The following is a 57,671-nucleotide window of genomic DNA, read 5'->3' as shown; positions in this document are numbered from 1 at the left end:
TCACGTTCGGCCCGTCTCAATTCTTCTTCCCGGTTCGACGGTACTGCGCAGGATTCTCGAATGAGCCAGCCCATAGGCCAACGCCCCCAGCTAGTGCCGCGTCTTCAAGCTGTACGTACTCAAGAGAGTATTTTCTGTATGCTATAGCCCACCCCCTACGAACCATTTCAGCGCTGACGTCAGTCTGCGCGACAGTACACTTCGCTATGGTTCGCCCGTATCTGTCCGTATCTATTTTGACACATACCACAGTCTTGTCAGCAAGAATTTCGTCAAGTGCAAACGCGGCCTTCTGCCCGCAACGGTAGGACGATCCATTTGCATCGCACTTTTGCGAAGCCTCAGGCGCGTCGATACCATTCAAGCGTATTCGAATGCCGTGAATTTCCAGTGTATCGCCATCAACTACAGAAGCTTGCCCCGTGATCGAATCTTCCGTTGCGACGGTGTGCGGAACACCAGAAGGCACGGCCACGCTGCTAGGTGAGACTATGCTGGCAGGCGCAGCCACGCTAGCACTCTCTTCTGCACTCGGGTGCCTATGCAAGGCTATCAGGGCCACCGCAAGCGCCAAGGGCGCGCAGAACGCCACTACCGCAACACGATTCATCGAAAACGGCCTATAGGCACCCACCCCTGCCTTTGCATACTGCTGTGCGCAATCGCCCCAATGGCGCTCAAACTCTAGTCCAATCTATCGACTCTATCGACCGAGGTAACCAGCCTAGGCGGCCCCTTTGCCCGTTTTCATCGTAGTCACTGCGTGGAGGGGAGGAAAATACACCGAAATAGGCTTGTGCCTGACAGTCACCTTCCTGCCTGTCCGTTCGCTCGCCTGCTCGCTCTCGAACCAAAGTTCATTGGAATCATATCGAGGCACTAATACCCCTGCGTATCTTTCAGTAAGATATTTGCACCACTCTTCAAGTACATTATCAATACGAGGGCAATTGCAGAATAAAATCAGACCTCCTCTATCCTGGCTAGGAAGCCCTGTCGCATACCTGACCATCAACTGATCGAAGCCTTCTCCGATCCAGTTATTGTCAACGCCAGAGACCTTTTTTACCTCACCAAGCCAAAGAAAGCCTCCACCGTCCTTGATTACAATATCACAGTGCCCGCCAGAAGTCGTATCATGCGATACATCAAGTCCAAATTTATCGAGCTGCATAATCAGCATGACGGTTAATTGATCTTCTTTTAGGTCATCTAACTCCTTTGGGTACTGGGCCATACTAACGGCACATTGATCAATTGCCTTATCTATCAATCTGCAAAGAAGTTCATGATCCGGCTCGGAATGCCAGTACTCAAACAATTCGTAAACAACTGAAAGCCCCGTTTTAGTAGCAATAAGCTTGAGCGTACCCACTGACATTTCACCCATGGGCACGTCTCACAAGCTCCTGAAATTCTCCACTGGTACGAAAATAGGGATATGTTAATTCCTGAAAGTCATCAATCTTTTCTCCAGAATGAGGATCAACAAGAAAGCCAGCACGCTTTGCGTCGCGCCATTGAGCAGAAGAAAGAACAACCTCTTCTCCATCGCTGGCCTTGTATACAAACATTGACTTTAGAACATTTATCTTTGGGGAACTTAGAATCGCTATCGAGTGTAAAAGCCCTGGATCTTCAACTTTGCAATGAACCAAATTACCAATTGACCGATACGACATAAATGAAGTTTGATCACCTGTTAACTTTGAGAGCGCATCAACGATCATGACAGCAAGCTTTCCGGCGGGGTCATCCGCCAAGGCGCGCTGCACCTCCCGAGCTATCTCATCTAGCCCGTCTTATGCACGACGTTGCGTCTGAGAGGTTGGCGGATGTAGCCTAAGCGATTGATTTAGCGTAGGATTCGGTTGTCTAAGCCAACCCTGCCACCGCCTCTCGCGAGCCACACCCGCCATGACCGATGATACGTTGCTGCCGCTCTCATTTCCAGCCGTTGGACGCAAGAAGATCACAGCTGCGTTTGACGGCGGACGCATCACCTCGGATGGTGGCGTCATGCTTTTGGCAGCGGCCGAGCGACGCCTGCAACTGGCCGACAGGCTGGCCGCCGCGATCCACGATCCGCGCGATCCAGCGCGGGTGACGCACGCCATGGCCGACATTGTGCGCGCCCGCATCTTTGCGATCGCATGCGGCTACGAGGATGCCAACGATCTCGACCGGCTGCGCACCGACCCGGCCTTCAAGCTCGCCTGCGGGCGGCTGCCCGACAGCGGGATTGATCTGTGCTCGCAGCCGACATGCTCGCGCCTCGAGAACCTGCCCGACCTGCGCACCGTCATCCGGCTCGGCTGGGTGCTGGTCGATCTGTGGCTGTCGAGCTATGCCGCGCCGCCCAAAAGCGTCACGCTCGACATCGACGACACGGTGGATGTCGTTCACGGCCATCAGCAGCTCTCGCTGTTCAACGCCCATTACGACGAGCGTTGCTTCCTGCCGATCCACATCTACGACGCCGCGACAGGACGCCCGGTCGCCATGATCCTGCGTCCTGGCAGGACCCCGGCGGGCAAGGAGATCCGCGGCCATCTGCGCCGGCTTGTCCGGCGCATCCGCGCCCGCTGGCCGACCACCCGCATTCTGATCCGCGGCGATGGCCACTATGGCCGGGCGCAAGTCATGGCATGGTGCGAGGACAATGCGGTCGACTACCTCTTCGGATTGCCCGGCAACAAGGTTCTCCAGCGTCTCGTTGATGAAGCCGCCGACGATATCCGCACCCGCCGCGCGCTCGAGCAGAAGCCGGTGCTGCGCGGCTATGCCGAGACCCGATACAAGGCGAAATCCTGGAGGACGGAACGCCGCGCCTGCGCCCGCATCGAGGCAACCACCCTCGGCCTCGACATCCGCTTCGTCGTCACCAATCTCGACAAAGGCTCCGCCGAGCATGTCTACGATGTGATCTACTGCGCCCGCGGCCAGGCCGAAAACCTGATCAAGATGCACAAGAGCCAGCTCGCCTCCGACCGCACCAGCTGCCGCTCACCGATTGCCAACCAGGTCCGTCTCGTCCTGCACACCGCCGCATACTGGTTGATGCTCACCCTGCGCGAGGCAGTGCCCACGACCCATCATCTGTGCAACGCCGAGTTCTCTACACTGCGGCTCAGGCTTCTCAAGCTCGGCGCCCGCGTCACCGAAACCGTCTCGCGCATCCGTCTGGCCTTCGCCGCCGCCTGTCCCGAAGCAAGTCTGTTCCGAACGATCGCCATCACGCTGCAGCCCGCAGGGCCATGAGCGCCGGGGCATCAAAGCCCCACCGAACCCGATACCTTGACCCTCCAGCGCGTTCCAAAGTCCAGTCTCAGCTGCGGTGAAAAAGACGCCTCACACCTTCATGACCGAACGCCAAGCGGCAAGGAACCAGGCCGCTCGTGAATAGGACGGGCTAGAGTCTTTGCCATCGGTCACAAATGCTCAAAGAGCTTGTCTCTCACCCAGTCATAATCCTCGATCCCTGCGGCTTTGCGGACTAGGAATTTGGTCAGGCCGGGCGACTGCGAACTCGCCATAGGAAGAGTGCCTTCCAAGTGCAGTTCGGGCGCATTGTACTGCCTCGACCCGAGGTATTCGCGAGACCAACGCACACCTAACCGGAATGGTTCAATCTCTGTCGCCAACGCCTCCTTACCGCCCACATGGTACCGTTCTTTGCGCAGGCTATCGTGTGACCTCATTCTTTCGTGCTTGACCGAGCCTGTAGTCGTCACGAACGCAAGCTCCATAACGATCCCCTCATTCTCAGCGTCGTAGAGATTCTTTATCGCCGGAAATAGCTCGCGGGGTGCGATAGCAGCCTTGGAACCCGACATGGCATGGAGCTTAACATACATCTGTTGATGGAAATCGACCAAGGACTGCTGACTATGGTTGACGAAGTGATCAACGCGAACCTCTACGATCTGGCTCCCGGACGGCATCCAGATCGCGGCGTAGGATTGAAACATCTCGGAGCGTATCGCGATTATCTCGTCCACCCCGGGGAACGCAGCACGTGCGGCTTCCGGAAGGCTCTCGGTTTTCAAAGGTGTTTGGTGGTCATGCTCACGGATGGCTCCGAAGATACCAAAGAGCCCTTCCGGTTTTTGAAGCACGCAAATCAGCGCTGGTTCAGTTGGGTCGCTCTTTTGAATTTTATCCTTAAGTGACGGTCGAGGCATGCGAGACAGTTGCGCTTCGGCGCTTAGCTTCTCACGCAAAGTGTCAGCATTCGCGCCAAGGTCGTATACCCTAACTGACTTTTCGCCACAGCACGCATGTTGGACAAAAGCCTCATACAGACCATCGACGTCGAGACCTTTGAAAGATTCACGAAGTTTGACTTCTTCGATGGTATTTGACCACCCAGACCGCGGTGAAACCCCATGAACTTCAAGCATTCTCCTCGCAACTTGCCATGGCACTCTTTCGCTTATGGCAACTACGATATCTAAGATGTCGGTCTTTGCTGTTGCGGTAGCAGGCGCGTCACGCCACACGCTCAAATATCCAGCCATCGGACTGGGTTCCTCCCCCTTGTCAACCCGCTCGCAAACTACATGCTGGCTTCGAAATGTCCAATGACTATCGGTTCTACTACTGCTTGCGCACAGTATTATAGCTATGTGTGGCGCTGGTGCGGATACCCGAAACCTGAGGGCGTGACTGTTAGCTAACGGATTGCACCATCGCCAGCGGTGGATTCTTGCCCCGATTCAACAGAACTGATAACAAGGGAGGTATTGAAGGGAGGCATTTCGTCTCCCTGCCTTGCCAGGATGCCCAGCACCATTGGGCTTCGGGGCGATGGTGGGTAGCCCTGTCACGCCCACCATCCAATCCAGACGATCAGACCTAAGGCTTGTTGAGATTCGGGATTCCCCCTGAGCTTGGATTGTGATTCAAGCTTTGGATGGAACGACTTGTGTTGACGGACGCCCAATGGGCGAAGATGGAACCGCATTGTCTGGGTAAACCAGCCGATCCCGGACGAAGTGGTGGTGACAATCGCCGCTTCATCGAAGCGTTGCTTTGGATCGTGCGGACAGGAAGTCCGTGGCGCGACCTCCCAGCCTTCTTCGGGAGCTGGAACACGGTTTTCAAGCGATACCGCGATTGGGTCAAAGCCGATGTTTTCATTCGGCTTTTCGAGGCCTGCTCGGATGAGCCGGACATGGAATACGCCATGGTTGATGCTACCATCGTCAAGGTCCACCGCCATGGACAGGGCGCAAAAGGGGGACTCAAAGCCAGGCCATAGGCCGCTCCAAAGGCGGCATGACAACTAAAATCCTGGCACTCACCGATGCACTTGGCAATCTTGTGCGCTTTGTTCTTCTGCCCGGCCAGCGGTTCGACACGGTGGGTGTTGCACCGCTCATCAATGGTGTCTGTTTCGGCGGCTTGATCGCCGACAAAGCCTTCGACAGCAACACCATCATTGCCGACCTGAATGAGCGCGGCGCCAAGATCGTTATTTCACAGCACTCACGTCGTACTTTTCCCCTGCCGCTCGACAAGGAACTCTACAAATGGCGCCATCTGATCGAGAACTTCTTCTGCAAGCTCAAGGAATTCAAGCGTATCGCCATGCGCGCCGACAAAACCGATCAGAGCTTTGCAGCCTTCATCAATCTCGCAGCCGCCGTCATAAACTCACGCTGAATCTCAACAAGCCTTAGATCGACATCCTGGCCGGCTTGCCGGAGCTGGACGATTTCGGTCGCTCCCACGGGGAGCTGGACGTTGGCGAGCTTTTCGGAGCGCAACGTGCCCGTCCCGGCGCTGACCGGAACGGGCCGCAGTGGCTCAGATCATTGCGGCTCTGGATCGGGTGTGTTTCCCGGCCTGTCCGGCGTGCCGCCCTTGCCTTCGCGACAGGGCTCGCCGATACCGCAGCATTTGCCGTTATAGGTGACGCCAGGCTTCAGCCTATCGCATTCCCTGGGAGCGGTTGTCTTGCAGCCGGCCAGCACCGAAACGGCGATGGCGGCCAAAAGGAGGTTTCTTGAAACAATAAACATGAGACGTTCTCCTTGATGGACCGTATTTGGACACACCGCTTGGTCGCGCCTGAGGAGAAATTGGTTCAAAAGAAATTGCCTATGCGAAAATTATTCCGTGCCCGCACGACGACGGAGGCGCTGATGAGACCTCCATGCGCACGCAAGCCATCATTTGAGGCAGGCTCGGCGATCACGTGACAGCAAGTCCCGCACGGACCAGTTGCTCCGAGGCCAGCCTCGTCGCAGACCTAGACGCCTGCCACGGCGCAAAAACTCTTCATCCTGGCAACCGCCAGTTCCGGATCGGCCAGCAATCCGGCCCGGTCGGCAAGGCGGAACACATCGGCATAATGACGGATGCCGCGCGCCGACTGCATGCCGCCGACCATGGCAAAATGGTCCTGATGGCCGTTCAGCCAGGCCATGAAGACGATGCCGGCCTTGTAGTACTCGGTCGGTGCCTCGAAGATTTTTCGCGATAGCGGCACGGTCGGCGCCATCAAGGCGTCATAGCCGGCGCGGTCGCCATCCGCCAGTTTCGCCAGTGCTGCATTGGCGACCGGAGCGATGGCGTCGAAAATGCCGAGCAACGCATGCGAATGCCTCTGCTCGTCGCCGGCGATCAGTTCGGGATAGTTGAAGTCGTCGCCGGTGAACATGACGACGCCGTCCGGCAGGCGGTTCCTCAGCGCAACCTCCTTGCCGGCGTCGAGCAGTGAGATTTTTATCCCTTCGACCTTGGTTGCGTGGCGTTCGATGATGGCAACCACTGTATCGAGCGCCGCCTCGAAGTTGCTGCTGCCCCAATAACCCCTGAGCGCCGGATCGAACATGTCGCCCAGCCAATGCAGGATGACCTTGCCGGAGGCCTGGGACAGGATGCGGTCGTAGACGCTGATGTAGTCGTCCGGACCTTTAGCCACCGCTGCCAACGCCCGGCTGGCCATCATGATCGCCTTACCGCCGAGCCCTTCGATGAAAGCAAACTGCTCTTCATAGGCCTTGATGACATCGTCGATTGTTTTGGCGGCGCTCGGCGCCAGATGGTCGGTCCCCGCGCCCGAAGCGAGGTCGGCGCCGTCGACCGTGCGCGCTTCGGCGATCGAGCGGCGGATCAATTCCTGTGCATTTGCCCAGTCGAATCCCATACCGCGCTGCGACGTGTCCATCGCCTCGGCAATGCGGAAGCCGAGCCGCCACAGATGGTGACGGAACGCCATCGTCCTGTCCCAGTCGACCACCGGCCTTGACCACGGGTCGGTCATCGCAAGCGGATCGGCAACGACGTGTGCGGCGGCATAGGCGATGCGCGAAAACCGCGCGCCGATGTCAGGCTGCACCGGCTGGCCAACAAGCGCATAGCGGTTGCTGCGGCCATCCTCACCAGGCAAGGAAATGTCCATCGATGTCTCCCTTTGCCGCGCCTATAAATGGAACGTTCCAATAAATCAAGAACCTTTAAGATTCGGAGCCTATTCACGGGAAAATGCTGCATCGCAACAAGGAAAGCCTTGCGGGATATGCCATTTGAGTACGGACAATCGATCTTTCAGGCCGACGAAAAAATCCTGATTGACTCGGGATTGAACCGATGATTAGAACGTTCCAATAGATTTTGATCGTGAAGCCGGGAGGAAGCATCTGGATGGCCAGCCGAGCCAAGGCGACGATATTCGACATCGCCCGTGAAGCAGGCGTGTCCAAATCGACGGTATCGCTCGTGCTCCAGGGCAGCGGGCTGATCCGGCCCGAGACGACAAGCAAGGTTCGCAAGGCGATCGAGGATGTGGGCTACGTCTACAACCGCGGCGCCGCCAATCTGCGCAAGGCTCACTCCAACGTCATCGGCATGGTCATCAACGATCTCACCAATCCTTTTTTCGCGGAACTGGCGGTCGGCATGGAACGCGTCTTCCAGTCGGCCGGCATCGTGCCGTTCATCGCCAACACGGCGGAAAATCCGGTGCGCCAGGAAGAGGTGCTGAAATCGCTGATGGAGCAGGGCGTCGCCGGTCTCATCGTCTCGCCGGCACGCGGCACGACACCGGGCGCTTTCCGGCGGATCGAAACGGCGGGCGTGCCGGTCGTCTTCGCCATGCGCCGGCTGCCGGAAAGCCGCATCCCGGTGATCGCGCCCGACAATCATCGCGGCGCCTATCTTGCAGCCGCCCATCTCATCGGCAAGGGACATCGCCGGCTGGCCTTCTTCGGCGGCTCGTCCGACCTCGTGGTCTACCACGAGCGGCTGGGCGGCTTTCGTGAGGCCTGCGAGACGCTTGGCATCGCCGCCCGCGACATACTGATCTTCGAGGGCGAGACCAGCCGCAAAGGCGGCATTGCGTGCCTGGAAACGGCTCTCGCGATGGCTGAACCGCCGACCGCGGCCCTGTGCTTCAACGACGCGGTCGCCTTTGGCGCCATGCTGGCGCTGCGCAAGCGCGGGCTTGAGCCTGGAGCTGATTTCGCCGTCGTCGGTTTCGACGACGTGGCCGAGGCCGAGCACTACATGCCGGCTTTGACCAGCGTCGCGGTGGACTCGGCGGGGCTTGGCGAACGCGCCGCCCATGTCATGCTGAAGATGATTCAGTCGCGCACCACGCGGGCCGAGGATCATATCGGCGCGGTCAATCTCGTAGTCAGGGAAAGCTGTGGCCCGGATCGCCGCACCCGAAACAGGCCCGCAGGTTCAGGGGACGCGGCATGAGCGTCAAATGGGGCTTGATCGGCGCCAGCACGATCGCCAGACAGTTCATGATCAGCGCCATCCGCGCGCAAGGCGATGGCGAGATCGCCGCAGTGATGAGCTCCAGCCCCGAGCGCGCCACCGTCTATGCCGGGGAAAACGACATTCCGCTCGCCGTCTCGACGCTTGATGCCCTGCTCGGCGCCGACATCGACGCCGTCTACATCTCGACCACCAACGAATTGCACCTCGTGCAGGCGCTCGCTGCCATCAAGGCCGGAAAGCACGTGCTGTGCGAAAAGCCGCTGGCGCTGACCAGTGCCGATGCCCGGAAGATGGTAGCCGCCGCCAAGGCAGCCGGCATCGTGCTCGGCACCAATCACCATTTGCGCAACGCCGGCGCGCATCGTGCCATGCGCGAGACGATTGCCGCCGGCCGCATCGGCAAGCCGATCGCCGCGCGCGTCTTCCACTCCGTCTATCTGCCCGAAAACCTGCAGGGCTGGCGCATCGCTAGGCCCGAGGCCGGCGGCGGCGTGGTGCTCGACATCACCGTGCATGACGCCGACACACTGCGCTTCGTGCTCGGCGACGACCCGGTCGAGGTGTCCTGTTTCACCCAGTCGGCCGGCATGGCCGGCAGCGGCCTGGAGGATGGCGCCATGTGCATCTGGCGCTTCAAGTCGGGCATCATCGCCCAGTCGCATGAGGGCTTCACCACCAAATTCGCCGGCACTGGCTTCGAGGTCCACGGTTCGGAAGGCTCGCTGATCGCCAGCAATGTGATGACCCAGAAGCCCGACGGTTCGGTGCTGTTGCGCACTGCCAAGGGCGAGGAGCAGCTGAGCTTCGATCGCGATGATCTCTACACAAGATCCGTGCGCCAGTTCCATGCCGCGATCGGCGGCGAGGGCCACCCTGCCGCCACCGGAGAGGACGGCATCTGGTCGCTGGCTTCGGCCGAGGCAGCACTTCAATCGGCCAGCTCCGGCAAGGCCGTCAAAATCGACCCGAAACTCGGGAGCATGAATTGAGCAAGGTCGTTTCGGCAGCGCAGGCAGCGGGCCTGATCAAGGACGGCATGGTCGTATCGGTGTCGTCGTCGAGCGGCCTTGGCTGCCCCGATGCCGTGCTGGCCGCGATCGGCGAGCGCTTCGACGCGGAAGGCCATCCGAAGAACATCACCACGCTGCACCCGATCGCCGCCGGCGACATGTATGGCATCAAGGGTATCGACCATCTGGCCAAGCCCGGCCTGCTGAAGCGCACTTTGTGCGGCTCCTATCCGTCCGGCCCCTCCTCGTCCGAACCGCCGCAGATCTGGAAGATGATCGGCGACAATTCGGTCGCCGCCTACAACGTGCCGTCCGGTATCCTGTTCGACATGCACCGCGAAGCCGCCGCCAAGCGGCCGGGCGTGCTGACCAAGGTCGGCCTCGACACTTTCGCCGACCCGCGCCACCAGGGCTGCGCCATGAACGCCGCCGCCAGCGAGCCGATCGTTTCGGTACAGCAGTTCGACGGCGAGGAATGGCTCTATTTCCGCTCTATCGTCCCGCAGGTCTCGATCATCCGCGCCACGTCGGCGGATGAGCGCGGCAACCTGACCTATGAGCATGAGGGCGCCTATCTCGGCGGCCTCGAACAGGCGCTCGCCGCCCGCAACAATGGCGGTGTCGTCATCGCGCAGGTCAAGCGCGTCGTCGAAAACGGCACGCTGAAACCCCATGACGTGCGCGTGCCGGGCGTCCTGGTCGACCACATCGTCGTCGCGCCCGACCAGTTGCAGACGACGCTGACACCCTACGACCCGGCGATCTCCGGAGAAATCTTCCGGCCGCTGTCTAGCTTCCGCAACGCTGAAATGAACGTCCAGAAGGTGATCGCGCGCCGCGTCGCCATGGAGTTGCGCGACGGCATGGCCGTCAACATCGGCTTCGGTATTTCCGCCAATGTGCCGCGCATCCTGCTCGAGGAAGGCCAGCACGGCAAGGTCACCTGGGTGATCGAACAGGGCGCGGTCGGCGGCGTGCCGCTGCTCGACTTCAAGTTCGGCTGCTCGTCGAACGCCGACGCCTTCATGCCCTCGCCGCACCAGTTCATCTATTTCCAGGCCGGCGGTTTCGATGCTTCGCTGCTGTCCTTCCTGCAGATCGACCGCCACGGCTCGGTCAACGTCTCGAAACTTTCAGCGCGCCCGCATGTGACGGCCGGCGCCGGCGGCTTTGTCGACATCACCGCGCGGGCGAAGAAGATCGTCTTCTCCGGCTTCTTCAACGCCGGGGCAAAACTCTCATTGGCTGATGGCGGCATCCGCATCGACCAGGAGGGCAAGGTCAAGAAGGTGGTCGCGGAGGTCGAGCACATCTCGTTTTCTGGCAAGCGGGCGGTCGCGCAGGGACAGGACATCACCTACGTCACCGAGCGCTGCGTGATGAAGCTGACACCGGAAGGTCTGGTCGTCACCGAACTCGCCCCGGGCATCAATCTGCAGCGCGACGTGCTGGCGCAGGCCGAAATTCCGCTCGGCGTTGCCAAGGACCTCAAGACGACACCAGAAGCCCTCTACCAGGATCAGCCGATAGGTCTGTCGCTGAATGGCGGCGCCTCGCTCGGAGGCGCGTATGGCTGAGCCTCTCGTCACCTTCGAGCAGGATGGCACCATCGGCATCGTCACGCTGCGCCGGCCCGAGAAATTCAACGCGCTCGACATCCCGATGCTGCGGGCGCTGGAGACAGCGCTCGACGCGGCTGAGATGGCCGAGGGCGTTCGCGTCGTGCTGCTGCGCGGCGAAGGCAAGGGCTTTTGCGCCGGCGGCGATGTCGAGGCGTGGGCGCAGATGAGTGCCGCCGATTTCCAGGTGCAGTGGGTGCGCTACGGCCACCGCGTCTTCGACCGGCTGGCGCGGCTCAGGCAGCCGACCATCGCTGTGCTGTCCGGCCATGCGCTGGGTGGCGGGCTGGAACTGGCTGTGGCTTGCGACTTTCGCGTCGCGGAGACACAAATCAAGCTCGGCTTCCCCGAAACCTCGATCGGCGTCGTTCCGGGCTGGTCCGGCACACAGCGCGCCGTGCGCCGCTTCGGCGCGCAGACCGTGCGGCGCATGGCGCTGGGCGGCGAGATCTTTCTCGCCCCTGAAGCACTGGCCTTGGGCATTGTCGACCGGGTGGTCGAGACCGGCAAGGCACACGACGAAGCCAAGGCCTGGGCCGAGAAGATCGCCGAGCGCGGACCACTAGCGACGGAGGCCGCCAAATTGATGATCGCGGTCGCCGAAGGCGAGGAAAGTGCCGCCGCCACCGAAGCGCTGGCCAGCGGCTTCATCGCCATGACCGGCGACCTCAAGACTGGCGTCGGTGCCTTCAAGACCAAGCAGAAGCCGGCCTTTTCGAGATCCTAGAGGAAACACATGAACGCACCCCTCAAGATTTCCATGCCGGCCGAGGCGTCCGCAGCGCCGAAGGCATACAGGCTGCTGATCGACGGCAAGCATATCGACGCCCGCGACGGCCGCACGATTGCGCGCCAGAGCCCCGGTCACGGCTTCACCGTTTCGCACTATGCGCAGGCCGGCGAGGCCGAAGTGGAAGCCGCAATGCAGGCCGCGCACAAAGCTTTCGAGACCGGCCTGTGGCCGCGTATGAAGGCTGCTGAACGCGCCGCGATCCTGCTCAAGGCGGCTGACCTGATCGAGGCGCGGCTGGAAGACATCGCCCGGCTCGATGCGCTGGAATCGGGCAAACCGATCGCCCAGGCGCGCGGCGAGATCGGTGGCGCCGTCGACATCTGGCGCTATGCCGCCGCGCTCGCCCGCACGCTGCATGGCGAGAGCTACGCCAATCTCGGCGACGCCATGCTGGGCGTCGTGCTGCGCGAGCCGATCGGCGTCGTCTCGATCATCACGCCGTGGAATTTCCCGTTCCTGATCGTCAGCCAGAAACTGCCCTTCGCGCTCGCCGCCGGCTGCACGGCGGTGGTCAAGCCGAGCGAGATGACCTCGGCCTCGACCTTCGTGCTCGGCGACATCCTGATGCAGGCCGGCCTGCCCGCTGGCGTCGTCAACATCCTCGCAGGCCTGGGCGCCGATGTCGGTGCGCCGATGGTCGGCCATCCCCTGGTCGAGATGGTGTCGTTCACCGGCTCCACCCGCGTCGGCAAGATGACGATGGCCGCGGCCGCGCAATCGCTGAAGAAAGTCTCGATGGAGCTCGGCGGCAAGAACGGCCAGATCGTCTTCCCCGACGCCGACCTCGAAGCGGCCGCCGACGCCGCGGTGTTCGGCGGTTTCTTCAACGCCGGCGAATGCTGCAATGCCGGCAGCCGGCTGATCGTGCATGAAGCGATCGCCGACGATTTTCTCGGTGCCGTCAAGGCGCTCACCGCCAGGGTGACGGTCGGCGATCCGCTCGACGATCAGACCAAGGTTGGGGCCATGATCTCATCCGACCATTTGGCCAAGGTGGCAGGTTACGTAGCGGCAGCCGCGACCGAGGGCAGCAGCGTCTATATCGGCGGCAAGCAACTGGCCTCCAATGCCGGCCAATACCTGGATCCCACCATCATCCGCGGCGTCACCGAGGATATGGCCATAGCGCGCGAGGAAGTGTTCGGCCCGGTGCTCTCGGTGCTGACTTTTGAATCGATTGAAAAGGCGTTGCACATCGCCAACAACACGCCCTATGGTTTGTCGGCGGGCGTGTGGAGCGCCAGCATCGACACTTGCATGTCGGTGGCGCGTGGGGTGCGTTCGGGGACCGTCTGGGTGAACACATTCATGGAAGGTTATCCCGAGCTGCCTTTCGGAGGCTACAAGCAGTCCGGTCTCGGGCGCGAACTCGGCAAGCGTGCCGTCGAGGATTATACCGAGGAAAAGACAATCCAGTTCCATCGCGGCCAGCGCACCGGATGGTGGGTCGGCTGAGTTGAGAAGAACCCGGCGGGCATCCGCCGGTCGTGTAGATGCAACAAGGGAGGAAGTACATGTTGCGCAAACTGCTTATCGGAACGGCTCTCGCATCGGGCCTGGCTTTCGCGGCCCATGCCGAGGACGTCAAGGAAGTCCAGATGCTGCATTGGTGGACGTCGGGCGGCGAAGCGGCTGCTCTCAACGTCCTCAAGGGCGACCTGGCCAAGGAAGGCTACGCCTGGAAGGACGTGCCGGTGGCCGGCGGTGGCGGCGACGCTGCCATGACCGCGCTGAAGGCGATGGTTGCCGCCGGCAATTATCCGACCGCCTCGCAGATGCTCGGCTACACCGTGCTCGACTATGCGGCTGCCGGCGTCATGGGCGACCTGACCGAAACGGCGAAGAAGGAAGGCTGGGACAAGTCCGTTCCGGCGGCCCTGCAGAAGTTCTCGGTCTATGAAGGCAAGTGGGTCGCGGCTCCGGTCAACGTCCACTCGGTCAACTGGCTGTGGATCAACAAGGCCGTCATGGACAAGATCGGCGGCGCCGAGCCGAAGACCTTCGACGACTTCGTTGCCCTGCTCGACAAGGCCAAGGCGGCAGGCGTGATCCCGCTCGCTCTCGGCGGCCAGAACTGGCAGGAAGCCACCATGTTCGACTCGGTCGTGCTGTCGACCGGCGGACCTGAGTTCTACAAGAAGGCCTTCAACGACCTCGACGACGCTTCGCTCAAGTCCGACACGATGAAGAAGTCGTTCGACAACCTCGCCAAGCTCGTCACCTATGTCGACCCGAACTTCTCGGGCCGCGACTGGAACCTTGCCACCGCCATGGTCATCAAGGGCGATGCCCTGGTTCAGGTCATGGGCGACTGGGCCAAGGGCGAGTTCCACGCCGCCAACAAGACCCCGGGCACGGACTTCCTGTGCTATCGCTTCCCGGGCACCGACGGCTCGGTGATCTACAACTCCGACATGTTCGGCATGTTCAACGTTCCCGACGACCGCAAGGCCGCCCAGGTCGCGTTGGCCACCGCCACCCTGTCGAAGAGCTTCCAGTCGGCCTTCAACGTCGTCAAGGGTTCGGTTCCGGCCCGCACCGACGTTCCGGACACCGACTTCGACGCTTGCGGCAAGAAGGGCATCGCCGACCTGAAGGCAGCCAATGACGGCGGCACGCTGTTCGGCTCGCTCGCCCAGGGCTATGGCGCGCCTCCGGCGGTCGCCAATGCCTACAAGGATGTCGTCTCCAAGTTCGTCCATGGTCAGATCAAGACCTCTGACGAGGCCGTGACCGAGCTGGTCAAGGCGATCGACGACGCCAAGTAAGCGCCACGCCTAAAACACCTTCCCCGCTTCGGCGGGGAAGGTTTCACCTCAGGATTGGCCGGCTTGAACACCATGCCGACCAAAGACCCGTATGCACTGGGTCGCCCTGCCGCCTGACGGCAGAGCACGGACGACCCGAAACGGGAGGAGCCTCATGAGCAGTGTAGCGACCACACAGATCAAGCTGACGCCGGAGCGACACCGCGCCTCGGTGCGCTCGCGCCTGCAGGACGCCCTGCCGAAGATCGTGCTGGCGCCAAGCTTCGCCATCACCATCGTCTTCGTCTACGGCTTCATCCTGTGGACGGTCTATCTGTCCTTCACCAATTCCAAGACCTTCCCGTCCTATGTCATCACCGGGCCGCGCGCGTATCAACGACTATGGGGTTGGACTTTCGATTCCGATCCGCCGTCGAGCTGGTACACGTCGATCGTCAATATGGGCATTTTCGGCTTTCTCTACATCGCCATCTGCCTGGCGCTCGGCCTGTTCCTGGCCATCCTGCTCGACCAGAAGATCCGCGGCGAAGGCGTGTTGCGGCCGATCTATCTCTACCCGATGGCGCTATCCTTCATCGTCACCGGCGTCGCCTGGAAATGGTTCCTCGATCCCGGCCTCGGCCTTGAACAGACCTTGCATCAATGGGGCTGGACGAGCTTCCATTTCGACTGGATCAAGAACAAGGATTTCGTCATCTACACGGTGGTCATCGCCGGCGTCTGGCAGGCCTCCGGCTTCATCATGGCGATGTTCCTGGCCGGCCTGCGCGGCATCGACGGCGAGATCATGAAGGCGGCGCAGATAGACGGCGCCACCACCTTCCAGCTCTACCGCCGCATCGTCATTCCGCTGCTGCGGCCGATCTTCCTGTCGGCCTTCATCGTGCTCGCCCACCTCGCCATCAAGTCCTACGATCTGGTCGTAGCGCTGACCAGCGGCGGGCCGGGCGGCTCGGCCTGGCTGCCGTCCAACTTCATGTATGAGTACACGTTCAAGCGCAACGAAATGGCCGTCGGCTCGGCAAGTGCGGTGATCATGCTGATGACCATCGTCGCCATCATCGTGCCTTATCTCTATTCGGAACTGCGGGAGAAGCCGCGATGAGCGCTGTCACCACTCCCGCCCGCCAGGCCTCTGGCGGCGTCAACGTCAAGATCCTCAACCGCATCGTCATCTACGGGCTGCTGGCGCTGTTTGCGCTGTTCTATTTGATGCCGCTGTTCGTCATGCTGGTGACCTCGTTCAAGACCATGGACGAGATCCAGAATGGCAACATGCTGGCCCTGCCCAGGGCGCCGACCTTCGACCCATGGGTGAAAGCCTGGGGCGAAACCTGCGTCGGCCTCACCTGCGCCGGCATCAAGGGCTATTTCTGGAACTCCATCAAGATGGTTGTTCCGGCCGTGCTGATCTCGACGATGCTCGGGGCGCTGAACGGCTATATCCTGACCAAATGGCGTTTTCGCGGGGCGACGCTGGTGTTCGGGCTGATGCTGTTTGCCTGCTTCATTCCGTTCCAGTCGGTGCTGCTGCCGATGGCAACCATCCTCGGCAGCCTCGGCCGCTTCGGCGTCACGCTGCAGAACTCGGTCGGAACGAGCTTCGGCCTCGGCAACCCGACGGTCAACCTCGTGTTCGTCCACGTCGTCTACGGCATCGGCTTCACCACGCTGTTCTTCCGCAATTACTACGAGGCGTTCCCAACCGAACTGGTCAAGGCAGCGCAAGTCGACGGCGCCTCCTTCTTCCAGATATTCCGCCGCATCATGCTGCCGAATTCGATGCCGATCTTCGTCGTCACCGTGATCTACCAGTTCACCAACATCTGGAACGACTTCCTGTTCGCCTCGGCTTACGCCGGCACCGGCGACGCGATGCCGATGACGGTGGCGCTCAACAACGTCGTCAACACCTCGACCGGCGTCGTCGAATACAACGTTAACATGGCGGCCGCGATGATCGCGGCACTGCCCACCCTTCTCGTCTATGTGCTCGCCGGCCGCTACTTCGTGCGCGGTCTCATGGCTGGCGCCGTCAAAGGATAATCTGATGGCTTTTCTGGAAATTGATGGTCTGAGAAAGCGCTTCGGCCAGGTCGAGATCCTGAAGGGGATCGATGTCGAGCTTGAGAAAGGCGGCTTCCTGGTGCTGGTCGGCCCGTCCGGCTGCGGCAAGTCGACCTTGCTCAACACCATTGCCGGCCTGGAGACGATCACCTCGGGCGAAATCCGCGTCGACGGCCGCGCCATCAACGATCTGCATCCCTCCAAGCGCGACATCGCCATGGTGTTCCAGAGCTATGCGCTCTACCCGAACATGACGGTGGCCGGAAACATCTCCTTCGGCATGGAGATGCGCGGCGTGCCGGCGGCGGAGCGCCAGAAGGCGATCGACAAGGTGGCCAAGGTGCTGCAGATCGGCCACCTGCTGCAGCGCAAGCCGAGCCAACTTTCCGGCGGCCAGCGCCAGCGCGTCGCCATGGGCCGGGCGCTGGTGCGCGACCCCAAATTGTTCCTGTTCGACGAGCCGCTCTCCAATCTCGACGCCAAGCTGCGCGTCGACATGCGCATCGAGATCAAGCGCCTGCACGCCACCACCGGCACAACCATCGTCTACGTCACCCACGACCAGATCGAGGCGATGACGCTGGCGACCAAGATCGCTGTCATGCGCGACGGCGAGGTGCAGCAGTTCGGCACTCCGGCCGAGATCTACAACAACCCGACCAATCTCTTCGTCGCTGATTTCATGGGCTCGCCGGCGATGAACCTGATCCCGGCGACGATCGGCACCAACGGCAACGCGCTGTCCGTCGTGCTGCAGCGGGAGGCGCGCGAGCCAATCAACCTGCCGATGGCCAATGCGCCGGCGGGCCTGTCGGCATTCCAGGGCAAGCCGATCATCTTCGGCGTCCGCCCGGAAGCGCTGACCGATCCGGAAGGCGCCGAGCGCAATGCCTCGAACATCGCCACCGCCGACTGTCATATCGAGGTCGTCGAACCGGCAGGCTCGGACACCTTCGCCGTCACCAATCTCGGCGGCAAGGGCGTGGTGGCGCGGCTGCGCGCCGATGCCAACATCCAGCCGGGCACCAGCACGCCGCTCGCCTTCAACCTGACCAAGGCGGTGTTCTTCGATCCGGCGACCGAGACCCGCATTCGCTGACGGCCATGACAAATCCGGACATCGTCATCATCGGCTCCGGCATTGGCGGCGCCACGATCGCCTCCGGCCTTGCCGGCAGCGGCGCCTCGATCCTGATGCTGGAACGCGGCGAACCGTTGCCGGCGACGCCCCACGCACGCGACACGCGCTCGATCTTCGTCGACGGCCATTACCGGCCAAAGGAGATGTGGCGCGAGGCCGGCGGTGCCGCCTTCAACCCCGGCAATTACTACTATGTCGGCGGCAACTCGAAATTCTACGGCGCGGTGCTGATCCGCTACCGCAAGGAAGATTTCGCCGCCATGGAGCATTTCGGCGGCGTCTCGCCGGCCTGGCCGTTTTCCTATGACGAGTTCGAGCCTTGGTATTCGAAAGCCGAACAGCTGTTTCGCGTGCGCGGCACGCTGGGCGAGGACCCGACCGAGCCGTTCCATTCGGTACCCTATGCCTACAAGCCGGTGCCGGACGAGGCACCGATCGCTCGTGCTCGCGCGGAGCTGGAGGGGCTGGGCCTGCATCCGGCCTCGCTGCCGCTCGGCGTCGACATCGACACCTGGCTGAAAGAGGGCAAGACCGGCTGGGATGCTTTCCCCAACACCGGGCAGGGCAAGATCGACGCGCAAACCGGGCCGCTGACGGCTGCCCTCACCGACCAGAACATCAAGCTCGAAACCGGCGCTTACGTCGAATATCTCGAAGCATCGCCCGATGGCAAAACCATATCAGCCATTCACTATCGCCAGAACGGTGAACTGAAGAAAGTGTCGCCGAGGCTGGTCATCCTCTCGGCCGGCGCGGTCAATTCCGCCGTCATCTTGCTGCGCTCGCCCTCACCCAACAGCGGCAAGGGAGGTGGCAAGGGTCTTGCCAATCGCTCAGACCAGGTCGGCCGCAATTTCATGAACCACAATTCGAGCGCCATGCTGGCGATCGACCCACGCCGCCGCAACGATTCCGTCTATCAGAAGACGCTGATGCTGAACGATTATTACCTGTCCGACGGCAAGGGCGGCAAGCCGCTCGGCAACGTCCAGTTGCTCGGCAAGATCGACGGCAACATGCTCAAGGCCAATGTCAAATATACGCCGAAATTCGCGCTCGATTTCATGGCCGGCCACGCCGTCGACTGGTACCTGATGTGCGAAGACCTGCCCGATCCGGAAAGCCGCATCATGGTCGACGGCAAGGACATCGTCATGCAGTGGCGGCGCTCCAACATGCAGTCGCTCGACGGGCTGACCAAGGTGATGCGCGAGAACTTCCGCGCCTGCGGTTATCCCATCGTTCTCTCGCGCCCCTTCGACAAGCGCACGCCGTCGCATCAGTGCGGCACGGTCAAGATGGACGACGATCCGGCGACATCGCCGCTCGATCCGTTCTGCCGCGCCTTTGATCACCGCAACCTGTTCGTTGTTGATGCGAGCTTTTTGCCGAATTCGGCGGCGGTTAATCCGGCATTGTCTATCGCCGCACAGGCGCTGCGGGTCGCCGACCACATCCGCAAGACGGAGCTTGCCGCATGATCGGTCAGCGCCGCCCCTCATCCGCCTGCCGGCACCTTCTCCCCGTAAACGGGGAGAAGAGAGCTGGCCGCAACCTCGGCGCTTCCTTGGCGATTGGCGAAGCGGGCGGCAAAGGCTTCCCTTCTCCCCGTCACTATACGGGGAGAAGTGCCCGGCAGGGCGATGAGGGGCAGCGTCAACGTCCGCGAGGTCAGCTTTCGATGACACGCCCGGTGGCCATCGTCACTGGCGGCGCGCGCGGCATCGGCCTCGCCTGCGCTCAGGCACTGGCGGATGCCGGTTTCGATATTCTTGTTGCTGATCTTGCCGAAACAGCCGCTGACGGACTTGCCACTGACATCACCGCGCGCGGCGCGAAATTCGCCTATATCCGCTGCGACATTGCCGACCTCGCCTGCCACACCACACTTGTCGACGCCGCGACACGCGCCTTCGGCCGCATCGACTGCCTGGTCAACAATGCCGGCGTCGGCGCCGTGGTGCGCGGTGATTTGCTGGACCTCCAGCCCGAAAATTTCGACCGCACGTTGGGCATCAACCTGCGCGGCACCGTCTTCCTCAGCCAGGCTGTCGCCAAGGCGATGCTGGCCACACCAGGCGATCACCCCAAATCGATCATAACCGTCACCTCGGTCAGCGCCGAGATGGCCTCGCCGGAGCGCTCCGAATACTGCATCTCGAAAGCCGGGCTTTCGATGTGGGTGAAGAACCTGGCGTTGCGGCTTGCGCCGGAAAACATCGGCGTGTTCGAGGTGCGGCCCGGCATCATCCGCACCGACATGACATCAGGCGTCACCGCCAAATACGATGCCCTCATCGATGGCGGCTTGGTGCCGGCAAAGCGCTGGGGCGAAGCATCCGACATTGGTGCCGTGGTGGCGATGCTCGCCGGCGGCAAGCTCGGCTTTTCGACCGGCTCGATCATCAATGTCGACGGCGCGCTCTCCGTGTCGCGGCTGTAAGTGGACAGTGTCATGACCGACTACATCATCGTGGGCGCCGGTCCGGCCGGCTGCGTTCTGGCCAACCGGCTCAGCGAGGATCCGGCAAATTCGGTCCTGCTGCTGGAAGCCGGCGGCAAGGACTGGCATCCCTACATCCACATGCCGGCCGGCTTTGCGAAGATGACCAAGGGCATCGCCTCATGGGGCTGGTCGACCGTGCCGCAGAAGCACATGAAGGACCGCGTCTTCTGGTACACGCAGGCCAAGGTGGTCGGCGGCGGCTCCTCCATCAACGCCCAGATCTACACGCGCGGCAATGCTCGTGACTATGATGCCTGGGAGAAGGAAGAGGGCCTCGCCGGCTGGGGCTATCGCGACGTGCTGCCTTACTTCAAACGCGCCGAAAACAACCAGCGCTACGCCAACGACTTTCATGGCGACCAAGGCCCGCTCGGTGTGTCCAACCCGATTTCGCCGCTGCCGATCTGCGAGGCTTATTTCCGTGCCGGCCAGGAGATGGGCATCCCCTTCAACCCGGATTTCAACGGCGCCAGCCAGGAAGGCGTCGGCTATTACCAGCTGACCCAGAAGAATGCCCGGCGCTCCTCAGCTTCGGTCGCCTATTTGAAGCCGATCCGGGCCCGCAAGAACCTGACGGTCAGGACCGACGTGCTGGTGACCCGCGTCGTCGTCGAGAAGGGCCGCGCCATCGGCGTCGAGGTGGTCGAGAAACCAGGCGGCGAGACAAAAATACTGCGCGCCGAGCGCGAGGTGATCGTCTCGTCCGGCGCCATCGGCTCGCCGAAGCTCTTGATGCAGTCGGGCATCGGCCCGGCCGACCATCTTAAGGCGGTCGGCATCACACCGGTGCACGATCTGCCCGGCGTCGGCTCCAACATGCAGGACCATCTCGATCTGTTCGTCATTGCCGAATGCACCGGTGACCACACCTATGACAACTACGCCAAACTGCACCGCACGGCCTGGGCCGGGCTGCAATATTTGCTGCTGAAGAAGGGGCCGGTGGCCTCCAGCCTGTTCGAGACCGGCGGCTTCTGGTACGCCGACCCGACTGCGGCTTCGCCCGACATTCAGTTCCATCTCGGCCTGGGCTCCGGTATCGAGGCCGGCGTCGAGAAGCTGAAAAACCCCGGCGTCACCTTGAACTCGGCATTCCTGCGCCCGCGCTCGCGCGGCACGGTGCGGCTGAAGAGCGCCGATCCCGCCGACCACCCGCTGATCGATCCGAACTACTGGTCCGATCCCTATGACCGCGCCATGTCGATCAAGGGGCTGAGGCTGGCGCGCGAGATCATGCGGCAGAAGGCGCTTGCCCCTTACGTCCTGCGCGAAGTCCTGCCCGGCCCGTCTCTCGCCAGCGACGACGAGCTGTTCGACTACGCCTGCCGCAGTTCCAAGACCGACCACCACCCGGTCGGCACCTGCCGCATGGGCCATGACGATATGGCCGTCGTGACGCCGGATCTGCGGCTGCGCGGCATCGAGGGCCTGCGCGTCTGCGACGCCTCGGTGATGCCGCGCGTGCCCTCCTCCAACACCAATGCGCCGACCATCATGGTCGGTGAAAAGGGCGCCGACCTGGTCCTCGGCCGCGAGCCGCTGCCGCCGGCGGTGTTTTCCGGAAACCGGGCGGCTTAGCCATTTAGGAGCAAGAAATGATCAGGCACTGTGTTTTCGTCAAATTCCGCAATGATGTCGGTGTCGGTGAACACAAGGCGATCCATGCCGATCTCGAGGCGCTGCGGCAGGTGATCGACGGCATGGACACGGTCCAGTTCAGCGCCAATGTCAGCCCGGAGCCGTTCGCACGCGGCTTCAGCCATGGCTTCACCATCGATTTCCGCGATGCCGCCGCCCGCGACGCCTATCTGGTGCATGAGGCGCATCAGCGCGCCGGCGCGCGGCTGGTCGCGGCTCTCGAAGGTGGCACGGACGGATTGATGGTCTTCGATCTGGAGATCAACCAAGCCTGAGCGCGACGACACCCGCAACGATGCTGAGCGCGGCGGCACCGCGCCAGCCCGTCATTTTTTCGCCGAGCGCGAAGACCGAGATCATCATGGCAAACAGGATCGAGGTTTCGCGCAGCGACGCCACCGAGGCGATCGGCGCCTTGGTCATCGCCCACATCACGATCCAGTAGGCCGCACCGCTGAGCACACCGGTGAACAGCCCCGTCTTCCAGTCGCGCGCCAGCACCGGCAGGGCCTTCGGTCCACGGAAGATGAGGCACAGCACCAAGGCGCCAAAAGCATCGCAGATGAACAGCCAGGCTGCATAGCTCTGCGCCGTCGCGGCCAGCCGCGCACCGCTGCCGTCGGACAGCGTATAGCTGGCGATGAAGATCGAGGTGCCGAGCGCAAAGCCGACCGCGCGCAGGTTTAGCTTCTCAAGATGCGCCCCGCCGCGAAACGACATCACCAGCGTGCCGGCCGACAACAGAAAGATGCCGAGAATGGCGAACGGGCCGGGAATCTCGGCAACGACGAACATGCCGCCAAAGGCGGCCAGCAGCGGCGCCGTCCCACGCGCCAGCGGATAGGTCTGGGCGAAATCGCCGGCCTTGTAGGCGCCGATCAGGAAGGTCCGGTAGCCCATGTGAAAAATGACGGAGGCGATGATGTAGGGCCACACTTCCGCCTTCGGCACTTCGACGAAGGGCAGCACCACGAGTGCAGCAGTGCCCATGCCGAGCGTCATCAGCGTGATCGACAGGAAGCGGTCGAGATGAACCTTGACCAGCGCGTTCCAGATCGCGTGCATGGCGGCGGCGGCAAGCACTGCGAAGAAGACGAAAAGTGTCATGCGCGGCTCATGGGGCGATGCCGGGCGTTTCGAGATCGATGTCGACCCGCAGCGGGAAATGATCCGACGCAACCTCGCCAATGTCGGCGCGGACCGAGCGCACGCGCCCGGCAAACATGCCGCCGACGAAGCAATGATCGAGCCGGCGCTTTGCCACCTTGCCGTCGATGGTCTTCACATGGGTGTGGAAATCCTGAGCCGGCTCGCTGGCGACGGTGGCGGCATCGATGAAGCCGTCAAGATAGGCGGCGCCACGATGGTAGGGCGTGCTGCCGACGATGCGGCGATATTCGGCGCTGCCCGGCTCCATGTTGAAGTCACCCATCCAGATCGCCGCCAGCGGATTTTCCGGCTCCGCTTCGCCGCTGGTCCAGTTGCGCGTGGGCTCGTCGTCGACACCGCTCCACGGTCCGCCATCGGATGGTGCCCGGCGATGCTCGGCCATGAGATAGTCGATCTGCTCCAAGCGCTCCTCGACCGCGATATGGGCGAGATGCAGCGACAACACCCGCACCGGGCCGGCCGGCGTGCGGATCATGCATTCGAGAGCCGCATTGCGGGTGTTGAGGGGACGCAGCGTGCGGCGCATCGGCAGCGCATGCAGCCGCGACCAGACGATCGGCAGCTTGGACAGCACCATGGTGCCGAACTGGCGGCGCCGGTTGACCAAACGACCATCACGCCGCTCGCTGGCGTCCATGTCGAAGGCCGGGCCATAGACCCAGTGATAGTCCGGCAGGAGGCTGGAAAGCAGCTCCGGCTGGTCGTCGAAATTGCTGCGCTGCCAGTGCCGCTCGACTTCCTGCAAGGCGATGATATCGGCGCCGGCAACGATGCGCGCGGCGCGCGAAGGATCGTAGCGGCCGTCGCTGCCGAACCCGTACTGGATGTTGTAGCTGACCAGCTTCATTGCTTATCCGGCTCACTTTCGGTGATGGCAGTAGCGGATCGGCGGATTGGTTGCAATGTGCCGAGCGAATGACGGGGCTGGGCCAGCGGTCAGGTCGTCGTCAATGGCTGGAAACTTCCAGCCGGCGATGCCGCCAGTTCCGCCCAGTCGATTTCCTCTTCCAGCCGATGGTAGGCCTCGTCGCCGATCGTGCCGTTGCGGCGCAATTCCTCCAGCGTATCGCGCTGGCGGTTGATGGCATAAAGGCGCAGCCGGTCGTACTCGGTTGCCGCCTGTGCGTCCTCCGGGTTTTCCGCAATCACGCGCTGAGCCTCGTACTGCTCGCGCACGACGGCGGCCGCGGCCGACGTCTTGCGGCTCAACACATCCAGGGCGGCCTGCATGATGGCAACGCGCGCCTGCGCCACCTCATTATCAACCGTCCTGTCCGGGTCGAAGTTGAGTATCCGCAGCAGCGGCTTCAGCGTCATGCCTTGCAGCACCAGCGTGCCGAGAACCACGGCGAAGGCGGCAAGCACGATCGGATCGCGGCCGGGAAAATTGGCCGGCAGGGCAATGGCCACCACCAGCGTCACCAGCCCCCGCATGCCGCACCAACCGACGAGCACCGCGCCGCCGAACGTCGGCACATCTCGCCTTGTTTCTTCGCCGCCGAAGCGGGCAAACCATCGTATGATCGCAACATAGCTCGCCACCCAGACGAGGCGCGCCACGATGACGACGGCCAGCACCGTTGCGGCGAAGAGAAAGGCTTCGCCTTGCCCATCGCCGGAGAGCCGGCCGACGATCGACCGTGCTTGCAGGCCCATCAGGACGAAAGCCAGCACGTTGAGCACGAAGACGGCCGTCTCCCAGACCGAATAGGTGCTGACGCGGCGTCTCGCCGACATGCGGCGCGGCGCCCTGCGCGCGATAGTCATGGCGTAGACGACGATGGTGATGATGGCCGAAAGGCCGAGCCTGTCGGCCAGGATCCAGACTCCGAAAGTTCCGGCGAATTGCACCACCGTGCTGCTCGCCGCATCCTCGATCCGGGTGAGCGTCATGAGCGAGAAGCGGCCAAACAGATAACCCGCAACCAGGCTGCCTATGGTGGACAGCAAGATCGTCGGAATGGCGTTGCTCAGCATGATCGAGCCGAGCGCTGCCGAAACCGCCAGCCGATAGATCAGCAGTGCCGTGGCATCGTTGAGCAGGCTCTCGCCCTGCAGGATGGCGGTGATACGGTGCGGCACCTTGAATTGTCCGAGCACGGCAGATGCCGCCACCGCATCCGGAGGTGCTACGATGGCGCCGAGCGCGATCGCCGCCGCGATCGGCAGACCGGCCATCTTCCAGCCAACGAACGCAACCACCACAGTGGTGAAGACAACGGCGCCAAGCGCCAGCAGTGCCAGCGACAGACGGTAGCGCTTCAGGTCGCGCAATGAGGTGTCATAGGCAGCGTCGAGAAGCACCGGAGCGATGAACAGGGCAAGCGCCAGTTCCGGATCGATCTCGATCATTGGCGCACCAGGCACGAAGGCAATCCCGACCCCGGCCAAAGCCAGCAGCGACGGATAGGGGATCTCCAGCCGTCGCGACAGCGCCGTCAGCGCGACGGCGGTCAAAAGCAGGACAAGGGTGAGTTCAAAAAGAGCCATGGGCTGTTGCTTCGGTGAGACGGGTTGCCGGCACGAATATGCCCACAGGATGCGGTCGATTGGCTGTCAAACTCAAGCCCTCTGGCAACTGGCCCCAAACCGCCTCCTGGCGGACAGGGCCGATATGATCCCCTTCGCCGCGAGAAGCGGCTACACGAAGAGGCATTGGAGCTGTGGGCGGGCGCCGCTCCCCCTACGCAGGTCGAGGCCGCGCTTGCAGTGCTGGAAACCGAGCGCGCTGCAAGGCCCGGCGCCTATTGGTTCGGCGGCCGCATCGGCCATGCCGATGTCGCAGTTGCCGTCATGTTGCGCTTCCTCGATGAGGTACACCCCGGCCTGGCTTCGCTGACCGATCTCCCGGCGCTCTAGGCGCATATCTACGGCATGCACACATTTCCAAGTGGCTGGTGTTTGGCGATAGCGTGCATGTCAGCTTGGCGCATGCCATTGTCTTATGCGGCGCTGGTCGACCCCCACTCCGTCTCGGCTTCGCCGATCCACCTCTCCCCCGATCGACGGGGTAGAGGAAAGGCGCGCCAGGCTTTTTGCCGTCAACGCTCGTCCAGCAAAGCTCCCTTCCTTTCCCTCCGGAGGGGAAAGGTGGCGCTGCGAAGCAGCGACGGATTGGGGGAACCGCGTGGCAATCAAGCCACGGGCCGATCAGTCAGGCCAGTCACAGAAGATGTGTTCATCCCGTGGAGGCGCATATGGGGGCGCGGCCTGTCTTCCAGGCCGTCTCGCAGCCGTCTATCGCGCCGGCTTGACGCCCTTTGCCTCGCGGACTCGTCGCGCCGTCAGTGCAGCACCAGCATGTCGCTCGACGAGAACGATATCTCGGCCTTCTCGCCGACAGCTGGCGGCGGGGTCGCCGGGCTGTTGAAGGTGTCGAGCGAGACCGTGTTGCCGCCGATGCCGACGCGAACCCGGATCACCGAGCCGAGGAAATGCACTTCGGAGATTTCTCCGGAAAGGCTGGAGTCGCGGCCGGGCTGGCGGCCAAGCGAGATGGCTTCCGGCCGCAACGCCAGCGACAGCGTGTCGCCCGACTTGGAACCGTTGAGCTTGCCCTTGAGCGAGACCTGTTCGGAATTGACCCGCACCGTGCCGGCCGCGGCATCGGTGACGGTGCCTTCCAGCACGTTCAGCGTGCCGACGAAATTGGCGACGAACTTAGTCGCCGGGCGGTTGTAGATCTCGAACGGCGTGCCGACCTGCTCGGCCTTGCCGCCATACATGACGGCGATGCGATCCGAGATCGACAGCGCCTCTTCCTGGTCGTGCGTGACAAAGATGGTGGTGATGCCGAGCTTCTTCTGGATCGAGCGGATTTCCTCGCGCAGCGAGACGCGCACCTTGGCGTCGAGCGCCGACAGCGGCTCATCGAGCAGCAGCAGCTTCGGCTTCGGCGCGATGGCCCGGGCCAGCGCGATGCGCTGCTGTTGGCCGCCCGAGAGCTGGTAGGGATAGCGATCCGCCATCTGCGGCAGCTTGATGATGCCAAGCATCTCGGCGACACGAGCATCGATGTCCGCCCTGGGCATGCCGGCGACCTTGAGGCCGAAGCCGATGTTCTGCGCCACGGTCAGGTTCGGAAACAGCGCATAGGCCTGGAACACCATGCCGACATTGCGCTGGTTGGGCTTCAGCCTCGTAATGTCCTTGCCGCCGACGACGATCGTGCCCGCGCTCGGCTCCTCGAAGCCCGCCACCATGCGCAGCACGGTGGTCTTGCCGCAACCGGACGGGCCGAGGAAGGAGACGAATTCGCCGCGCTCGACGTCGAGATTGAAATCCTCCACGACCGTGGTGGCGCCGAAGGATTTTCGAACGTGCTGGATGGAAAGGAACGGATCGGCCATGGCTTTGACTTTCAGTTCGGGCGGTTCGCCGATCTCGGCGCGAAGCGGGACAGGATCTGGATCAGCGACATGCAGCCCCAGGTGATGGCGAAGGCGATGATGGCAAGTGCGGCCGGCTCATAGGCACGGTTGGCGCCTATATTCTGCAGGTACGGGCCGAAAGCAGGCCGGTTAAGCAGGCTGGCCATGGTGAACTCGCCAATGACGATGGCGAAGGTGAGGAAGGCGCCCGAGAGCACAGCGATCAGCACATTGGGCAGGATGACACGGGTGATGATCGTCCCCCAACCCGCCCCAAGGATCTGTGCCGCTTCCGTCAAGGTACGCACGTCGATGGTGCGAAGCCCGGTGTCGACGGCGCGATACATATAGGGCAGCGCCAGTGTCGCATAGCCGATGACCAGCAAGGCATTGGTGCCTGTATCGGTCGCCAGGAACGGCAGCGGCGAATTCGACCCGTACATTCTGATGTAGCCGAAGACGATGACGATGGCCGGGATGACCAGCGGCAGCAGCGTAATGAACTCGACGATCGGCCGCAACTGCGGCAGCCGAAGCCGGATCCAGTAGGCAGCCGGCACCACGATCAGCACGCCGAGAATGATGGTGAAGACGGCGGCAAGCACCGAATAGCCGAACGTCGCCTGGAAGCGGGCATCGCCGAGCACGACCTTGTAGGCGTCGAAGGAGTACTCGCCACGCCGCATGCGCATGGAAAACTCCACGGTCGCGATCAGCGGAATGAAGAAATAGGCAGCGCCAAGCGCGAAAACGACCCAGGCCCAGAACTTGCCCGACTTCATTTCAGCCACCTCTCGGAACGGGTCCGGAACCAGATGTAGAAGACATTGGCCAGGCCGGTGATGAAGATCATGCCGAAGGCTATGGCATAGCCGAGATGGGCATTGTGCAGCACGTCGCCTCGGATCTGCGCATAGAGCAGGATCGGCACGATGTTGAGCGACGAGCCAGTCAACGCATAGGCAGTGGCGATGGCGCCGAAGGCGTTGGCGAACAGGAGGATGACGGTGCCGAGAAAGCTCGGCCAGATCACCGGGATGACCACCATGCGCCAGTATTGCGCCATGGTCGCCCCAAGTGTTGCGGCGGCCTCGCCCCATTCCTTCTTCAGACCATCGATTGCCGGCACGATGATCACCACCATCAGCGGAATCTGGAAATAGACATAGGTCAGCGTCAGCCCCCAGAACGACAGGATGTTGAAGCCGTGCGCGTAGATATTGAGGCCAAACAGGGTGTTCAGGATCACCGTCGCAAGGCCCAGCCGGCCGAGCGTGGCGATAAAGGCGAAGGCCAGCGGCACGCCGGCGAAATTGGAGGCGACACCGGAAAAGGTCAGCGTCGCCGAGCGTATCCACTCCGGCAGGCCGCCGCGCACAATGGCGATGGCGATGGCGAGACCCGCGAAGGCGCCGATCAGCGATGAGGCGAGGCTGACCTTGATCGAAATCCAATAGGCGGCAACGATCGACGGCTGCGCCAGTGCTGCGATATTTTCGAAGGTGAATTCACCGGCATCGTTCTGGAATGCACCCAGCATCAGATAGAGCGTGGGCAGGATCAGGAACATGATGGCGAAGATGAAGAAAGGCGCGACACCAAGCCATTGTGTCGGCAGCCGCATGCTACGTGCCTCCGCGGGAGGCGCGGTCTTCCCGGTAACAGCGTGTTCGGACATTGAGATATCGGTCATGCGCCGGCTACCGTCTTCGAGAGAAGGACCGGGCGGCCGCGAGGCCGCCCGGCATGGTGTGAGTTACTTGACGTTGGCGCCGACGACGGCATCCCAGTTCTTGGTGATGGCTTCCTTGGACTTGCCCTGCTCGTCGAGTGTCGGGAACACGGCGGACGCATAGGCTTCGGCCGGCGGCAGCTTGGCCAGCACGTCCGCCGGGATCTTGCCGTTCTTGGCGAGATCGTTGAAGCGGATCGGGTGGCAATAGCCTTTCAGCCAGCCGATCTGGCCTTCGTCGGAGTAGAGGTATTCCAGCCAGAGCTTGGCTGCATTCGGATGTGGCGCGTAGGCGCTGATCGCCTGCACGTAGACACCGGCGACAACACCGGTCTTCGGCACGACGACGTCAACGGGCGGATTGCCCTTCAGCGTGTCGCGACCGGCGAGCGCGTTGTAGTCCCAGGTGATCAGGATCGGGGTCTGGCCCTGGGCGAGTGTCGCGGCCTTGCCGATGACCGGCACGAAATTGCCGGCGGCGTTGAGCTTCTTGAAGAAGTCGAGGCCAGCGGTACCGGCAGCTTCACCGGCGGCGGCGCCCGTCGACAGGCCGGCGGCATAAACGCCCTGGATGGCCTGGTTCGAAGCGCGCGGGTCACCGGCGAGTGCGACCGTGTTGGCGAATTCCGGCTTCAGAAGATCGGCCCAATCGGCCGGAGCTTCCTTGACAATGTCCTTGTTCACCTGGAAGGACAGCACGCCGTAATAGTCGCCGGTCCAGTAGCCTTCCGCATCCTTGGCGCTGTCGGGGATCGTGTCCCAGGTCGACACCTTGTAAGGCTGGATCAGACCATCCTTCTTGGCGGTCGGGCCGAAGGACAGTCCGACGTCGATGACGTCAGGCGCCTGCGGGCCCTTGTTGTCCTTGTTGGCCTTGATCGCCTCGACCTCGTCGCCGGAACCGGCATCGGGGTTGAGTTCGTTGACGGTGATTTCCGGATATTTCGCCTTGAAGCCTGCGATGACATCGCCATAGCCGCACCAGTCATGCGGCAGCGCGATGGTGGTGAGCTGGCCTTCGGCCTTGGCAGCCTTGACGAGATCGTCCAGCGACGCCGCGGACGAAATCACCGACGACACCATCAGGGTCGCGGCCGAAAGGGAAAGCACTTTCCCCGTGAATTTGAACATGTGTTCTCTCCGTTGAACTGACGCCGTTGGACGCCTGCGATGCGGTATCGTTTTCATGTGACAGCCAGATGAAAGCTTTATGAAACCGGCTGCTCGCAGTGCGAAAAAGTAAACTCTTTTTAACCGGTTGTAGCAATCGCCTCGCGATTCTTTTTCCGGCTAACTAGTTTGTGCCTTGCCCGTCATCCTCCCCCTTGTTTTTGTAGCCCCTTTTCAGATCAATTCCCTGTGCGGAAAACGCCTCAGATCGTGCCGGCAATGGCGTTTTCGAGCAAGGTCAGCGCCGCCTTCTTGGTCAGCTTGACCGGGTTGCCGCCGGCGGTCGGATCGACCACCGCCATGTCGGCGATCAGCGCCTTGCGTTTCTTGTCCATGTCGAGCCCCTTGATCAGGCCCGGCAGCGCATGCGGCACCTTCAATTCCTTGCGCAGCTTGATGATCGCCTTGGCGAAGCCGTCGAAGCCGCCCTTGATGCCGCAATAGGCGGCGAGCCGGCCAATACGCTCCTCGATGGAGTCCCGGTTGAAGGCCAGCACATAGGGCATGAACACCGCATTGGTCATGCCGTGATGGGTGTCGTAGAGCGCGCCGACCGGATGCGACAGCGAGTGGATGGCGCCGAGCCCCTTCTGGAAGGCGGTGGCGCCCATGGCGGCGGCGCTCATCATGTGGGCGCGCGCGACGAGATCCTTGCCGTTGGCATAGGCCTTCGGCAGGTTTTCGAAGACCAGCCTCACGCCTTCGACGGCGATGCCGTCGGCCATCGGATGATAGCCCGGCGCGCAATAGGCTTCGAGACAGTGGGCGAGCGCATCCATACCGGTGCCGGCGGTGATGAAACCGGGCATGCCGACCGACAGTTCCGGATCCGCAATGACGATGGCCGGCAACAATTTGGGATGGAAGATGACCTTCTTGGTGTGCGTCGCCTCATTGGTGATGACGCCGGCGCGGCCGACTTCCGATCCAGTGCCGGCGGTGGTCGGCACGGCAATGATCGGCGCGATCGCATCCGAATTGGCGCGCGTCCACCAGTCGTCGACATCCTCGAAGTCCCACACCGGCCGCGTCTGCCCGGCCTGGAAGGCGATCAGCTTGCCGAGATCGAGCGCCGAGCCGCCGCCGAAGGCGATGACGCCGTCATGCTTGCCCTTCTTGAACACGGCGATGCCGGCGGTGAGATTGGATTCGACCGGGTTCGGCCTGACCTCGGAGAACACGCCGTAGGGGACCTTGGCGTCGTCGAGGATCTTCAGTGTCGAGGCGACGACCGGCAGTTTCGCCAGGCCCGGATCGGTGACGAACAGCGGCCGCTTGATACCGGTGGCCGCCAACACCTCAGGCAATTCCTTGATGCGCCCGGCGCCGAAGCGGACGGTGGTGGGGTAGTTCCATTTGGAGATCAGCTTGGACATTTTTGTCTTTCAATAAATCAGATGGCTTCGCGCAGATGGAATGATTTCGGCCTGGTCAGATTGTCGTAGCCGATGGCCGACAAGCCCGCGCCCTTGCCGGTGTCCTTGACGCCGGTCCAGACCAGTGCCGGATCGAGGTAATCGCAGCGGTTCATGAACACCGTGCCGGTCTCGACGCGGTTGCCGATCGCCACCGCTTGCTCGGTATCGCGCGTCCAGATCGAAGCGGTCAGTCCGTAGGGGCTGTCGTTCATCAGCGCGATCGCCTCTTCGTCGTTGCGCACCTTCATGATGCCGACGATCGGGCCAAAGCTTTCCTCGCGCATGACGCTCATCTGATGGTCGACATTGGTCAGCACTTCAGGCGCCAGATAGGGCGAGCCGGCCTCGTCGTTCGCCACCTTCATGTTGATGTGCGCCACCGCGCCCTTGCGCAGTGCCTCGGCCTTCTGTTCACGGATCAGGTCGGCGAAGCGCGCCTGCGCCATCGGCCCCATCGTCGTCGCCTGGTCGAGCGGGTTGCCGACGACATAGTTCTTGGTCTCGGCGATGAAGCCTTCGACGAATTCGTCATAGACCTTCTCGTGCACATAGACGCGTTCGATGCCGCAGCAGCACTGGCCGGAATTGTAGAAGGCGCCGTCGACCAGATTGGCGACGGCGTGATCCATCTTGGCGTCCGGCAGCACATAGGCCGGATCCTTGCCGCCAAGCTCGAGGCCGAGCGTCATGAAGGTGCCCGCCGCCGCCTTTTCGATGGCGCGGCCGCCGCCGACCGAGCCGGTGAAATTGACATGGTCGATCTTGCCCGAGCCGAGCAGCTTTTCGGTCTGGGCGTGGTTCAGCACGACATTCTGGAACACGCCCTTGGGCAGGCCGATCTTGTCGAAAGCCTGCTGGAAGCGCTCGCCGACCAACAGCGTCTGCGCCGCGTGCTTGAGGATGACGGTGTTGCCGGCCATCATCGCCGGCACGATGGTGTTGACGGCGGTGAGGTAAGGATAATTCCACGGCGCGATCACCATGACGACGCCAAGCGGATCCTTCTTCACATAGCGGCGGAAGCCGTCCTTCGGGTTGGAGGCCGGCACCGACCTGAGCGCCTGCTCGGCGATCTCGACCATGTAGTTGGTGCGTTCCTTGACCCCGCCGAACTCGCCGCCATAGCGCACGGGACGCCCCATCTGCCAGGCGATCTCCGGCACGATCTCGTCGGTCATCGCAACCAGCGCTTCCAGCATCGCAAGCATGTACTTGCCGCGCTCGACGATCGGCGTCTCAGCCCATTTTGCTTGCGCCGCCTTGGCGCGCTCAACCGCGGCGTTGATCGCCTGATCTGTTGCCACGGGCCGCTCGGCGTAGATCGAGCCATCGACTGGGGTAATGAGTTTGACCGTCTCGGTCATTTTGTAAGTCCTCGTATTCTACAACAAAAATCGCATGGCCTGGCACTGCCCCTCATCCGCCTGCCCTTACCCTCTCCCCATTCTTGACGGGGAGAGGGTAAGGGTGAGGGAGTGGCGCCGACGAACGGGTGGATACCTAGTACCGTTCGAACCCTCTGTGCAGTTCCCAATCCGTGATGCGGCGGTCGTATTCGAACTGCTCCCACTTGGCAGTGTGGACATAGTGTTCGAGCACATCCTCGCCGAGCGCGTGCTTGAGCATCTTCGACTTCGCCAGCGTCTCGGTGGCATCGCGCAGCGTCTTCGGGATCTCCGGCAGGCGCGATGCCTGATAGGCATCGCCGACAAACGGCTTCTGCAATTCCAGCTTCTCGTCGATGCCGGCAAGACCGGCGGCGATCAGCGCTGCGAAAGCAAGATACGGGTTGAGGTCGGCGCCGCCGATGCGGCATTCCATGCGAATGCCCTTGGTGCCCTCGCCGCACAGGCGGAAGCCCGCGGTACGGTTGTCCTCGCTCCACATGATCTTGGTCGGCGCGAAGGTGCCGGCCTGGAAGCGCTTGTAGGAGTTGATGTAAGGCGCCAGGAACCAGGTGAACTCCTTGGCGTATTTGAGCTGGCCGGCGGCCCATTGCTGGCCGAGCGTCGACAGCGTCCAGTCCGCCTTTTTGTCGAAGAACAGCGGCGTCTTGCCGTCGGCGCTCCACAGCGAATTGTGGATGTGGCTGGAATTGCCGGCGAGCCCGTAATTGTACTTGGACATGAACGAGATCGCCTTGCCCTCGGACTCGGCGATTTCCTTGGCGCCGTTCTTCAGGATGACGTGGCGGTCGGCCATGTCGAGCGCCTCGGCATAGCGCACATTGATCTCTTCCTGGCCCGGACCCCACTCGCCCTTGGAATTCTCGATCGGAATGCCGGCCGCTTCCATCTCGTTGCGAAGCCGGCGCATGACGCCTTCTTCCTTGGTGGTGATGCCGATCTGGTAGTCGCCGATATAGGGCGATGCGGTGTCGAGACCCTGCCAGTGCTTCTTACGGGCGGAATCATAGGTCTCGTTGAACAGATAGAATTCGAGCTCGGAAGCGAAATAGCCGATATAGCCGCGCTCGGTCAGCCGCTTGACCTGCTTCTTCAGGATGGCGCGCGGTGAATGCGGCAGGTCGTCATGGGTGTGGTGGTCGAGCACGTCGCAGATCACGAGTGCGGTTTTTTCCAGCCAGGGAATGCGCCGCAGCGTGGCGAGATCCGGCTTCATGACGAAGTCGCCATAGCCCTTCGACCAGCTTGCCGCCTTGTAGCCGGGCACCGGCTCCATATCGATGTCGGCGGCCAGCAGATAGTTGCAGCCATGCGTTTCGTCATGCGCGGAATCGACGAAATACTGTGCCAGGAAGCGTTTTCCCGCCAGCCGGCCCTGCATGTCGACGATGCAGGCCAGCACCGTGTCGATCTCGCCGCTGGAGACCGCTTTCTTCAACTGATCGAACGAGAAATTTCCAGCCATTCCTTTGGCACTCCAGCGCTTGGGCGATTGAGGGTAAACGAAACCATGGCCGGCAACATGCCGGCCATGGCCATGGTAGGGAGTGTCAGTGGCCGGTCTCGCCTATGGCCACCTCGGCGGCCGCGATTGCGGCCTGGCGTTTGGCAATCTGGTCGCCGATCGGCGGGCCCTGGAAGCGACGGTTCTCGAAACCGAACCAAAGCACGGCGGTCAGCACGATGAAGCCTATGGTGATGTAAAGCACCTTGTCGTTCGGCGGCTGGATGGCGATGTAGAAGATGATCACCATGCCGACAACCGACAGAGCGCAAAACAGCTTGAACAGCCCGGCGCCGAGATTCCACGGTCCCGGATTCGGCCATTTCGCCGTTCCGAAAGCCAGCATGCCGAGCACGATCGGAATGGTGAACGACAGGAACAGGAACACCAGCGTCGAATTGACGACGATGGTGTAGATGTTGGTGCCGCCGATAGAGATGAACTGGGCAAGAAAGACATAGATGATCTCAAGGATCGCAGCGGTCCAGATCGCGTTGACCGGCGTGCGCCAGGTCGGATTGACCCTCGCGAGAGCCGCCGAGCCAACGGGCATGCCGCCGTCGCGAGAGAAGGCAAACAGCATGCGCGAGGCCGACGTCACTGTGGCCAGGCCGCAGAGGAATTGCGAGATCAGGATTGCCAGATAAAGCAGTTCCTTCAGCCAAGCCGGCAGGATCGCGTCCATGGTCAAAAAGAACACGCTCCAGCCCTGCTTGGCGCCGGCCGCCAGATCCGGAATGGCCAGAACAATCGCGCACAGCATGACCCAACCGATGAGCGAGGACCAAAGCACGGACGAAACGATCGCCCGCGGAACCGAGTGCGCTGCCTTCACCGTTTCTTCCGACGTGTGCGCCGACGCGTCATAGCCGGTGATGGTATAAACGGGCAGGAGCAAGCAGAGCAGGAACAGGTAGCTCATGGAATCGGTCTGCGGGAAAACACCGCCGCCAGCATCACCCGAGTAGTTGGTGAAGGTCCAAAGCCGCGTGATGTCGATCGCCGGCGCAAACACCAGGCAAGCCACGATCAGGACCGCCGTTGCTCCGAGGATCAGGAAGCCGGAAGCGTCCGTCAGCATAGCCGTCAGCTTGATACCGAAATGGTTGAACAGCGCCTGCAGCACGGTGATGAAAGCGACGAACCCGACGATCTCACCAGGAGTGCCGGTGATGCCAAACCAGCTGCCGAATGTTCCGACAAAGAAGAAAGCGGTGCCGATGTTGATCGCGCCGAGCACGGTGATCAGGCCGAACAGGTTGAGCCAGGCGGTCAGCCAGCCGGTGAAGCGGTTTCCGAGGATTGAAGACCAGTGGTAGAGGCCGCCGGCGGTTGGAAATGCCGAGGCGATCTGCGCCATGGCAAGGGCGAAGAAGCCCGATACGCAGCAGCCGACGATCCAGCCAATGCCGGCGCCCGCGCCACCGATCGACGACGTCGCCTGTGCGAAGGAATTGATGCCGCCCGACAGGATGCAGATGATCGAGAACGAGATCGCGAAATTCGAGAAGCGGCTCATGCTTCTCGACAGTTCTTGGGCATAGCCCATTCCGTGGAGAACCTTCAGGTCCTCCTTCTTGTCAACGTCTGTATAGCCCGGTGCTGCCATTTTGGTGTCCCCTTTTGGTTCTTAGCTGGCCGATTGAACTGACTTTCCGACTGAATGCGATCTGGTGTGTCCGGCCTCCTCTGGCTCCAGATCCGAAAAAATGCCTGTGAGCAGATCCGCCCATTTCCGCTGCCCGGTCTCGCCGGAGATTTCATCGTTGCGGATTTCGATCATCGCGCAGGGCAAGCCGCGCGAGCGCGCATGCCGTTCCAGCGTGAAATAGACGCGGTCATCAGGCGAATAGGGCTCGTTGACGCCGACGGTGACGCCGGCAAGCCGCTTCAGCGCTGATATCAGCGGTGCCGCCAACCGGCGATCCTCGTCATGGATGATGCCTATATGCCAGGGCCGGTTGCGGCCCTTGTAGACCGGCGTGAAGGAATGCACCGAAACCAGGCGGGTCGCCTGTCCACGCGCCAACCTGTCGTTGACAACATGCTCGATGGCGGCATGAAACGGCTGCCATGACAGGGCGACACGGGCCGCGCGCTGCTTTTCCGTCAGACCGGTATTGCCCGGTATGGCCGTCGTCTCGCTGACCGGCGGTACCAGGTCGGGCGCGTCGAGCGGCCGGTTGCAGTCTACGACGAGACGCGAAATACGGGTTTCGACCAGCGTCGCGTCGAGCGCCTGCGCCATGCGGCGGGCAACCGGCAGCGCGCCTGGATCCCAGGCGATGTGACGGGACAGATCCTCGGCGGCAAGGCCGAGCGTACCGAATTCGGCGGGCAGGAAGTTCGAGGCGTGATCGCAGGTCAGCACAAAAGGGCTCGATCCGCCGGGGTTCGTCACCCTCACGGTATCAGACGATGCAAGGCTGGCGGGCCGTGCTTTCTCCATAGTCTGCCGTCCCCGGGGAGCGCTGTATCGTATGTTACGTATTTTGCCTCATTGCGTCCCTGTGGATGATTTCATACAGTTTGTCCGGCTTTGTCAAATGCGATTTCGGAAAAGACGATCGACCGAGCCAGGGGTGGGAAAAGATGATTTCCAACATTGCCGAACTGATCGCCGACCGCATCGGCACGATGCCGGCCAGCGAACGGCGCGCGGCCCAGACGCTGATCGCTTCCTATCCGATGATCGGCCTGAAGACGGTGGCCGAATTCTCGGCCGCGGCCGGCGTTTCGTCGCCGACGATCCTGCGTTTCGTTGCCCGGCTGGGCTTCCAGAACTATCCGGAATTCCAGTCGAGCCTCCAGGACGAACTAGCGGCGCAACTGCAATCGCCGGCGACAAGGACGCTCAACCCGCCCTCGCCCGGCGGCGGCACGGTGTCGCCGATGCTGGAAGCGACGCTCGACAACATGCGCGAGACGTTCAGGCACCTGTCCGACAAGCAGCTTGCCGACATCGCCGCCCGGCTCGCCGACCGGCGCGGCAAGACCTTCCTGATCGGCGGCCGCTTCACCGATCCGCTGGCGCGCTACATGGCCGCCCACCTCGCCGTCATCCAGCCGGATGTCTTTCACCTCGCCGGACAGGAAAGCATGTGGCGCGACCGGCTGATCGACATGGGCAAACGCGATGTTCTGGTGATCTTCGACATCCGACGCTACCAGGACAGCCTCGCCCGCTTCGCCGAGAAGGCGCATCAGCGCGGCGTTCAGATCGTGCTGTTCACCGACCAGTGGCTGTCGCCGATCGCCCGCTTTGCTCGCCATGTCATCGCCGGGCGCACCGCGGTGCCGTCGGCATGGGACTCTTCGGCTGCCTTGTTCGTCGTCGCCGAAACGCTGATCGGCGCCGTCACCAGGCAACTGGAAGCAGAGGGCGCCAAACGCATTCGCGAGATGGAAAGTCTGCGTTAGACGTCAAACGTTACGCATATTTAATGTGCGCAGGCACTGGAGAGTTGTCATAAGGACGCGATATCGGGGTGGCTTCCTTGCCTTACAATAGCCTCGCTGCGTCTGCTTCATTTCGGGAAACCGGTAGACGGAAGGATTGCTTCACCAACCGGAGTGCCGATGGCCGCTTGGAAACAGATACTTTTCGCGCTTGTGGTGCTGGTTGTGGCGGCCGCCGCCTGGCTGCGCTTTTATCCCGGCGCTCACGACGTGCTGGCACGCTGGGGCATCGACTGGGCTCATGCGGCAGCGCCCCCGGCTGAATCTGGTGCCGCCAACGCGAAGCAGGCAAACGGCCGCAACCAGCGGGTGAACGTGGTCGCTCTGGCGGCCACTTCGGCTGTTATCAACGACCGCCTGCAGGCGATCGGCACCGGCCGTGCCAACGCCTCGGTGACCGTCAATCCCTACAGTTCCGGCCGCCTTGCCGAACTGCTGGTCGAATCCGGCAGCCATGTCGACAAGGGACAGATCCTCGCGACTCTCGATTCCGAGACCGAAGTGATCTCTCAGGACCGGGCCAAGCTCGCCTTGCAGGACGCGCAATCCAAGCTCGACCGCGTCAGGTCGCTGCGTGCCTCCAACGCAGCAACTCCGGTAGCCGTGGCCGATGCCGAAGTGGTGCTGGCGGGCGCCAAGCTGGCGCTTCAGGATGCTGAACTTGCACTGCAGCGCCGGTCGATTCTGGCGCCGATCGCCGGCACCGTCGGCATTCTGCCTATCTCCGCCGGCAACTATGTCACCAACCAGTCGGCGATCGCCACGCTTGACGATCGCTCCAGCATTCTGGTCGATTTCCTGGTGCCGGAGCGCTTCGCCGCCGCCGTCAAGGTCGGTGCGCAATTGACGGCGACTCCGATCGCCAATCCCAGCAATGCCTACACCGGCACGGTTTCGGCCATCGACAACCACATCGACGAAAAGAGCCGCACCTTGCTGGTCAAGGCCAAGATCGCCAACCCGGCCGATTCGCTGCGCGCCGGCATGTCGTTCGGCATCACAATGAAATTTCCGGGACAAACCTATCCGGCCGTCAGTCCGCTGGCGATCCTGTGGGGGTCGGACGGCGCCTATGTCTGGCAGATCGAGGACGGCAAGGCCAAGCGGGTCCCGGTGCGCATCATCCAGCGCAACACCGAGACGGTGCTGATCGACGCCGAGATCGACAGCGGCGACATGGTGGTCACCGAAGGCACCCAGAGCGTCAGCGAGGGCGGCGCGGTCCGCCTCGCCGGCGAGGAGCAGCGCGCCGCGGACGCGGCCGAAGGCTCATGACCGGAACCATCAACGCCGCCAGCGATACCGGGTTCACCGCGCTGTTCATCCGCAGGCCGGTGATGGCCTTCGTGCTGAACACGCTCATTGCCGTTGCCGGCCTCGCCGCCTTCTACGGCGTCGAGATCCGCGAACTGCCCGACGTCGATCGTGCGGTCGTCACTGTTTCCACCGCCTTCGAAGGGGCGGCTGCCGAAACCGTCGACCGCGAACTGACCGACACGATCGAGGGCGCCGTCGCCCGGGTCTCCGGCGTCAAGTCGATCTCGTCGTCTTCCTCATTCGGCTCGAGCCGCGTGACCATCGAGTTCAACGACGGCGTCGACCTCAATGTCGCCGCCTCGGACGTGCGTGATGCCGTCGGCCGCGTCGCCAACCAGATGCCGGACACCGCCGATCCACCGCGCATCGTCAAGGCCGATGCCAATTCCGACGCAGTGATGCGACTGGCGGTGACCTCGGACAACATGTCGATCCAGGACATGACCGTGGTGGTCCAGGACCAGATCGAGGACGAGTTGGCCGCCGTGCCCGGCGTTGCCGACGTCCAGGTCTATGGCGACCGCGACAAGATCTTCCGCATCGACGTCGACCAGAACAAGCTCGCCAGCCTCGGCTTCACCGTTGCCGACCTCAGGACAGCACTTGCCTCGGTCGCCTTCGATTCGCCCGCCGGATCGATCACCACGACCAACCAGGATCTGATCGTCCGCACCACCGCCGATGTCACAACGCCGGAAGAATTCGAAAACATCATCGTCGGCGGCACGACGCGCATCCGCGACGTCGCCACTGTCACGCTCGGCCCCGACGTCGGCCAGACCACGCTGCGTTCGGATGGCAAGACCGGCATTGGCATCGGCATCATCCGCCAGGCGGAATCGAACACTCTGGACATCTCGACCGGCGTCCAGGCCGCCGTCGCCAAGCTGCAGGAAAACCTGCCCAAGGGCATGTCGATCAAGATCACCAGCGACGACGCGGTCTTCGTCAAGGGCGCGGTGCACGAGGTCGAGATCGCGCTTGGTCTGTCCGTGACCATGGTGCTGATCGTCATCTATGTATTTCTGCTCGACTGGCGCGCGACGCTGATCCCCGGCCTGTCGATGCCGGTCGCCATGATCGGCACGATCGCCGCCATCTATCTGGCTGGCTTCTCGGTCAACATCCTGACCCTGCTTGCCCTGGTGCTGGCGACGGGACTGGTCGTCGACGACGCCATCGTCGTGCTCGAAAACATCGTGCGACGACGCAACCTAGGCATGGGGCCCCGCGCCGCCGCCGTGCTCGGTGCGCAGGAAGTGTTTTTCGCCGTCATTGCCACCACCTTGACGCTGGTCGCCGTCTTCGTGCCGATCTCCTTCCTGCCTGGCCAGACCGGTGGGCTGTTCCGCGAATTCGGCTTCGTGCTTGCCATGTCGGTGCTTTTGTCCTGCGTGGTGGCGCTCACACTTTGCCCGATGCTCGCTTCGCGCATGCTGACCAGCGCGTCCCTCCACCACGAAGGCGGCCACGGCATCGGCGCCCGCATCGGTGGCGCGCTTAACACAGCCTACAAGCGCGCCCTGCATGCCTGCCTCGACGCGCCATGGATCGTGCTTCTGGTCGCGGTGCTGTTTGCCGGCATCGCCTTCACCCTGTTCGGCACCATCCGCCAGGAACTGACACCGACCGAGGACCGCGCCGCCGTGCTGTTGCGCATCAGCGCCCCGCAAGGCGTCAGCCTCGACTACACCACCCAGCAGATGCAGAAGATCGAGAAGCTGATCCAGCCGATGCGCGATTCCGGCGAGATCCGCAGCACCTTCGAGAACGCCGGCCAGAACGGCTCCTACAATTCCGGCTTCATGGTGATGACGCTGGCGCCGTGGAACGAGCGCAGCCGCAGCCAGCAGGAGATCATGGCCGAGATCAGCCGGCTGACCAAACAGGTGCCGAGCGTGCGCATCTTCCCGGTGCAGCCCAACAGCCTCGGCATCCGCGGCGCCGGCAACGGCCTGCAGTTCGCGCTGGTCGGCAACGACCGCAAGGCGCTTGGCGACGCGGCCGTGAAGATCATCGCCGAGATGCAGAAGGACCCGCGTTTCCAGACACCGCGCCTGTCCATCGACCCGACGCAGCCGCAGCTGGCGGTGGCCATCGATCGCGAGCGCGCCTCCGATCTTGGCATCGACATATCAGGGCTGGCCAACACCTTGCAGGTCATGCTCGACGGCAACGACGTCGTCGACGTCTACATTGCCGACCGCAGCTATGGGGTGAAGCTGGTCTCGACCACCAATCCGATCAACGATCCGACGGATCTGGAAAACATCTTCCTGAAAACATCAGACGGACGCTTCGTGCCGATGTCGGCCATCGCCACGCTGACCGAACGTGCCGTGCCGCCATCGCTATCGCGCGAACAGCAGCAGCCTTCAGTGGCCATCACCTCCAACCTCAGTGGCGACTTCGCGCTGGGCGATGCGCTGACCCGCGCCGAGGAGATCGCCACGCCGCTGCTGCCCGCCGGCAGCCGCATCCTGCCGTTGGCCGAGGCGACGACGCTGGGCGAGACCAACAGCGCCATGGTCACCATCTTCGGCTTCGCGCTGGTCATCATCCTGTTGGTGCTGGCCGCCCAGTTCGAAAGCTTCGTCAGCGCCGTCATCATCATGGCGACGGTGCCGCTCGGTCTCGCCTGCGCGATTTTCGCCTTGCTGCTCTCGGGCACCAGTCTCAACGCCTACAGCCAGATCGGCCTGGTGCTGCTGGTCGGCGTCATGGCCAAGAACGGCATCCTCATCGTCGAATTCGCCAACCAGCTGCGCGATCGCGGGCTTGGCGTGCGCGAGGCGATCGAACAGGCCTCGATCATCCGCGTGCGGCCGGTGATGATGACGATGATCTGTACCGTACTCGGCGGCTTGCCGCTGGTGCTGGCGAGCGGCGCTGGTGCCGAGGCGCGCGTCGCACTTGGCTGGGTCATCGTTGGCGGACTGGGGCTGGCCACCGTCTCGACGCTGTTCCTGACGCCGGTCGCCTATCTCCTGCTTGGCCGCTTTGTCACGCCGAAAACCCATGAGGAAGCGCGGCTGAAACGCGAGCTCGAGGAAGCCGCCTACACCAGACCATGATCCCGAAAAGTGGGAACCGGTTTTCGGAAAGATCATGGTTGGATCAGGTCCAGATGTAGAGCCGGCGGAATAGAGACATTCCAGGAAAGTGTGTGGCGGTTTTCCGCGCTACTTCAGCAACCGGCCTTCGATCGACCAGCGCGCGGCAAGGAAATTCAGCACTGCCGCCACCACGACACCGCCGATCTTTGCCGGCCACACCCCGGCGATGCCGGCGAACAGCGCGATCGAAAGGCTGGAGACGCCGAGCGAAATCAGCCCCCCAAGCGAGGCGAAGCGAAGGAACGCGTCACGCAGCCGGATGGCTCGATTGCGCTCGAACGACCAGAAGCCGTTCGCCGCGAACGAGAAGGTGACGGCGATGAACCAGGCAGCGATGTTGGCGGGTAGCGGCAAAACCCCGAGCTTGAGCAGCAGGAAGAAGCTGGCAAGGTCGATGGCTGTGTTGGCAAGTCCGACAATGGCAAAGCGGACGATCTTGTTGCCGGTCGAACGCTGGGGCCGCTCGGCGTCGCTCATCCCCTGCCATCCATGATTGCGACACCGGCGCGGGCCAGACTGGCGCCGAACGCGTCCGATGCCAGGGCCGCGAATTCGACCTCGCGCACGCCTTGCATCGTGTCGCGCGCGCGCAGCGTTTCGTCAACATGGCCAGGGTGGCACATGAACAACCCGCGTTCCGGCAATGCCTCGACGGCGGCCTGCAGCACGGAAGCGAATTTTTCGGGTTGCCGCCAGTCATAGATGCCGGTGAGCGGCTCGAAAAGGGTGAAGCCGGCGCGCTGCATCGACCGGTTGAAGCCGGCAGCCAGCGCCGCAATCGCGGCGATTTTCGGCACCGAGGCGAATTGGCCCGCCAGTGCCGGGGCGCCGCGCAGCGCCGGCCTGTCGCTTCCCGGGCCAAAGCGCGCGCGCAGCCATGTGCGCACGACGGGAAGGAAATGCACATGCTGATGCCCGTCGACGAAATCGGGGCGGCGCTCGAGTGCTTCGACGAAGCGGCTGTACTGGGCGTCGAGCTCGGCATGGATATCGCGATCGTCGATGCGGCCGCGCAGGACAGGCAGTCCCAGCGAGCGGAGCGGCGGCAGCCGGCCTTCCGGCGCCAGGCTCGACCGGCCGGTGACGGCTGGCTGGTCGGTCAAGGTGAGATGCAGCCCGACCGCGACGCGGCCGCATAGAGGTTTTATGCGCGCCGCCTCATCAGCCCATTCCGGAAAGCCGGTCATGCAACTGGTGCCTGTCAACCGCCCACGATCAAGCAGGTCGAGAATCGCAGCGGAAACGCCGGGCGCCAGGCCATAATCGTCGGCGATCAGGCGGATGCGCCGCGTCATCTGTCGGAAGCGCCCGGCTCCGGCCTGTCAGCGGAGACGTCGCTGCGCACGACATCGCGCACGAGATAGACCGGCCGATCCTTGCTCTCGCTGAGCGTGACCCAGACATATTCGCCGATCAGGCCAAGCAGGGTCAGGTTGAGGCCGCCGAGCAGGACGACGGCGACCAGCAGGCTGGGGTAGCCCGGAACTGCAATGCCGTAAAAGATCACCTCGAAGAACACCTTGGCGCCGTAGACCACGCCGGCCAACGCCGCGAGCAACCCGCTCAAGCTGATCAGCCTGAGCGGAATGACGGAGAACGAGGTGAAACCCTCCAGCGAGAAGGCGATCAGGTTGAGCCGGCTCCACTTCGACGTGCCGCTGGCGCGGCCTTCCGGCGAATAGGGCAATGCCTTCTGGCGAAAGCCCGCCCAGGCAAAAAGACCCTTGTTGAAGCGCCGCTTGTCGCGCAGGCTGGTGAGCGCGCGCGCCACAGCGCCGCGCATGACGCGAAAGTCGCCGGCATTTTCGGGAATGTCGAAACGCTGGCTTGAGTTGATCAGGCTGTAGAAAAGCCGGGCCAGCTGGCTGCGCCGCCAGCTCGCCTCGCGGCGGTCGTTCTGCGCATAGACGACGTCGATGTCCGGATGGTCCACCAGCTCGGCGATCAGCTTCAGGCTGATGTCCAGGGAATGCTGGAGGTCGGCGTCCATGATCAGCACCATGTCGCCGCGCGACTGGTCGAGACCAGCGAGCACAGCGACTTCCTTGCCGAAATTGCGGCTGAGGCGGACGATCTCCCACGACCCCGTCAGTGCCTGCGAAAACCGCCCGGCGCCATCGTCACGGCTGCCGTCATCGACCAGGATCTTGTGCACGGTCATGCCGAAGCGCTGTGCCACGGCCGCTTCGAGCTCACCGAGCAGTTTGGCAAATGCCGATGCCGATGGCGCCTCGTTGAAGAACGGCGCGACGATATCGAGGGTCAGCCGCAACTCAGCCATTTGCGACCCCCGCATTCACCACCTTGTCGCGTGCCTTGGCCCAGAACCACCAGATCAGCGTACCGGCAATGAACGTAACTGCGATCGGCCGGAACCAGGGGTAGAGGAAATCGTGCACATGGCGCTCGACACCGCTCAGCCCGGTCAGAAACAACACCGTGGACAGCACCGAGGCGAGGACGCCGCCTCGTTCTTCGCGCCACAACAGCGCGATGGCGAGACCGGCGGGCACCGCAATCATCGCATAGGTGTTGGGCTCGACGCGCGGGTTGAAGACGCACATGTAGAAAGTGGCCGTCAGGAAGATCGCCAGCCCTGCCGGTCCGCGTTCGAGCCTGCGGTCGAACCAGAGCACCGCCGAAAGCGTAAACAGGGCCCCGACCATACGCACGATGGTTGCCCAGAACTCCGGAATGGGCAGCCCCATTCCGGTGAATGGCGCCGTGAAATCGGTGGGCACGAAATGGCTGGTGTTGTCGACGGCCATGGAGGTCAGCATCTGGGCGAAGACACGATACTGATCGTTGAGATAGCCAGCGGGAGCGAAAGCGTAAGGCAGCGCCAGCACGAACAGCACCGCCAACACCAGCACCGGTATCAACCGGAGCCGAAGGGCTCCTACCAACAACAGCATGATAATCGCGGTCGGCTTGGCGATGATGGCAAGCGAGGCCCAGAAGAACGTCTCCGCCCGCCGCCCTTCCAGCGCCGACAATGTGAGAAGCCAGCAGGCGCCGGTCAAAAGGACTGTCGCCTGGCCGTTGCGGATCGCGCCGAGCGCCATCGGCAAAGCGAGGAAAAGGCCGAAAGAAAGCAGCCACATCAATTCGCCACCGCCGAGCTTTCGCACCTGCCGCATCGCGGCGTAGGTCAGCACCGCGAAGCCAAGGGAGTGCCACACCACGCCGCCCAGATGCGGGCCGAGTTTGACGATTGGAATATAGAGCGCTGCAAAGGCCGGCGCGTAGAGATACCCCATCTCGGATTGGGTGTCGTAGAGGGGCAGACCGGCCAGAAGCGCCTCGCTGCCGCCTATATAGGCCTTCCATACCGTCCGCGTGTGCGGCGACCACAGGACCAGGGCAAGAACGACCAGGAACGCTCCGATCCACAGGCAGAACCCCAAACGGTCGAAAACCGGCTTGGAAATCATCATCAAGGCATCCCACACCACCCCGGAACTGGCTCAGTCCAGCATTGTCCCGGCATTCGATGGCGGCGGCATATCACGGACAAAGCGGCGTGGCATAGGGGGCTGAAAGACGCGGCCATCGGCTTGACGATCCGGGCAACGGCCAAATACCGACATTCCTCCCGCTGTCGAAAGCCCTCTGAAGGTGTCGCATCCAAGCTTCCCGCGTCTTTCGAACCGCTCTACGGCCGGATGAACACCTTGCCGTTGGGCTTGGCCAGTTCGGCGGGCAGCCGCGCCATGGCTTCGGCAAGCGGCACCACCGCCGTCACATCGGTCGACCAGCGTCCGTCGGAAAACCGCTTCTGCGCTTCCAGGATCGCCGGGCCGCGACGGTCGCGGAACTGGCGCATCCACTCGCTCAGCCAAAAACCTTCGATATGCTTGTGCTGGAAGATCAGCTGGCCGGGCTCGCGGATAACAGTGGCTTCGGGATCGAGCCGCCCGTAGATGATCCAGCGCGACCGCTTCGGCATGGCGTCGAAGATGGCCGAGGCCAGCGGCCCGGTCACCGCGTCAAGGAAGATGCGCGGCTGTTCGGTCTTCATCACCTCGCGCAAAGCCGTCTTGAAATCCGGCGCCTTTTCATTGAGGACGTGCGCCGCGCCAAGCGCTTTCAGCGCCGCGATCTGATCGTCGCGGCGCACGGTGACGATTGGCCGGAAACCCTCTTCCCTGGCCAGGCCGATGATCAGCTTGCACAGCTGGCTGGCGCCGGCGGTCATGACGAAGGCCTTTTCACCTTCCTGTTTGACGATGTCGAACATGGCGAGCGCGGTGAGCGGGTTGACGATCATCGCCGCGCCATCCTCGTCGCGGACCGTGTCGAGCAGCGGAATGCAGGCCGCAGCTTCGGCGACGGCATAGTCGGCCCATGAGCCCCAGTTGGTGACGCCCGTGGCAAAAGCAATGCGTTTGCCGATCAGGCTTTTGGGATAGGGCTCGTCACCGCAGGCAACGACGATGCCGACGCCCTCGAAACCGGCCGGCTGGCCCTTGATGCGCGGCTGGCCGTACTGGCCCTTGACGAAGGCGACATCGGACGGATTGATCGAGGCGAGGCTGACCTTGATCAGCACCTGCGTCGGTCCGGGTGTCGGCACCGCGATGCTGCCCGGCTCGAGATAGGGCTCCATCGCCTCCAGCACACTGCCGCTGGGCGTCCTGGTGTAGCCGTCGCCGACCAGCAACAGCGCCTTCATTTCGGAGGGGATCGTCATCGGAACACTCCTTGCTTGGACCTGCCGGCGTCGCCGGATGGCGATGCCGGCGCTCAGACCTTTTCCTGCGTGTATTTTCTCAACTCGGTGCGCGCCACCTGACGGCGATGCACGGCGTCAGGCCCGTCGGCAAGGCGCAATGTCCGCAGATGCGTCCATGAACGTGCCAGCGGCGTGTCCTGGCTGATGCCTTGCGCGCCGAACATCTGCACCGCCTCGTCGGTGACCTTGAGCGCGACGCGCGGAGCGATCACCTTGATCTGGCTGATCCAGGGGGCGGCTGCCCGCGCATCGCCCTGGTCGATCATCCACGCCGCCTTGAGGCAGAGCAGGCGGGCCATCTCGATCTCCATGCGGCATTCGGCGATGATGTCGAAATTGGCGCCAAGCTTTGCCAGGGGCTGGCCGAAGGCCTCGCGGCGTACGGAACGCTGGCACAGCATCTCCAGCGCCATCTCGGCCTGGCCGATGGCGCGCATGCAGTGATGGATGCGGCCGGGGCCGAGCCGCCCTTGCGCGATCTCGAACCCCCTGCCCTCGCCGAGGATCAGGTTCGACGCCGGTACACGCACATTGTCGAAGCGAAGGTGCATGTGGCCATGCGGCGCGTCATCGTCGCCATAGACCTGCATGGCCCGCACCTTGGTCACGCCTTTGGTGTCGGAAGGCACCAGGACCATCGAATGGCGGCGGTGCTGCGGCTCTTCATCGCCGCCGGTCCGGACCATCACGATGTAGATGGCGCAGCGTGGATCACCGGCGCCCGATGCCCACCATTTCTCGCCGTTGAGCACATAGTCGTCGCCCTGACGTTCGCAGCGCATGGCAATGTTGGTGGCGTCGGACGAGGCGACATCCGGCTCGGTCATCAGATAGGCCGAGCGGATCTTGCCGTCGAGCAGCGGTTCCAGCCATTCTTTTTTGTGATCGGCCGAGCCGTAGCGTTCCAGCACCTCCATGTTGCCGGTGTCGGGCGCCGAGCAGTTGAAGGCTTCCGCACCGAGATGCGCCTTGCCCATCTCCTCGGCCAGATAGGCGTATTCGACGGTGGAAAGGCCGTAGCCGCGTTCCGAGCCGGTCAGCCAGAAATTCCACAGGCCGCGCTCTCTTGCGGTCTTCTTCAGCCCTTCGAGGATCTCGCTCTGGCGCGCACTATAGACCCAGCGATCGCCTGCCTTGCCCACCTCGCTCAGGAATTCCCGGTCCAGCGGCATGATCTCGCCGCGCACCATGGCGGCGACGCGCGCGTGGATCGGCTTCAGCCGCTCGGTCATGCCGAGATTCATCTCCGTCATTGGTCGCTAACCCTTCATACACGCCAGGCATTTTGTCAGTGGCAAGGATGACCGTACTTCGGATAGCCTTGTCAACGCGAACTGTTTGCCCGCATGCCGAGCGCTGAGGATTGTGATGAGCTATCTGGACGAGCTGTTTTCGGTGGCCGGCAAGACCGCGCTGGTGACGGGTGCCGCGACCGGCATCGGCCGCATGGCGGCGACCGCGCTGGTCAGGGCCGGCGCCAGCGTGATGATCGCATCGCGCAAGGGCGAGGATTGCGTCAAGGTCGCTGCTGAGTTGAACGAACTTGATGCACCGGGCCGGGCCGAAGGCTTTGCCGGCGATGTCTCCAGCGAAGCCGGCATTGCCGCACTCGTCGACGAGGTCAAGGCGCGGACCGGGAAACTGCATATTCTGGTCAACAATGCCGGCGTTTCCTGGGGCGCGCCGCTGGAGAGCTTTCCCTATTCGGCATGGGCGAAAGTGTTCGGCGTCAACGTCACCGCGGTCTTCCATCTGACCCGCGAATTGCTGCCGCTGCTCGATGCCGCCGCCAGCGACGCCGATCCGGCCAGGGTGATCAACCTCGGTTCGGTGATGGGCACCCAGCCGCTGGCCGACGATGCCTATTCCTACACCGCTTCCAAGGCCGCCGTTCACCATCTGACGCGCACACTGGCGCTCGAGTTCGCCGCCCGCCGCATCACCGTCAACGCTTTCGCTCCCGGCCCCTTCCAGAGCCGCATGACGGCGTTTGCCACCGGCACGCAAGAACAGGCCACACATGTCGGCAACCATGTTCCAATCGGTCGTATCGGCGCACCGGATGACATTGCCGGCGCAACGCTCTATTTGTGCAGCCGTGCAGGCAGCTATGTCACCGGCGCCATCCTGCCAATCGACGGCGGACAGTCGGTGCAGCATGGGCTGACGCTGTTCAAGGAATGACATTTTCCGGCCACAGAAGCCGGAGGTGAACTGGAGGACATGAGCGTGGAACCGATCAGTCTCGATGTGCTTCTGGCCAATGTCGGCAAGGAGGTTGGCGTGTCGCCGTGGCGGGTGGTCACGCAACGCATGATCGACCAGTTCGCCGATGCCACCGACGACCACCAGTTCATCCACTGCGATCCGGAGCGGGCGATGCGCGAGACGCCGTTCGGCGGCACCATCGCGCACGGCTTCCTGTCGCTGTCGCTTTTGTCAGCGATGACCTTCGAGACCATGCCGCCGCTGGAAAACGGCAAGATGGGCGTCAACCACGGCTTCGATTCGCTGCGCTTCCTGGCGCCGGTAAAGACCGGCGCGCGCATCCGCACCCGTTTCGTGCTGGCCGACGTCAAGGTCAGGCCGTCGGGCTGGGTGCAGACGGCGCATGACGTGACGATCGAGATCGAGGGTTCGAAGAAACCGGCGCTGACCGCGCGCTGGCTGACGCTGACCTTGATCGAACGCCAGCCCGAGACGGCATGAGCGCTCCGAACGTTCTCGACCAGGCAGCGCTTGCGCCTTACCTCGAGGCGAGCATACCGGGCTTTTCCGGGCTTGCTGCAATCGAAAAATTCAATTCCGGCCAATCCAACCCGACCTATCTTTTGACGGCGGCAAGCGGCCGTTACGTGCTGCGCGCCAAGCCGCCGGGGCAGTTGTTGAAATCGGCGCATCAGGTCGACCGTGAATTCAGAGTGATGGGTGCGCTTGCAGGCACACCTGTGCCTGTGCCTGACATGCTGCATCTGTCGGCGGAGGACTCGCCGATCGGCCGCATGTTCTATGTGATGGATTTCCTCGACGGCCGCATCTTCTGGGATCCGGCGCTGCCGGAGGCCGGCGACAACGAAGAACGCGCGGCGATCTACGACGCCATGAACGACACCCTCGCGGCCCTGCACGATGTCGATGTCGAGGCTGTGGGTCTCGGCGATTTCGGCCGGCCGGGCAATTATTTCGAGCGCCAGCTGGCGCGCTGGACCAGCCAGTACCGCGCTTCGGAGACCGGCACCATCGCCGATATGGATCGGCTGATTGCCTGGCTGGAAACGCATATGCCCGCCGATGACGGCCGCGTCTCGCTGGTGCATGGCGACTACCGGTTGGACAATCTGATCTTCGCGCCGGATCGGCCAAAGGTTCTGGCGGTGCTCGACTGGGAACTGTCGACATCGGGCCACCCCTTCGCCGATATCGCCTATCAGTGCATGCAATGGCGGCTGCCGCACGCGTCGGGTTTTCGCGGCCTGGGCGGTGTCGACCGTTCCGCACTCGGCCTGCCCTCCGAAGCGGACTATGTCGCAGCCTATTGCCGACGGCGCGGGCTCGACGGCATCGGCAACTGGACCTTCTTCCTCGCTTTCTCCTTCTTCCGGCTGGCTGCAATCTGCCAGGGCGTCTTCAAGCGGGCGCTGGACGGCAACGCCTCCAATCCGGAAAAAGCCAGGACCTATGGCGAAGCGGTAAAGCTGCTTTCGCGTCTTGCCGCGAAACTGATCGACAAGGAGGCCTGATGGGCCGCTTTGACGGAGCAACAGTGCTGATCACGGGTGCTGCCGGCGGGCTTGGCCGAGGTGCGGCGAAAGGCTTTGCCGCGGAAGGCGCAAAGCTGGTGCTGTCGGACATCGACGAAAAGGCGCTGGCCGATCTGGCCGGCACGCTGCCGGTCGAAACGGCGATCCTGGCCGGCAACATAGCGGACGAAAGCCTGTCCGAGGATCTGGTCAGGCTGGCGGTCGAGACATTCGGCCGGCTGGATGTCGCCATCAACAATGCCGGCATCGTCCAGAGCTTCGTGCGTCTGCCGCAGGTCGCGTCGGACGAGGCCCGCCGTGTGCTGGAAATCGATCTGCTCGGCGTGTTCTATGCCATGAAGCATCAGATCCCGCAGATGGAACGGCAGTTCAAGGCTACGGCCAAGGGCGGCGCCATCGTCAACATCGCCTCGGTCGCCGGACTGGTCGGCGCGCCAAAACTTTCGGTCTATGCGGCCGCCAAGCATGGCGTCGTCGGGCTGACAAAATCGGCGGCGGCCGAATACGCGACCAAGGGCGTGCGGATCAACGCGATCTGCCCCGCCCACACAAGGACTGCGATGGTGGACGGCTTCGTGCGCGTTTCCGGCGTGCCGGAAGACGAGGCCTTGGCCGAGCTGACGCGTGGCGTGCCGATGAAGCGGGTGGCCGAAGTGGCGGAGGTGATTACGGCGATCCTGTTCGCCGCCGACCCCGCTAATTCCTTCATGACCGGCCATGCCCTGGCCGTCGACGGCGGCGTCGGCGCAATCTGACACCTGCCGTTTGGGAACTTCCCGCGCCCTTGTCCGTTTTCGTACAGCGTATATAATTTAGCCACGCACCAACCCAACGAAGGCACGAGATCTTGCCGCCGAGCGTCCAGACACGCCGCGAGAAACAAAAGGCAGAACAGCGCTCCGAGCTGGTCGCGGCCGCCCACAAGCTCGTCCAGGAAGAAGGCTATGAGGGCCTGACAATCCGCAAGCTGGCCAAGCGGGTCGGCTATGCCCCGATGTCGGTCTATTCCTACTTCGCCGACAAGCAGGACATCCTGTTCGCGCTGGCGGAAGATGCGTTCGAGACGCTTGCCCGGCGCATCGAGAAGCATTCGTCCGACGATCCGATCGAGGCCTTGCAGGCGGTCATGACCGAATATGCCGCCTTCGGGCTCGGCAATCCCAACGAATACCGCACCGTGTTCATGACCGAAAAGACCAAACTGCCGGAAGGCAGAAGCTACGAGGACATGGAAGAGGGTAACCCGGCCATGAAAGCGCTGATCAGCCGGGTCGAGGCCTGCGTCGCCGCCGGCAAGCTGCAGGGCGACCCGCGCGCCATCGCCACCATGCTGTGGGCGGTCGGCCACGGCACGATCTCGTTGCTCATCACCTTTCCGTTCTACCCCTTCGGCGATCCGCAGGCCTTCGTGAAGCGGATGTGCGATTTCACGCTTGCCACGCTCAGCACGCAAAACGTGCCACCGCTGACCGAGACCCCGGTCAACTGCTGAACGCCAGCTCCGTTCATTTCCATATTTCCTCTCCGCCCTTCCCCGCCAAACCGGGACGAATTTCTTGGTTAACAAAAAATTTATCGTACGCGTACGGTTTTGACTTGAACTTCGCGATCAGCGGACGTATCTGTACAGTGTATCGTACATGTACGAGAAAGGTTCACCCGTCGGCACGAATTGAATTCGACCCCGGAAAACGGAGACTGACAATGAAAAAGACACTCCTCACCCTCGCCGCCGTGCTGGCACTTTCGGGCTCGGCCTTTGCCGCCAACACCACCCACCCGGTCAAGCATGCGCCGGTCGCGGCGTGTGTTGACACCAAGACCAATGTGAAGCTCGATTGCGCTTCGACTGGCTCGGTCGAGAAGAAGGGCGCTACGGAAAACACCGCTGAAGGCAAGGGCCCGCGCCTCGGCATCAGCATCAATCCGTGGATTGTGCCGAGCGCATTCTGATATCCGCAGAAATCACGTCTGGCCGGCACAAGCCGGCCAGTTTCAGCCGACCGAGATCGGCAGTTTGGCCGCTGAACTTTCGAAGGCCGCGTCGATCAGCTTCTGCATGTCGGCGGCGCGCCGGAATGACGGATCGCCGTTGCGGCCTGAATCCAGCGCGTCGGCAAAGCGTCGGGCATTGCGCTTGACGCTGGGCAGCGCCAGAGTCTGCCAGCGCTGCAGATCGACATCCGCACCGAGACAAGCCGACAGGTTCGATACCTTGCCGTCGGTCTCGACCTTGATGGCGCCTTTGGTGCCGTGCAGGGCCAGCGATAGATCGTTGGCGTGGCCGGTCGTGTAGCGGCTCGCCACGATGGTGGCGAGCGCTCCGGAATTGAGCCGCGCCGTCATTGCCACGCTGTCATTGGCATCCAGCACATAGTCGCCGATGCGCTCGCCGTCGGCCTTCGGAAACGTCACCAGATCGGCATGCAAGCTGACGATATCCTGATCGGCCCCATAGGTGGCGAAGTCCAGGATATGGATGCCGACATCGCCGAGCACGCCGGTCGAACCATGCCGGCTCGACAGACGCCACAGCCATTTGTCCTCGACCCGCCAATCGCCCCATGATTTGCTGACCAGCCAGCTCTGCCGGTAGCTCGCCTCGACATGGCGCAGTTCGCCGATCTCGCCGGCCTGAACCATGCGCCGTGCCTCCTGGATCGCCGGTGAGTTGCGGTAGGTCAGGTTGACCATGTTGACCACCCCGGCTGCCTCGGCCGCTTCGGTCATAGCAAGCGCATCGGCATGGTTCGGCGCCAGCGGCTTTTCGCAAAACACATGCTTTCCCGCAGCCAACAGGGCCAGCGTCGTCGCCATATGCGCACCATCCGGCGTCGCGTTGATGGCGGCATCGAACTGACCCCAGGCGATCGCCGCTTCCAGGCTTTCGAAGGAAGCGTCGATCTTGCTGACGGCGGCGAACGCCGCCGCACGGCCGGGCACCTGATCGACGCAAGCGACGATGCTGCAGCCCGGGATTTCTGCAAACTCCTCGACATGATGCCCGGCGATGCCGCCGGTGCCGAGCAGAAGAATTCGATGCGTCAACTCAAGCCCCCAATCAACTTAGCCCCCAATCGGCTCAAGCTCCGATCAACTCACGCCCCGATCAACCCAAGTCCCCGATCAACCCAAGCCCGATCAACTCAGGCCCCTGTCGCCGTCGGCATGCAGGCGCAGCCCCTTTTGGACGATTTTCTCCTTGGCCGCTTCCGTCGGAACGTTCGGCGCATTGGTGATGCCGGACCATGCCGGCGCCGGGTTGTGCGCCCAGTGCACGGCGTTTCGCAGCACCTGCTGCACGCCCTCATTGTGATAGATCGGATAGGTCTCGTGGCCGGGCGAGAAATAGAAGATCCTGCCGGCGCCGCGCTGATAGGTCAGCCCTGACCGGAACACCTCGCCGCCCTCGTACCAGGAGACGAACACCGTCTCGAGCGGCTCCGGCACGGCGAAGGGCTCGCCATACATTTCGGTCTCGCCGATCTCCAGGCACTCGCCGATGCCTTGCGCGATCGGGTGACTGCGGTTGATCGCCCAGACGCGCTCGCGTTCGCCAGCCTCGCGCCATTTCAGCGAACAGGGCGTGCCCATCAGCCGTTTGAAAATCTTGGAGTAGTGGCCGGAATGGAGCACGATCAGGCCCATGCCTTCCCACACCCGCTTCTGCACCCGCTCGACGATCTCGTCCTTGACCTCGCCATGCGCCGCGTGGCCCCACCACAAAAGCACGTCGGTGGCCGCCAGACGCTTTTCGCTCAGGCCATGTTCGGGTTCCTGCAAGGTGGCGGTGGTCGCCTCGATACTTTTGCCCTGGTTGAGCGCCGCGGCAATGGTGCCATGCATCCCCAAGGGATAGAGGTCGCGCACGGCGGCATTGGTCTGCTCGTGGACATTCTCGCCCCAAACGATCGCTTTTGTCAGCATTTTCATCTCCCAAAGCGCTTTAAATAGCACGCCCACTGGGATTGAGAAGGTCCGATACGATCTGGTCCGATGGAAATTACGTCTTGCGCTTCTTGCGCCCGGGCACGGTCTTGGCCTTGCCCGGCTTTGCCGGCGCGCCAGGAATGGAGGATCCGGTGATCGACACCGGGTCGCTGGCCGGGAACGTATCCTCGAGGCCTTCCTCGAGTTCCTCTTCGGCGCTCGGCGCCTCGTGCCGCTCATGTTCGAGCGAGCGGACGGCCGATGTCTTTTTGACCGGCGACTTCGGCGCGGAATTCGACGGCATTGGCGTTCTCCCTCGGCGTGCGAATGCAGAACGAGCGTGCCCTGCAAAACGTTCCGAGTTCAGACCGCTGCGTCGCGCGATCCCTCGGACAGGAAAGTAAAAACATAGTCCGAGAAGGAACGCCAGCATTCAACCCGGAAGGCGTCCGCCGCCGTGCGCAGCAGCACGATCTCGGTCTTGCCCAGGATGGTGCGCGACGCCGCGCCGACCGGGAAGGCGTCGAGCGACAGATCCTGTGGGCAACCCGCATTGATCGTCGCCGCTGCACCGGCGCCCGTCACGGATATCGCGATGTTGCGATGCGAGATGCCGACCGCCGAATGCAGCGCGGCAACCCCGGCGCAATCGGCGAGCGGATCATTGCCGGCCTCGTCGATAACAAGCCATTCGTCAGGGCCGAGCCACAAGGCGGTTCGCCCGCCCTTTGAGGCGGATGTCTTCGGCTTTTTCGGCAAGGTCACGCCGAGCGCCTTCGAAAGCGCCGCGACCGAAGCCTCCGGCGCACGCAATGACATGCGCTCGGCCGGCGGCAAGACCTCGACCTTGGCGCCGGCAGCAGTGGTGCCGCGTCCAGCCAGCGCCGGACGGCGTTCCACCGAAGGCGATGCAGCCGGAGCCGTCTTTCTTGCAGCGGCCTTAGCCATTGAGGCGCCCTCCCGTCTCGTCGAAGAACACCATGCCGGTAACCTCCACTTCGATCACCCCGTTCGGCATCGGCACATAGAGCGTGTCGCCCATGCGGTCGCGGCCGCCGGCGACCAGCGCCAGCGCGATCGAGCGGCCGCAATTTTCCGACCAGTAGCTCGAGGTGACATGGCCGATCATCTTCATCGGGATCGCCTGTTTGGGATCCTCAACGATCTGCGCGCCTTCTTCCAGCACCACCTTGGGATCCTTGGTCTTGAGGCCGACCAGCTGCTTGCGGCCCTTGGCGACCAGATCCGGCCGCGCCATGCCGCGGATGCCGACGAAATCGGTCTTCTTCTTGCCGACCGCCCAGTCGAGACCGGCATCGTTCGGCGTCACCGTGCCGTCGGTGTCCTGGCCGACGATGATGTAGCCCTTTTCGGCGCGCAACACGTGCATGGCCTCGGTGCCGTAGGCGGCAGCGCCATGCTTCTGCCCTTCAGCCCATAGCGCTTCCCAGACGGCTTGGCCGTAATCGGCCGGCACGTTGACCTCGAAGCCGCGCTCGCCGGTGAACGACATGCGGAACAGCCTGGTCGGCACGCCGCAGATCTTGCCTTCGCGCACCGACATATGCGGCAGCGCCTCGTCCGACATGTCGATGCCTTCGACCAGCGGCGCGATGATGTCACGCGACTTGGGGCCTTGCACGGCGATGACAGCCCACTGCTCGGTGATCGAGGTCAGCCAGACATTGAGATGCGGGAACTCGGTCTGGAGATAGTCCTCCATGTGGTTCATGACGCGCGGCGCACCGCCGGTCGTCGTCGTCACATGGAAACGGTCCGGCGCCAACCTGCCGACGACACCGTCATCATAGATGAAACCGTCCTCGCGCAGCATGATGCCATAGCGGCAGCGGCCCGGCTCCAGCTTCTCCCACGGATTGGTGTAAAGCAGCTCCATGAATTTCGCTGCGTCAGGACCGACCACTTCGATCTTGCCCAGCGTCGAGGCATCGAACAGACCCGCCGCCTTGCGCACCGCGACGCATTCGCGGTCGACCGCAGCGTGCATGTCTTCCCCCGCCTTGGGGAAATACCAGGCGCGCTTCCACTGGCCGACATCCTCGAACACCGCTCCTTGCGCCTCGGCCCAGGGATGGATCGCCGTTTTGCGCGTCGGGTCGAACAGCGGACCGCGCGCATGGCTGACGATCGCGCCGAAGGTCACCGGCGTATAGGGCGCCCGGAACGTGGTCAGGCCGACCTCCGGGATCTGCTTGCCCAGCGTCTCGGCGGCAATCGCCAGGCCGTGCATGTTGGAGGTCTTGCCCTGATCGGTCGCCATGCCGTTGGTCGTGAAGCGCTTGAC

Annotated in this window: 54 protein-coding genes (1 of these 54 running past the window's edge); 25 read left to right on the top strand and 29 right to left on the bottom strand. The window is 62.8% G+C overall.

Annotated features, from left to right (window positions below; translation table 11 throughout):
• Nucleotides 1-16: 16 nt before the first annotated feature.
• From HB777_01445 to HB777_01435, 3 genes are all read right to left on the bottom strand, one after another.
• Nucleotides 17-511, bottom strand: coding sequence for a thermonuclease family protein (locus HB777_01445; protein ID QND62706.1), 495 nt, complete (start codon nt 509-511; stop codon nt 17-19).
• Nucleotides 512-724: 213 nt separating this feature from the next.
• Nucleotides 725-1,390 (bottom strand): hypothetical protein, encoded by a 666-nt coding sequence (locus HB777_01440; GenBank protein QND62705.1) that lies wholly within the window; start codon nt 1,388-1,390, stop codon nt 725-727.
• Nucleotides 1,383-1,763 carry a hypothetical protein gene (locus HB777_01435; GenBank protein ID QND62704.1) on the bottom strand — a complete coding sequence of 127 codons (381 nt, stop codon included), beginning with the start codon at nt 1,761-1,763 and terminating at the stop codon, nt 1,383-1,385. Before HB777_01435 ends, HB777_01440 begins: the two co-directional genes overlap by 8 nt.
• Nucleotides 1,764-1,917: 154 nt before the next feature.
• On the opposite strand from HB777_01435, the gene HB777_01430 reads away from it, so the two are divergent.
• A complete protein-coding gene (locus HB777_01430) occupies nt 1,918-3,261 on the top strand; it encodes an IS1380 family transposase (GenBank protein QND62703.1) in 1,344 nt (447 codons plus the stop codon).
• Nucleotides 3,262-3,431: 170 nt separating this feature from the next.
• Here HB777_01430 and HB777_01425 read toward each other — a convergent pair whose 3' ends face one another.
• Nucleotides 3,432-4,520, bottom strand: coding sequence for a hypothetical protein (locus HB777_01425; GenBank protein QND62702.1), 1,089 nt, complete (start codon nt 4,518-4,520; stop codon nt 3,432-3,434).
• A gap of 395 nt (nt 4,521-4,915) precedes the next feature.
• Here HB777_01425 and HB777_01420 point away from each other — a divergent pair.
• Nucleotides 4,916-5,667 (top strand): IS5 family transposase gene (locus tag HB777_01420; protein QND62701.1). Its coding sequence is split into 2 segments (ribosomal slippage): nt 4,916-5,246 and nt 5,246-5,667, totalling 753 coding nucleotides; the frame shifts between segments, so codons are not numbered across the junction.
• 149 nt (nt 5,668-5,816) lie between these two features.
• On the opposite strand, the gene HB777_01415 is transcribed toward HB777_01420, so the two are convergent.
• Nucleotides 5,817-6,026: a hypothetical protein gene (locus tag HB777_01415; protein ID QND62700.1), complete on the bottom strand. Its 210-nt coding sequence runs from the start codon at nt 6,024-6,026 to the stop codon at nt 5,817-5,819.
• Nucleotides 6,027-6,256: 230 nt separating this feature from the next.
• Nucleotides 6,257-7,411, bottom strand: a complete 1,155-nt coding sequence (locus HB777_01410; protein QND62699.1) for a dihydrodipicolinate synthase family protein — start codon at nt 7,409-7,411, stop codon at nt 6,257-6,259.
• Between the two features lie 242 nt (nt 7,412-7,653).
• Between HB777_01410 and HB777_01405 the strand changes: the two genes are divergently transcribed.
• The 13 genes from HB777_01405 to HB777_01345 all read left to right on the top strand — a co-directional run bounded on the left by HB777_01405 (nt 7,654) and on the right by HB777_01345 (nt 22,553).
• Entirely contained in the window at nt 7,654-8,712 is a 1,059-nt protein-coding gene (locus tag HB777_01405; GenBank protein QND62698.1) for a substrate-binding domain-containing protein, read from the top strand.
• On the top strand, nt 8,709-9,725 hold the full coding sequence (locus HB777_01400) for a Gfo/Idh/MocA family oxidoreductase (GenBank protein QND62697.1): 1,017 nt from the start codon (nt 8,709-8,711) through the stop codon (nt 9,723-9,725). Before HB777_01405 ends, HB777_01400 begins: the two co-directional genes overlap by 4 nt.
• A complete protein-coding gene (locus HB777_01395) occupies nt 9,722-11,323 on the top strand; it encodes an acyl CoA:acetate/3-ketoacid CoA transferase (protein QND62696.1) in 1,602 nt (533 codons plus the stop codon). The genes HB777_01400 and HB777_01395 overlap by 4 nt, the downstream gene beginning before the upstream one ends.
• A complete protein-coding gene (locus HB777_01390) occupies nt 11,316-12,092 on the top strand; it encodes an enoyl-CoA hydratase/isomerase family protein (protein QND62695.1) in 777 nt (258 codons plus the stop codon). The genes HB777_01395 and HB777_01390 overlap by 8 nt, the downstream gene beginning before the upstream one ends.
• 9 nt (nt 12,093-12,101) lie before the next feature.
• A complete protein-coding gene (locus HB777_01385) occupies nt 12,102-13,613 on the top strand; it encodes an aldehyde dehydrogenase family protein (GenBank protein QND62694.1) in 1,512 nt (503 codons plus the stop codon).
• Between the two features lie 59 nt (nt 13,614-13,672).
• Complete coding sequence (locus HB777_01380) at nt 13,673-14,926, top strand: carbohydrate ABC transporter substrate-binding protein (protein ID QND62693.1); 1,254 nt, start codon at nt 13,673-13,675, stop codon at nt 14,924-14,926.
• A gap of 154 nt (nt 14,927-15,080) precedes the next feature.
• Complete coding sequence (locus HB777_01375) at nt 15,081-16,031, top strand: sugar ABC transporter permease (GenBank protein ID QND62692.1); 951 nt, start codon at nt 15,081-15,083, stop codon at nt 16,029-16,031.
• Entirely contained in the window at nt 16,028-16,972 is a 945-nt protein-coding gene (locus HB777_01370) for a carbohydrate ABC transporter permease (GenBank protein QND62691.1), read from the top strand. Before HB777_01375 ends, HB777_01370 begins: the two co-directional genes overlap by 4 nt.
• Before the next feature lie 4 nt (nt 16,973-16,976).
• Nucleotides 16,977-18,092, top strand: a complete 1,116-nt coding sequence (locus HB777_01365) for an ABC transporter ATP-binding protein (protein ID QND62690.1) — start codon at nt 16,977-16,979, stop codon at nt 18,090-18,092.
• A gap of 5 nt (nt 18,093-18,097) precedes the next feature.
• Nucleotides 18,098-19,615 (top strand): GMC family oxidoreductase, encoded by a 1,518-nt coding sequence (locus HB777_01360; protein ID QND62689.1) that lies wholly within the window; start codon nt 18,098-18,100, stop codon nt 19,613-19,615.
• 200 nt (nt 19,616-19,815) lie between these two features.
• Nucleotides 19,816-20,577, top strand: a complete 762-nt coding sequence (locus HB777_01355; GenBank protein ID QND62688.1) for a 3-ketoacyl-ACP reductase — start codon at nt 19,816-19,818, stop codon at nt 20,575-20,577.
• A gap of 12 nt (nt 20,578-20,589) precedes the next feature.
• A complete protein-coding gene (locus HB777_01350; GenBank protein ID QND62687.1) occupies nt 20,590-22,218 on the top strand; it encodes a choline dehydrogenase in 1,629 nt (542 codons plus the stop codon).
• Between the two features lie 17 nt (nt 22,219-22,235).
• On the top strand, nt 22,236-22,553 hold the full coding sequence (locus tag HB777_01345; GenBank protein ID QND62686.1) for a Dabb family protein: 318 nt from the start codon (nt 22,236-22,238) through the stop codon (nt 22,551-22,553).
• Here HB777_01345 and HB777_01340 read toward each other — a convergent pair.
• The 3 genes from HB777_01340 to HB777_01330 form a co-directional block, all read right to left on the bottom strand.
• Nucleotides 22,540-23,385 (bottom strand): EamA family transporter, encoded by an 846-nt coding sequence (locus HB777_01340; GenBank protein ID QND62685.1) that lies wholly within the window; start codon nt 23,383-23,385, stop codon nt 22,540-22,542. The two genes, HB777_01345 and HB777_01340, sit on opposite strands and share 14 nt — an antisense overlap.
• Before the next feature lie 7 nt (nt 23,386-23,392).
• Nucleotides 23,393-24,295, bottom strand: a complete 903-nt coding sequence (locus HB777_01335) for an endonuclease/exonuclease/phosphatase family protein (protein QND62684.1) — start codon at nt 24,293-24,295, stop codon at nt 23,393-23,395.
• 89 nt (nt 24,296-24,384) lie between these two features.
• Entirely contained in the window at nt 24,385-25,938 is a 1,554-nt protein-coding gene (locus HB777_01330) for a sodium:proton antiporter (protein ID QND62683.1), read from the bottom strand.
• Nucleotides 25,939-25,962: 24 nt separating this feature from the next.
• Between HB777_01330 and HB777_01325 the strand changes: the two genes are divergently transcribed.
• Nucleotides 25,963-26,307, top strand: a complete 345-nt coding sequence (locus HB777_01325; GenBank protein ID QND62682.1) for a hypothetical protein — start codon at nt 25,963-25,965, stop codon at nt 26,305-26,307.
• A gap of 425 nt (nt 26,308-26,732) precedes the next feature.
• Here HB777_01325 and HB777_01320 read toward each other — a convergent pair whose 3' ends face one another.
• From HB777_01320 to HB777_01280, 9 genes are all read right to left on the bottom strand, one after another.
• Nucleotides 26,733-27,797, bottom strand: a complete 1,065-nt coding sequence (locus HB777_01320; GenBank protein ID QND62681.1) for an ABC transporter ATP-binding protein — start codon at nt 27,795-27,797, stop codon at nt 26,733-26,735.
• Nucleotides 27,798-27,808: 11 nt separating this feature from the next.
• Nucleotides 27,809-28,600, bottom strand: a complete 792-nt coding sequence (locus tag HB777_01315; GenBank protein QND62680.1) for an ABC transporter permease — start codon at nt 28,598-28,600, stop codon at nt 27,809-27,811.
• On the bottom strand, nt 28,597-29,511 hold the full coding sequence (locus tag HB777_01310) for an ABC transporter permease subunit (protein QND62679.1): 915 nt from the start codon (nt 29,509-29,511) through the stop codon (nt 28,597-28,599). The genes HB777_01315 and HB777_01310 overlap by 4 nt, the downstream gene beginning before the upstream one ends.
• Before the next feature lie 63 nt (nt 29,512-29,574).
• Nucleotides 29,575-30,681: an ABC transporter substrate-binding protein gene (locus HB777_01305; protein ID QND62678.1), complete on the bottom strand. Its 1,107-nt coding sequence runs from the start codon at nt 30,679-30,681 to the stop codon at nt 29,575-29,577.
• 242 nt (nt 30,682-30,923) lie between these two features.
• The gene (locus HB777_01300) at nt 30,924-32,096 is read right to left on the bottom strand and encodes an iron-containing alcohol dehydrogenase (protein ID QND62677.1); all 1,173 of its coding nucleotides are present in this window, start codon (nt 32,094-32,096) and stop codon (nt 30,924-30,926) included.
• Between the two features lie 17 nt (nt 32,097-32,113).
• On the bottom strand, nt 32,114-33,502 hold the full coding sequence (locus tag HB777_01295) for an aldehyde dehydrogenase family protein (GenBank protein QND62676.1): 1,389 nt from the start codon (nt 33,500-33,502) through the stop codon (nt 32,114-32,116).
• A gap of 136 nt (nt 33,503-33,638) precedes the next feature.
• A complete protein-coding gene (locus tag HB777_01290; GenBank protein ID QND62675.1) occupies nt 33,639-35,009 on the bottom strand; it encodes a glutamine synthetase in 1,371 nt (456 codons plus the stop codon).
• A gap of 85 nt (nt 35,010-35,094) precedes the next feature.
• Complete coding sequence (locus HB777_01285) at nt 35,095-36,657, bottom strand: amino acid permease (GenBank protein ID QND62674.1); 1,563 nt, start codon at nt 36,655-36,657, stop codon at nt 35,095-35,097.
• A 21-nt stretch (nt 36,658-36,678) separates the two neighbouring features.
• On the bottom strand, nt 36,679-37,497 hold the full coding sequence (locus HB777_01280; GenBank protein ID QND62673.1) for an N-formylglutamate amidohydrolase: 819 nt from the start codon (nt 37,495-37,497) through the stop codon (nt 36,679-36,681).
• A gap of 143 nt (nt 37,498-37,640) precedes the next feature.
• On the opposite strand from HB777_01280, the gene HB777_01275 reads away from it, so the two are divergent.
• From HB777_01275 to HB777_01265, 3 genes are all read left to right on the top strand, one after another.
• Nucleotides 37,641-38,468 carry a MurR/RpiR family transcriptional regulator gene (locus tag HB777_01275; GenBank protein QND62672.1) on the top strand — a complete coding sequence of 276 codons (828 nt, stop codon included), beginning with the start codon at nt 37,641-37,643 and terminating at the stop codon, nt 38,466-38,468.
• A 159-nt stretch (nt 38,469-38,627) separates the two neighbouring features.
• Nucleotides 38,628-39,782, top strand: coding sequence for an efflux RND transporter periplasmic adaptor subunit (locus HB777_01270; protein ID QND62671.1), 1,155 nt, complete (start codon nt 38,628-38,630; stop codon nt 39,780-39,782).
• Nucleotides 39,779-42,898, top strand: coding sequence for an efflux RND transporter permease subunit (locus HB777_01265; protein QND62670.1), 3,120 nt, complete (start codon nt 39,779-39,781; stop codon nt 42,896-42,898). Before HB777_01270 ends, HB777_01265 begins: the two co-directional genes overlap by 4 nt.
• A 108-nt stretch (nt 42,899-43,006) precedes the next feature.
• Here HB777_01265 and HB777_01260 read toward each other — a convergent pair whose 3' ends face one another.
• The 6 genes from HB777_01260 to HB777_01235 all read right to left on the bottom strand — a co-directional run bounded on the left by HB777_01260 (nt 43,007) and on the right by HB777_01235 (nt 48,928).
• Nucleotides 43,007-43,417: a GtrA family protein gene (locus tag HB777_01260; GenBank protein QND62669.1), complete on the bottom strand. Its 411-nt coding sequence runs from the start codon at nt 43,415-43,417 to the stop codon at nt 43,007-43,009.
• Nucleotides 43,414-44,235 (bottom strand): ChbG/HpnK family deacetylase, encoded by an 822-nt coding sequence (locus tag HB777_01255; protein ID QND62668.1) that lies wholly within the window; start codon nt 44,233-44,235, stop codon nt 43,414-43,416. Before HB777_01255 ends, HB777_01260 begins: the two co-directional genes overlap by 4 nt.
• Nucleotides 44,232-45,221 (bottom strand): glycosyltransferase family 2 protein, encoded by a 990-nt coding sequence (locus tag HB777_01250; GenBank protein QND62667.1) that lies wholly within the window; start codon nt 45,219-45,221, stop codon nt 44,232-44,234. The genes HB777_01255 and HB777_01250 overlap by 4 nt, the downstream gene beginning before the upstream one ends.
• A complete protein-coding gene (locus HB777_01245) occupies nt 45,214-46,377 on the bottom strand; it encodes a DUF2029 domain-containing protein (protein ID QND62666.1) in 1,164 nt (387 codons plus the stop codon). The genes HB777_01250 and HB777_01245 overlap by 8 nt, the downstream gene beginning before the upstream one ends.
• 218 nt (nt 46,378-46,595) lie before the next feature.
• Nucleotides 46,596-47,633 carry a zinc-binding dehydrogenase gene (locus HB777_01240; protein QND62665.1) on the bottom strand — a complete coding sequence of 346 codons (1,038 nt, stop codon included), beginning with the start codon at nt 47,631-47,633 and terminating at the stop codon, nt 46,596-46,598.
• Nucleotides 47,634-47,686: 53 nt separating this feature from the next.
• Nucleotides 47,687-48,928 carry an acyl-CoA dehydrogenase gene (locus HB777_01235; GenBank protein QND62664.1) on the bottom strand — a complete coding sequence of 414 codons (1,242 nt, stop codon included), beginning with the start codon at nt 48,926-48,928 and terminating at the stop codon, nt 47,687-47,689.
• A gap of 115 nt (nt 48,929-49,043) precedes the next feature.
• On the opposite strand from HB777_01235, the gene HB777_01230 reads away from it, so the two are divergent.
• The 6 genes from HB777_01230 to HB777_01205 all read left to right on the top strand — a co-directional run bounded on the left by HB777_01230 (nt 49,044) and on the right by HB777_01205 (nt 53,389).
• Nucleotides 49,044-49,859: an SDR family oxidoreductase gene (locus HB777_01230; protein QND62663.1), complete on the top strand. Its 816-nt coding sequence runs from the start codon at nt 49,044-49,046 to the stop codon at nt 49,857-49,859.
• A 45-nt stretch (nt 49,860-49,904) separates the two neighbouring features.
• Nucleotides 49,905-50,384 (top strand): MaoC family dehydratase, encoded by a 480-nt coding sequence (locus HB777_01225; GenBank protein QND68607.1) that lies wholly within the window; start codon nt 49,905-49,907, stop codon nt 50,382-50,384.
• Nucleotides 50,381-51,415: a phosphotransferase family protein gene (locus HB777_01220; GenBank protein ID QND62662.1), complete on the top strand. Its 1,035-nt coding sequence runs from the start codon at nt 50,381-50,383 to the stop codon at nt 51,413-51,415. Before HB777_01225 ends, HB777_01220 begins: the two co-directional genes overlap by 4 nt.
• A complete protein-coding gene (locus tag HB777_01215; GenBank protein ID QND62661.1) occupies nt 51,415-52,191 on the top strand; it encodes an SDR family oxidoreductase in 777 nt (258 codons plus the stop codon). Before HB777_01220 ends, HB777_01215 begins: the two co-directional genes overlap by 1 nt.
• 92 nt (nt 52,192-52,283) lie before the next feature.
• Nucleotides 52,284-52,928: a TetR/AcrR family transcriptional regulator gene (locus HB777_01210; protein QND62660.1), complete on the top strand. Its 645-nt coding sequence runs from the start codon at nt 52,284-52,286 to the stop codon at nt 52,926-52,928.
• A 212-nt stretch (nt 52,929-53,140) separates the two neighbouring features.
• Entirely contained in the window at nt 53,141-53,389 is a 249-nt protein-coding gene (locus HB777_01205; protein QND62659.1) for a DUF680 domain-containing protein, read from the top strand.
• Between the two features lie 42 nt (nt 53,390-53,431).
• On the opposite strand, the gene HB777_01200 is transcribed toward HB777_01205, so the two are convergent.
• From HB777_01200 to HB777_01180, 5 genes are all read right to left on the bottom strand, one after another.
• Nucleotides 53,432-54,484, bottom strand: coding sequence for a Gfo/Idh/MocA family oxidoreductase (locus HB777_01200; GenBank protein QND62658.1), 1,053 nt, complete (start codon nt 54,482-54,484; stop codon nt 53,432-53,434).
• 93 nt (nt 54,485-54,577) lie between these two features.
• Nucleotides 54,578-55,363, bottom strand: a complete 786-nt coding sequence (locus HB777_01195) for a trehalose utilization protein ThuA (GenBank protein ID QND62657.1) — start codon at nt 55,361-55,363, stop codon at nt 54,578-54,580.
• A gap of 76 nt (nt 55,364-55,439) precedes the next feature.
• On the bottom strand, nt 55,440-55,670 hold the full coding sequence (locus tag HB777_01190; protein ID QND62656.1) for a hypothetical protein: 231 nt from the start codon (nt 55,668-55,670) through the stop codon (nt 55,440-55,442).
• 59 nt (nt 55,671-55,729) lie between these two features.
• Complete coding sequence (soxG, locus tag HB777_01185) at nt 55,730-56,314, bottom strand: sarcosine oxidase subunit gamma family protein (protein ID QND62655.1); 585 nt, start codon at nt 56,312-56,314, stop codon at nt 55,730-55,732.
• Nucleotides 56,307-57,671, bottom strand: partial view of a sarcosine oxidase subunit alpha gene (locus tag HB777_01180; protein QND62654.1) — the final stretch only. Its footprint extends 1,629 nt past the window's final position; 1,365 of the gene's 2,994 nt are visible here — the last part of the coding sequence; the start codon falls outside the window, past its right edge — the gene reads right to left on this strand; it ends in the stop codon at nt 56,307-56,309. The genes soxG and HB777_01180 overlap by 8 nt, the downstream gene beginning before the upstream one ends.

It is taken from the genome of Mesorhizobium loti, from assembly GCA_014189435.1.
Taxonomy (GTDB): Bacteria; Pseudomonadota; Alphaproteobacteria; order Rhizobiales; family Rhizobiaceae; genus Mesorhizobium; species Mesorhizobium loti_G.
The sequence above is the reverse complement of the archived record's forward strand: the minus strand, read 5'-3'. Positions and strand labels throughout refer to the sequence as shown.

Coding starts and splice junctions, on each gene's coding strand:
- HB777_01440 (QND62705.1), bottom strand. CDS start 1,390: ATGGGTGAAATGTCAGTGGGTACGCTCAAGCTTATTGCTACTAAAACG.
- HB777_01430 (QND62703.1), top strand. CDS start 1,918: ATGACCGATGATACGTTGCTGCCGCTCTCATTTCCAGCCGTTGGACGC.
- HB777_01425 (QND62702.1), bottom strand. CDS start 4,520: ATGGCTGGATATTTGAGCGTGTGGCGTGACGCGCCTGCTACCGCAACA.
- HB777_01415 (QND62700.1), bottom strand. CDS start 6,026: ATGTTTATTGTTTCAAGAAACCTCCTTTTGGCCGCCATCGCCGTTTCG.
- HB777_01410 (QND62699.1), bottom strand. CDS start 7,411: ATGGACATTTCCTTGCCTGGTGAGGATGGCCGCAGCAACCGCTATGCG.
- HB777_01405 (QND62698.1), top strand. CDS start 7,654: ATGGCCAGCCGAGCCAAGGCGACGATATTCGACATCGCCCGTGAAGCA.
- HB777_01400 (QND62697.1), top strand. CDS start 8,709: ATGAGCGTCAAATGGGGCTTGATCGGCGCCAGCACGATCGCCAGACAG.
- HB777_01390 (QND62695.1), top strand. CDS start 11,316: ATGGCTGAGCCTCTCGTCACCTTCGAGCAGGATGGCACCATCGGCATC.
- HB777_01385 (QND62694.1), top strand. CDS start 12,102: ATGAACGCACCCCTCAAGATTTCCATGCCGGCCGAGGCGTCCGCAGCG.
- HB777_01380 (QND62693.1), top strand. CDS start 13,673: ATGTTGCGCAAACTGCTTATCGGAACGGCTCTCGCATCGGGCCTGGCT.
- HB777_01375 (QND62692.1), top strand. CDS start 15,081: ATGAGCAGTGTAGCGACCACACAGATCAAGCTGACGCCGGAGCGACAC.
- HB777_01370 (QND62691.1), top strand. CDS start 16,028: ATGAGCGCTGTCACCACTCCCGCCCGCCAGGCCTCTGGCGGCGTCAAC.
- HB777_01365 (QND62690.1), top strand. CDS start 16,977: ATGGCTTTTCTGGAAATTGATGGTCTGAGAAAGCGCTTCGGCCAGGTC.
- HB777_01360 (QND62689.1), top strand. CDS start 18,098: ATGACAAATCCGGACATCGTCATCATCGGCTCCGGCATTGGCGGCGCC.
- HB777_01355 (QND62688.1), top strand. CDS start 19,816: ATGACACGCCCGGTGGCCATCGTCACTGGCGGCGCGCGCGGCATCGGC.
- HB777_01350 (QND62687.1), top strand. CDS start 20,590: ATGACCGACTACATCATCGTGGGCGCCGGTCCGGCCGGCTGCGTTCTG.
- HB777_01345 (QND62686.1), top strand. CDS start 22,236: ATGATCAGGCACTGTGTTTTCGTCAAATTCCGCAATGATGTCGGTGTC.
- HB777_01340 (QND62685.1), bottom strand. CDS start 23,385: ATGACACTTTTCGTCTTCTTCGCAGTGCTTGCCGCCGCCGCCATGCAC.
- HB777_01335 (QND62684.1), bottom strand. CDS start 24,295: ATGAAGCTGGTCAGCTACAACATCCAGTACGGGTTCGGCAGCGACGGC.
- HB777_01330 (QND62683.1), bottom strand. CDS start 25,938: ATGGCTCTTTTTGAACTCACCCTTGTCCTGCTTTTGACCGCCGTCGCG.
- HB777_01320 (QND62681.1), bottom strand. CDS start 27,797: ATGGCCGATCCGTTCCTTTCCATCCAGCACGTTCGAAAATCCTTCGGC.
- HB777_01315 (QND62680.1), bottom strand. CDS start 28,600: ATGAAGTCGGGCAAGTTCTGGGCCTGGGTCGTTTTCGCGCTTGGCGCT.
- HB777_01310 (QND62679.1), bottom strand. CDS start 29,511: ATGACCGATATCTCAATGTCCGAACACGCTGTTACCGGGAAGACCGCG.
- HB777_01305 (QND62678.1), bottom strand. CDS start 30,681: ATGTTCAAATTCACGGGGAAAGTGCTTTCCCTTTCGGCCGCGACCCTG.
- HB777_01300 (QND62677.1), bottom strand. CDS start 32,096: ATGTCCAAGCTGATCTCCAAATGGAACTACCCCACCACCGTCCGCTTC.
- HB777_01295 (QND62676.1), bottom strand. CDS start 33,502: ATGACCGAGACGGTCAAACTCATTACCCCAGTCGATGGCTCGATCTAC.
- HB777_01290 (QND62675.1), bottom strand. CDS start 35,009: ATGGCTGGAAATTTCTCGTTCGATCAGTTGAAGAAAGCGGTCTCCAGC.
- HB777_01285 (QND62674.1), bottom strand. CDS start 36,657: ATGGCAGCACCGGGCTATACAGACGTTGACAAGAAGGAGGACCTGAAG.
- HB777_01280 (QND62673.1), bottom strand. CDS start 37,497: ATGGAGAAAGCACGGCCCGCCAGCCTTGCATCGTCTGATACCGTGAGG.
- HB777_01275 (QND62672.1), top strand. CDS start 37,641: ATGATTTCCAACATTGCCGAACTGATCGCCGACCGCATCGGCACGATG.
- HB777_01270 (QND62671.1), top strand. CDS start 38,628: ATGGCCGCTTGGAAACAGATACTTTTCGCGCTTGTGGTGCTGGTTGTG.
- HB777_01265 (QND62670.1), top strand. CDS start 39,779: ATGACCGGAACCATCAACGCCGCCAGCGATACCGGGTTCACCGCGCTG.
- HB777_01260 (QND62669.1), bottom strand. CDS start 43,417: ATGAGCGACGCCGAGCGGCCCCAGCGTTCGACCGGCAACAAGATCGTC.
- HB777_01255 (QND62668.1), bottom strand. CDS start 44,235: ATGACGCGGCGCATCCGCCTGATCGCCGACGATTATGGCCTGGCGCCC.
- HB777_01250 (QND62667.1), bottom strand. CDS start 45,221: ATGGCTGAGTTGCGGCTGACCCTCGATATCGTCGCGCCGTTCTTCAAC.
- HB777_01245 (QND62666.1), bottom strand. CDS start 46,377: ATGATGATTTCCAAGCCGGTTTTCGACCGTTTGGGGTTCTGCCTGTGG.
- HB777_01240 (QND62665.1), bottom strand. CDS start 47,633: ATGACGATCCCCTCCGAAATGAAGGCGCTGTTGCTGGTCGGCGACGGC.
- HB777_01235 (QND62664.1), bottom strand. CDS start 48,928: ATGACGGAGATGAATCTCGGCATGACCGAGCGGCTGAAGCCGATCCAC.
- HB777_01230 (QND62663.1), top strand. CDS start 49,044: ATGAGCTATCTGGACGAGCTGTTTTCGGTGGCCGGCAAGACCGCGCTG.
- HB777_01220 (QND62662.1), top strand. CDS start 50,381: ATGAGCGCTCCGAACGTTCTCGACCAGGCAGCGCTTGCGCCTTACCTC.
- HB777_01215 (QND62661.1), top strand. CDS start 51,415: ATGGGCCGCTTTGACGGAGCAACAGTGCTGATCACGGGTGCTGCCGGC.
- HB777_01205 (QND62659.1), top strand. CDS start 53,141: ATGAAAAAGACACTCCTCACCCTCGCCGCCGTGCTGGCACTTTCGGGC.
- HB777_01195 (QND62657.1), bottom strand. CDS start 55,363: ATGCTGACAAAAGCGATCGTTTGGGGCGAGAATGTCCACGAGCAGACC.
- HB777_01190 (QND62656.1), bottom strand. CDS start 55,670: ATGCCGTCGAATTCCGCGCCGAAGTCGCCGGTCAAAAAGACATCGGCC.
- soxG (QND62655.1), bottom strand. CDS start 56,314: ATGGCTAAGGCCGCTGCAAGAAAGACGGCTCCGGCTGCATCGCCTTCG.